We start from the raw sequence: 57,170 nt of genomic DNA, 5'->3' as shown, positions 1-57,170 counted from the left end.
GTTTCCCCCGTGCTGAGGGACTCTTCCCCGAGCTGCACACCGGCGACTACGGCCGGCTGGACAAGGAGGGCTACCTCTACTTCTCCGGCCGCCGGGACGACCTGTACAAGGAGCGGGGATTCCGTCTCAGCGCCACCGAGGTGGAGGCCGCCGCGTCCCGCGTCGAGGGGGTGACGTCGGCCGCCGTGCTGCCGCCCGAGGGCAAGCGGGGCGCGATCCTCGCGGTGGTCGCCGACATCACCGCGGACGAGGTGCGCGAAGGCATGCGCGACCACATCGAGCCCTTCAAGATCCCGCGGCGCTGCGTCCGCCTCGACGCCCTGCCCACCAACGGCAACGGCAAGGTCGACCGCAAGAAGCTGGCCACCCTGATCGAACAGGGCTCCGCCGCCCCGGTCACCGGCGAGGCCCCGCGGGCCGGCGTCGCCCACTGATCCTCTTCCCACCCGACCGCAGCAACTCCTCACACCACCGAAGGACATGACCATGGATCGCCAGAATGTCGTCACCGCCCTCGAGAACGCCCTCACCGACGTCCTCGAGCGCCCCGTCACCGGCCTCACCGGCGATGTGAAGCTCTTCGACGACCTGCACCTGGACTCGACCACCATGCTCGAGATGCTGATGGCCCTGGAGGACTCCCTCGGCCTGGTCGTCGACCCGGAGGACCTGGACGCGGACGACTTCGTCTCGGTGGACACCTTCACCGACTTCGTCCTCCGAACGCGGCTCGAGCAGGTTTCGGCATGACGCTCATCCAGCCCGACCTGAGCGTCTTCACGACCCTGGAGTCAGAGGTACGCAGCTACTGCCGCAGCTGGCCCACCGTGTTCGACCGGGCGCAGGGCAGCCGGATGTACGACGAGGACGGGCACGCGTACCTGGACTTCTTCGCCGGCGCCGGATCCTTCAACTACGGCCACAACAACCCCGTGCTGAAGCGCGCCCTGCTCGACTATCTGGAGCGCGACGGCGTCACCAACGGCCTGGACATGTCGACCACGGCCAAGCGCGCGTTCCTCGAGTTCTTCCAGAACATGATCCTGCGCCCGCGGGACCTGCCCTACAAGGTCATGTTCCCGGGCCCGACCGGCACCAACGCCGTCGAAGCCGCCCTCAAGCTGGCGCGCAAGGTGAAGGGGCGCGAGACGGTCGTCTCCTTCACCAACGCCTTCCACGGCATGTCGCTGGGCGCCCTGGCGGTGACCGGAAACGCCTTCAAACGGGCCGGCGCCGGTGTACCGCTCGTGCACAGCGCTCCCATGCCCTTCGACCACTACATGGGCGGGAAGACACCCGACTTCCTGTGGTTCGAGCAGTTGCTCCGGGACCACGGGTCGGGGCTGGACAAGCCGGCCGCGGTGATCGTGGAGACGATCCAGGGCGAGGGTGGCATCAACGTCGCCCGCCCGCAGTGGCTGCGCGGCCTCGCCCAGCTCTGTCAGCAGCACGACATGCTGCTGATCGTCGACGACATCCAGATGGGCTGCGGCCGCACCGGGGCGTTCTTCTCCTTCGAGGAGGCCGGCATCACCCCGGACATCGTCACCCTCTCCAAGTCCATCAGCGGATACGGACTGCCCATGTCCCTCTGCCTGTTCCGGCCGGAGCTGGACGTCTGGGAGCCGGGCGAACACAACGGCACGTTCCGCGGCAACAACCCGGCCTTCGTCACCGCGGCCGCCGCCCTCAACACCTACTGGGCCGACGACAAGCTGAAGCAGCAGACCCTGGCACACGCCCAGACCATCGAAGCCGCGCTGCGCGACATCGCCGCGTACCACAGCGGATCCGCCTACCGCGGCCGCGGGATGGCGTGGGGCCTGGAGCTCTCCGACCCCCGGCACGCCGGCCGCGCCACCCGCCGAGCCTTCGAACTCGGACTGCTCATGGAGACCTCCGGAGCACAGGGCCAGGTCGTCAAGCTGCTGCCCCCGCTGACCATCACCGGCGACGAACTCGACCACGGGCTGCGCATCGTGCAGCGCGCCGTCTACGAAACGGCATGACAGCGCCCCGTACCCCCGCTGGAGAAAGGATCCACCCCGCCATGACGGCCCACCCGCTGCTGACAGAGATCGAGGCGGTCTGACCATGACGATCAACGCCACCTCCGCGGCCGGCGCAGACCGGAGCACTGCCGCGAACAAGCGGGCGGTCTTCCGGCCGCCGGTGCCCGAGGACGGCCCAGCCGTGTGGAACCTGGTCGAGAACACTCCCGGCCTGGACTCCAACAGCGTCTACTACTACACGCTGTGGTTCCGGGACTTCGCTGACGGTTCGCTGATCGCGACCGTGGACGACGAGATCGTGGGCTTCCTCACCGGCTACCGCCGCCCCGACGATCCCGAGACCTACTTCGTCTGGCAGACCGCCGTCAATCCGCGCCACGGCATCCCCTTCCTCGGGGTGAAGCTCTTCCAGGCCGCGGCCGACCAGCAGGTGGCCCAGGGCGCCCGGTACGTCGAGGCCACGGTCTCCGCCGAGAACAAGGCGATCCTCATGGTGCTGAAGCAGTTCGCCAAGAAGCACTCGGCTCACATCGAGACACAGGTGCTGTTCCCCAGCAGCCTCTTCCCCGACGGCCACCACGACGAGGTCCTCTATCGCATCGGCCCGTTGACCGCCGGCTGATTCGGCAGCATTCGACGATCAGGAGTCGCTTCCCATGGCGCAGCAACCCACACCTCTGCACCTCGACATCAATGACGCGCACTTTCGCATGGACTCGGAAGAGGTGCGGAAGGCGCGAGCCGCACACTGGTACGCAGAAACCGACTGGGGCATCGCCGTCCTCTCGTACGAGGACAACAGCTTGCTGCTGAAGAACCCCCGTCTGACGCAGGGGTCGGCCAAGTGGCCGGCGCATCACGGAGTGTTCGAGGGGCACTTCGACAGCTGGTGGAAGAAGACCCTGCTGGTGCTGGAGGGCGACGAGCACAACAGGATCCGACGCCTGGTGAACCCCGCGTTCTCTCCGCGCCGGATAGAGCCGTTACGTCCCCGGTTCCGATCCCTGGCGGACAGCCTGATCGACGAGTGGATCGACGACGGGCAGACAGAGTTCGCCAGTCGCTTCGCCGCGCCGTATTCGACCAGGATCCTGTGCATGATGCTGGGCATCGACGAGGGCGACTGGAAGAAGATCAATCGGCTGGCGTCCACGATCGGGCTCGGCATCGGCGTCACCATCCAGGAGAACATCGCACAGATCGACGAGGCCGTCGTCGAGCTCACGCGCTATGCGGAGTCCCTGGTGAAGAGCAGGAGGGAGTCACCTCGGAACGACATCCTCAGCACCCTGGTGGAAACGCGGGACGAGGATGACGGCAGGCTCTCGGATCAGGAGCTGATCAATCTCATCATCCTGCTCATATTCGCGGGGATCGACACGACCCGGAACCAGCTGGCGCTGGCTGTCGAATCCTTCTCCAGGCAGCCGGACCAGTGGGAGAAGCTGGCCGCGGACCCGGACCGCTACTCTGCCAAGGCGGTCGAAGAAGTGCTCCGCGTCAATCCGATCAACCGTTGGACCACGCGCGAAGCGGCGGAAACGTTCCAATACAAGGATCGCCGGATCGAGAAGGGCACAACAGTCCACCTGTTCACCCTTTCATCGGGCACCGATCCCGCCGAGTTCGACAATCCGGACCGTATCGACCTCGACGCCGACCGCTCGCCTCATTTCGCGTTCGGTGGCGGCCTGCATCATTGCCTGGGGCATTTCGTCGCACGGGCGGACATGAATGTGGCCCTCTCGGCAATGGCTACGCGGATGACCGATCTGCGTGTGGGGGAAGACGCCGAGTGGCTGCCCGACTCCGGAAACACGGGTGCGAGGAAACTGCCGATCACATTCACTCCACGTTCCTGAATTCTGCGAACGGCGAAGCTCCTGGTGGACGGGTCCACAGGCAAGACGGCCCATTCCCATCAGGAGCTTCGCGTGTATGGTGGAACCACCTCAGACGGTTCCACCTCGACTGGGAGGTCTCATGACACCCTCCAAGACAGGCATCGGGTGCTCGGGCCCCGCCGACGGCAGCCCGGCGTGGAGTGACGGCCACCGGCACCGCGGAGTGCCCGCACGCGACGCCAGGGCTGGAGGTCGCTGACCATGGTGGATCTGACGGTGCTGCCGGGCTACGTGGCAGTGATCCTGCTCTTCCTCGGTCCCCCCGGGCCCGATATGGCCTACATGCTCGCCGTGGGCCTCGAAGGCGGTCGCCGGGCCGCGGTGAAAGCCATCCTCGGCATCGGAACCGGCATGAGCGTCTACGCCGCCGCCGTCGTCGCCGGCTTGGGAGAAGTCGCGCGATCATACCCGTTAGTACTGGACACGCTCAGGATTCTGGGTGCCGCGTATCTCCTGTGGCTGGCCTACGTGACGATGCGTCACGCACGTCGCGCGATCAGCGGGCGCAGTGACATCACGGCCGGACGCTGGTATCTGCGAGGCGTCTTCGTCAGCATCACGAATCCGAAGATCATTCTCTTCTTCCTCGCGGTGCTCCCGCAGTTCATCGGAGACGCGGACAACCCGTCATTGCAGATGGCGATGCTTGGCGCGATCAACGTCCTGATGGAAGTGATCCTGTACGGATGCATCGGAGTTCTGGCGGGCTTCTTTCACGCGCGTCTCGTCGACTCGACCAAGGCAACGACCGTGCTGAACTACATCGCGTGCACGGTGTATGTCGCGCTGGCCGGGACGATCTTCGGCGAGATCCTGCTGGCCTGATCGTCACCGGCGGCAGGGGCCCGCGGGTCGGCCGGCTCCGGCGGCCGGCCCGCGGGCCACGCGCTACGCGCCGAAGGCCTTGTTCTGGCCCTTCACCGGCTTCGCACCGGCGAGGAGGTGGGCCGGGACCAGATCGCGCGCCGGCTCGCTGTAACCGACGGAGACGATGCGGTCGCCCTGGTACGTGAAGGTCGTCAGCGAGGCCAGCGTGCACTGGCGCTTGCGCGGGTCGTGCCACAGGCGGCGGCGCTCGACGTACGAGCGGACGATCCAGATGGGCAGCTGGTGGCTGACCACGACCGCCTCGTGCCCGCGGGCCCGGTCCTTCGCCGCGCCCAGCGCGCTCATCATGCGGACGACCTGGTCGACGTACGGCTCACCCCAGGACGGCCGGAACGGGTTGACCAGGTGCTTCCAGTTGCCGGGCTTGCGCAGCGCCCCGTCCCCGACCCCGAACGTCTTGCCCTGGAAGATGTTCTCGGCCTCGATCAGCCGCTCGTCGGTGGCGAGGTCGAGCCCGTGCGCCTTGGCGATCGGCTCGGCCGTCTCCTGCGCCCGCTCCAGCGGCGAGGCGACGACATACGTCACATCGCGGCCGGACAGGTGCTCGGCGACCCGGTCGGCCATGCGGCGGCCCAGGTCGGACAGGTGGTAGCCGGGCAGACGGCCGTAGAGGACGCCGTCCGGGTTCGCGACCTCGCCGTGCCGCATGAGGTGGACGACGGTGATGTCCTCGCCGCTGTCGTTCTTCCGCTCGCTCATGCCGTCGCCTCCGCCGCCGCACGGGCCGCCGCCGGAAGGGCGTCGGCGATCCGCTGCACGGCCCGTTCGTCGTGCGCGGTGGACACGAACCAGGACTCGAAGGAGGACGGCGGCAGGTAGACGCCGTCGGCGAGCAGCGAGTGGAAGAACGCGGTGAAGCGGAACGACTCCTGCGCCTTGGCGTCCTCGTAGTTGCGCACGGGCCGGTCGGTGAAGAACACCGAGAACATGTTGGAGGCGGTCTGGAGCCGGTGCGCGACGCCCTCCTTGGTGAGCGCCTCGGTGACCAGCCCCTGGATCTCCTTCGACACGGCGTCGACCTTCGCGTACGCCGCGTCGTCGAGGAGCCGCAGCTGGGCGAGTCCGGCCGCGGTGGCGACCGGGTTACCGGAGAGGGTGCCGGCCTGGTAGACCGGCCCGGCCGGGGCGAGGTGGGCCATCACGTCCGCCCGTCCGCCGAAGGCCGCGGCGGGGAAGCCGCCGCCCATGACCTTGCCGAAGGTCATCAGGTCCGGCACGACGCCGTCGACCCCGAACCACCCGGCGCGGCTGGTCCGGAAGCCGGTCATGACCTCGTCGGAGATGTACAGGGCGCCGTTCTCGGAGCAGATGTCCTTCAGGCCCTGGTTGAAGCCGTCGGCGGGCGGGACGACGCCCATGTTGCCCGGGGAGGCCTCGGTGATCACACAGGCGATCTCGCCCGGGTGCGCCCGGAAGGCCTCGCGGACGGCGTCGAGGTCGTTGTACGGCAGCACGATGGTGTCGCCCGCCTGGGCGCCGGTGACGCCCGGGGTGTCGGGCAGCGCGAAGGTCGCGACACCGCTGCCGGCCGCCGCGAGCAGCGAGTCGACGTGCCCGTGGTAGCACCCGGCGAACTTGACCACCTTGCTGCGCCGCGTGAAGCCGCGCGCGAGCCGGATCGCCGACATGGTCGCCTCGGTCCCGCTGGACACCAGGCGCACCTGCTCCAGCGGCGCGACCCGGGCGACCATCTCCTCGGCGAGCGCGACCTCGCCCTCGCCGGGCGTGCCGAAGGACGTGCCGCGGGAGACGGCGTCCTGGACGGCGGCGATCACCTCGGGGTGGGAGTGCCCGAGGATCATGGGCCCCCAGGAGCAGACGAGGTCGACGTACTCCCGCCCGTCCGCGTCGGTCAGATACGGCCCGGTGCCGGACACCATGAACCTCGGGGTGCCGCCGACGGCTCGGAAGGCCCGCACCGGCGAGTTCACGCCGCCGGGCGTGACGGCCTCCGCGCGGTCGAAAAGAGCCTGCGAGGCCGGTGCTTCATACGGATATGCCAGTTCACTCATGACCTGCGACTTCTCCGACCTTCTCCGACGTTGTCGGGCTCCGGGTGTCAGTGACCTGTTCAGGGTAGGCCAGGGGCCCGTGCGGACGGGGCGTGGGACAACCGGCCCCCCGCTCGCCGTCGTCTGCGAGACTGGTACCTGATACACACAGCTCGTACGGCCCGGGGTGGCCGGAGCCTGCGAGGATCCTGCGGTCAGATGTTTCAGCGCACGTTTCGGCGGGCGGCCGTGGGGGAGGTCACTGACACGATGATCGGGTTGCGCGGCGGGGGCGACGCGTTCTGGAAAAGCAGTCGGGTGGAGATATGCATCGCGGTGGCGGACTGGGCGAGGGGACCGATGACCTGGGTCCTCGACGTGCCCGGCGGGGAAGGCACCGGCGCGAGGCGGAGGACGCTCAGGAGCCGCGTCAGACACCGGGTTCACCCAGTGAACCGGAGCGGGTCACCGGCCGTACTGAACGTCGATTGGACGATCTTCGGACGGGGAGCAGCGGGAATGGTGGTCGGGTGGGGGTGACGTACAAGTACTTCGGCGCGCCCGACGGCGCCACCGCCGCCCGCGTCCCGATCTCGATGCGCCCCGAGGAGCTCGGCGGTGACGAGCTCGGCATGAACGGCATGTTCACGAAGATCAAGCCGGAGACCATGGCGGCGATGGTCCTCACGGGCATCGAGGGCGTCCCCCTGCACAAGGTCCCGCCGCTGGAACTGGTCGTGCTGCACCCCGACTACGCGGTGGTCAAGCTCCCCATGACGGTGGTCGACCCCCTGCGCGGCATCGGCGAGGAGGCGGTGGGCGCGGCGGCCTTCATCTGGTCGACGGTCCCGGACCGCGGCGGTCCCCGCGACGCGTTCAACGTCTACCAACTGCTGCACGAGTGGCAGGACTTCAGCCATCGGTTGCATGAGGCGGGGCATCAGCCTTATTGCCTTGTGTGGCCCTAGGCTGGAGTCTCGTGAGGTGCGGGCGGGGTCTTCGGGCCTCGCCCTTTTCAGTGCTGTCGGCAGCTTCACCCGGTCAAAGGCGCCGGTGGCGGCGCCGGTACCAGAGCGCGCCGACCACTGCGGACGCCGTGGCCAGGGTGATGCCGAGGACCGGCCAGCGGCTCTCGGCGATGCGCAGGCCGGTCAGGAAAGTCACGGCGGTCAGGACGAGCGGCACGAGGAGGGAGAGGAGCGCACGGAGTACGGCCGCCATGACGTCCGGTTCGAGGCGGGAGGTCCGGCGGCGCGGGACGGGCGCGGTGTCGGCGAAGTAGTAGGTGAGGACACGGTCCGCCAGGCGGGCGTCGGCACGCCGGTAGGCCACCGCCATGTACGGGAGCCAGACGAGGGGCGCGACCAGTCCGGCCAGGAAGACCACGCCGAGGAGCAGCCACCGCCCAGCCTGGGCGGCGACCCGGCGTACCCGCCGGCCCGCGTCCCGGCTCACGTCGGCCGGCGCGAGAAGGCCGAGGAGGCGGGCCATGCGCAGGGTGACGTTCCACAGGGCGGCCCATCGCTTCCAGCGGGCGGGCGCGGCGGCGGCGCGTCCGGTGCGGGTCAGCGCGTCCTGGGCCTGTCGGGTGTCCTCGTACACGCCCTGGAGGACGAGGAGTTCACCGGCGCGGGCCCTCGCCGTGGGATCGCGGCCGTCGAGAGCGGCCAGCTCCAGGACCGTACGTGCCTGGCGGAGCAGCGCCGCGCAGAACGCGAGGGGAGTGAGCACGAGGAACGGGCCGCCCACGATGGATCCCTCCGCCACGACGGCCCGTCGGCCGTGAGCGACCACCCGGGCCCGGAGCTCCGCGTCGGTGGCGTCGGGGTGCCTCCGCCGAAGCGAGGCGATCGCTCCGGGCACGGCCGGCCCGACGCGACGGACGGCGAAGTCGGCGAGACGTTCGGGAAGGTGCCCGGGATCGGTGACGACCGACGCCAGCAGCGAGCGTTCGGGGAAGGCCTCCTCGCGGGAGCCCGCAGTTCTCGGATACGCCCGGTGCCGCACATGTCGTATTTACCACACATCATCTTGATCGTCGGCCGGCCCACCACCGAAGTCGGCGCCCGCCCTGCCCTCCCAGCACACACCACCGCGGCGCGACCCTTCCCCCATGGCGGGTGAGGCACGGGGCCCGTGCTTGGGATGCGATAGGAGGAGCAGCGCGGCGGGTGTCGTCCGGCCGCCCCGCCCGCTCCTGCGTACCTGAGCCGGACGACTCTGCGAGGTGGACAGCGTGAAGCACTGGCGGGCTCTGATCGTCCTCGGCACGGCCCAGTTCCTCATGGTCCTGGACACCTCCGTCATGAACGTGTCCATCAGTCAGCTGGTCGAGGACTTCGACACGGAGGTCACCGCGATCCAGGCCGTCATCACCCTGTACGCGCTCGTCATGGCCGCGTTCATGATCATCGGTGGCAGGTTCGGGGACATCCTGGGGCGTCGCCGTATGTTCCTGCTGGGGCTGGTCGTCTACGGCGTGGGGTCCGCCCTGACCGCTGTGGCACCCACGTTGTGGGTCCTCACGCTGGGCTGGTCCGTCATCGAGGGGCTCGGAGCCGCCATGGTGCTGCCGGCCATGGCCGCCCTCGTCGCCCAGTCGTATCGAGGGAAGGACCGGGCCGTCGCCTACGCGGTCATCGGCGGGCTCGCCGGCGCCGGGATCGCGGTCGGACCGCTGCTGGGCGGCTGGGTGACGACGTACCTGACCTGGCGACTGGTCTTCGCGGGCGAGGTGGTGGTCGTCGCGGCCGTCCTGCTGTGCCGCCGGGTGATCGCGACGCCCGCCCCGGCCGGCCCGCGCCCCCGGCTGGACGGGGTCGGCGCGGTGCTCTCCGCCGCCGGACTGGGGCTGGGAGTGCTCGGGGTGCTGCAGAGCAGCACCTGGGGATGGGTGCAGCCCCGCAACCCCCCTTTCACCGTCCTGGGCTTCGCCCCGACGCTGTTCGTCGTCGGTGCCGGGGCGGCCGTCCTGGCGCTCTTCCGGCACTGGGAACGGCGGCGGGAGCACCAGGGCGCCGACCCCCTCGTGCACCTGTCCCTGCTGGGCAGGCCCGTGCTGCGGTCCGGTCTGATGACGCTGCTGAGCCAGAACCTCATCCTGCTGGGGCTGTTCTTCACGATCCCGCTGTACTTGCAGGTGGTGCAGGGGTTCGACGCCTTCGAGACGGGCCTGCGTCTGCTCCCGGTGTCCGCCACCATGCTCGTGACCTCCCTGTCCGCCTCCTCGCTGGGACGGAGATGGGGGCCGCGCCGGGTGGTGCGGCTGGCCCTGGTGACCCTGGCGGCGGCCATCGTGTGGCTGCTGGCCACGATCGACCCGGTCATCGACGACGGGCAGTTCGCCGGAGCCATGGCCCTGCTGGGCGTGGGCGTCGGCCTGCTCGCCTCGCAGCTGGGCAACGTCGTCCAGTCCGGCGTCGGCGAGGAGGAACGCGGTGAGGCCGGAGGGCTCCAGTTCACGGCCCAGAATCTGGGCTCCGCGCTGGGCACCGCGCTCATCGGGTCCATTCTGATCGGTGCGCTGGCCCATGCCTTCACCACGCAGGTGGACGACAACGCGCAGCTGTCGGCACAGACTCGTGAACAGGTCGGTGTCGCCCTCCAGGCCGGGATCACCTTCGTCCCCACCGATCAGGTGCGCTCGGCGGCCGAGCGTGCCGGGCTGCCGCCGTCCGAGATCGACGCCGTCACGGACTCCTACGCCTCCGCGCAGCTGAACGGCCTGAAGGCGGCGATCCTGGCCACCGGCGGCATCGCCCTCGCCAGTTTTCTGGTCACACCGCACCTGCCGACCGCCCGGGAAGGCCGTCGCAGGCAGCCGGACGCCGAGGCTCCGGCCGGGGCAAGGGGATCGACGCGCTGAGGTCGGGGAGGCGCTGAGTTCGGGGAGAGTCACCGCCACGACGAAGCCGATGGATCACCCGTGGGGGGTGAGCCGATCATCGGGCGGCCGGCGTGACCCTGGACCGGTCAGGGGTTCGCCCACCGCCCCCTCACCCCACCCCGTCGGCTTCCCGGGGCGACGGCTGATCACCCGAGGAGGAGCCATGGCCATGTCGCGTGGTCCGGCATCGCGTACCGGGCAGGACCCCGTGTCCGGCGCGGTGGGCGCAGGTCCGACGGGAGACTCCGCAGACGTGCTCGCGCGGCTCGGTCGTTCCTGGACCTGGCTCCTGGGGTCGGCCGTCATGACGCTGGTGCCGGGCGTCCTGGTGCTGGTGTGGCCGGAGGCGACCCTGCACGTCCTCGCGGCCCTCATCGGCCTGTACCTGCTGGTGACCGGGGCATTCCGGTTCGTGGCCGTCTTCGCGCGGGAGGGGCACGAGCGGCTGCCGGGGCTGCTCCTGGCCGTGCTGTACGTCCTGGCCGGGGTGCTGTGCCTGAGGAACCCGCTGCAGACCATCGCCGCGCTCTCGCTGATCACCGGGGTCGTCTGGCTCGTGTCCGGCATCCTCACCCTCTACACGGCGATCTCCGTCGAGGACCTGCCGCACCGCGGCGTCGTCATGGTCGCCGCCGTACTCGGCATCGTCGCGGGGATCGTGGTGCTCGCCCTGCCCGCCGAGTCGGTCCGTGCCCTGACCAGGCTGCTCGGCCTGTGGCTCATCCTGCTCGGCCTGGCCGAGGCGGTGGTCGCCCTCGCATGGCGGGCCGCGCTCCGAAAGACACGCCCCCCGGAGCCGGACGCCCCCGCCGGAACGGCCTGACACCGTGCGAGCGCTCCGTCTCGGCTGACCGACCAGCACCCGTCGCCCCCGGCGGGGCGCACGCGAAAGGAGCCCCCATGAACCCCGCCGCGCCCCCGGATCCGCCGGACTCCGGCGCAGACGCCACCCGGCACCACGTCATGACCGCCGAGGAACGGGCGGAATACGAGCGACTGCGCCGGCACGCGGCGGTGCGCCACCGGCGGGTACGCCAGGTCGGCTCCTCGGTCCTCCTCCTGCTGGCCCTGGTGCTCGCGCCCCTGGCCGTCGCCGCGGCCTGGGTCCAGGACACGGTCTCCGACACCGACCGGTACGTGGAGACCGTCGCGCCGCTGGCGTCCGAGCCGGCCGTGCAGGAGGTAGTGATCAACCGGCTCACGGACCGCGTGGTGGACAACGTCGACGTCGCGGCGGTGACGGACTCGCTCGTCAGGGCCCTCCAGGACGCCGGGGCCCCACCCCGCGTCGTGGAAGGGGCCGAGTCCCTCGAGGGTCCGCTGCGCAACGCGGTCAGGAGCGTCGTGGACCGCACCGTCACCCGCGTGATCACCGGTGACGCCTTCCAGCAGGTGTGGGAGGGCGCCAACCGACGCTCGCACGCCGCGGTGGTGAACATGCTCACCGGCGACCGCGAGGGTGCCGTGCGCGCCGAGGGCGGCGCCGTCCGACTGGACGTGGGAGCGGTCGTCGACCAGGTACGGGAGCGGCTCGTCGACGCGGGTTTCGACAAGGCCGCCGCCATCCCGGACGCCGACCGGACGATCACCCTGTTCCAGACGGAGGAACTGGGCAAGGCGCAGGACGCGATGCGGCTGCTGGACATCCTCGGCACCTGGCTGCCCGTCCTGACCGTCGTACTCGCCGCGCTCGCGGTGTGGACCAATCCGGCCCACCGGGTGATGCTGATGATCACCGCGACGGGCGTCGGCCTGATGATGGTCCTGCTGCTCGTCGCGCTGGCCGTCGTCAGACGGGTCTACCTGGACTCGGTCCCGCCCACGGCGCTGCCCCCCGACGCGGCCGCGGCGATCTACGACACGTTCGTCCGCTTCCTGCGCGACAGCACGCGCACCCTGCTGGTCCTGGCGGTGATCACGGCACTGGCCGCCTACCTGTACGGTCCCGGACGCCCCGCCCGCGCCGTCCGCACGGCGGCGAACCGCAGCACGACGGCCGCCGGCCGGGGGCTGGGCCGCGCCGGACTGCACACGGGATCCACCGGACGCTGGCTGACCGGCCACCGGGCATGGACCACCGGTGGCGTCATCGCGGCGGGAGCGCTGGCGCTGGTCCTCTGGAACCACCCCACGGCCGGAGCGGTGGCCCTCGTTCTCGGCATCGCCGTGGCCGTCCTGATCATCCTGGCGATCCTCGCGGCGGCAGCCGGACCGGCAGGCCGGGCGGCGGACCGGGCGACGGAAGGGGCGGCCCCGTGAGACCCCCATGGGACAGGGTGTGCGTCCCCCCGGGCTGCCGGCCGGCGCACGCTCACCCGCATCGGGTGAGGCCGCCCGGCCCCTGCCGTGCCCACGATGAAGACAGCACGCAACGGCGGCCGTGCGGGCGCCCGGACGGAGGAGAGACATGAGCGCGCAGACGTACCTGACGACTATCCCCTGCTGAGCGTCTTCTGGAGCATGCTCCTGTTCTTCCTGTGGATCATGTGGTTCGTCCTGCTCTTCCGCGTCGTCTTCGACATCTTCCGTGACGACGACCTGAGCGGCTGGGGGAAGGCCGGCTGGCTGGCGTTCACCGTCCTGCTGCCCTTCCTGGGCGTCTTCGTCTACGTGATCGCCCGCGGCAAGAACATGGGCCGCCGTGAGATCGCGCAGGCGCGCGCACAGCAGGAGGACTTCAACGCCTACATCAGGCAGACCGCGGCCGGCGGCCCGACGAGCAGCGTCGACGAACTCGCCAGGCTGTCCGAGATCCGCTCCCGCGGCGACATCACGGACGAGGAGTTCCGCAAGGCGAAGGACCTGGTCCTGACCGGCCACGGTCCGGCGGAGCACTCGGGATCCACCTCCCGTACCTCTGGTCGCTGACCATCCGGGTCCCATGGAACGAGGCCCGAGACACGAGAGGCGGCCACCGACCCGGTGGGACGCGATCGGAAAACGAGGGGACCGGGAGGAATGAGCCCAGCCGTACCCATGGGCCCTGCAGGACGGGCCCGCCTCGCGCTGCTCGCCCTGCTGGCCGGCATCCTGGTGGCGCTCGTCGCCGCCGGTCTGCGGAGCGTGCTGTGGGCGCTGGCGGGCGTCGCCGGACTGGCACTGGCCGCCGTGGGGGTGTGGTGGACCCTGGCGCACACCGGAGCGCTCCGTGTTCTCGGCGCGGTCCTGTCGGTGGTGGCGCCGGTCGCCGTCCTGGCCCTCTACGCCACGTTCGGCATGCTGGGGCCGGCCCTGCTGTCCCTGGCTCTGTGGGTCGTGGCCGTCACGGCGGCGCGTACGGCCCTGAGCCCCGGGCAGACCACCTCCGAGCAGTCCGGGCAGGCGAACGCCACGGCGCCCCGTAGCCCCTGGATCCTCATGAATCCGCGCTCCGGCGGGGGCAAGGTGGGCCGTTTCCACCTGGTCGACAAGGCCCGGGCGGCCGGCTGCCGGGTGGTCCTGCTCGAGGGCGGCCAGGATGTCGCCGAACTGGCCCGGCGGGCCGTCGCCGAGGGGGCCGATCTGCTGGCGGTGGCGGGCGGCGACGGCACCCAGGCGCTGGTGGCCGAGGTCGCGGCACACCACGACGTGCCCTTCGTGGTGATTCCCGCCGGGACCCGCAACCACTTCGCCCTGGACCTCGGACTCGACCGCGACGATCCGGCGGCGGCCCTGGAAGCCCTGACCGACGGCGTCGAACTCCGCATCGACCTCGGGTACGCCGCGGACCGGGTCTTCGTCAACAACGCCTCGTTCGGAACGTACGCGTCCGTCGTCACCGACCCCGCGTACCGGGACGCCAAGGCCCGCACGACCCTGCGCACCCTCCCCGGCCTCCTCACGGGCGAGAACGCGCCCGGACTGCGGTCGCGGGCCGACGCGACGTACGTCGACGGACTTCAGGCACTCCTCGTCAGCAACAATCCCTACGGACGTGCCGTCGACGCGGCCCATCCGGGGCGCAGGGAACGACTGGACTCGGGCCTGCTCGGCGTGGTGTGCGTGCGGGTCGGCAACACCGCTCAGGCGGCCCGGCTGGTGCGCGGCCCGCGCTCCGGAGGACTTCTCCGGCTGAGCGCCAGGGAAGTCGTCGTCGAAGCCGGCACGGACACCCTCCCCGTCGGCATCGACGGAGAGCACGTCGTTCTTCCCTCACCCGTCGTGTGCCGCAGCGCGCCCGGGGCGCTCCGGGTCCGCGTGCCGCGCCGTCGCCCCCACGCACCGCGCGTCAGCGGCGGGGCGGCCGACTGGCCACGCGTGGCACGGTTGGCGCTGGGGCGCCTGTCTGTTCCGGGGTGAGTGGCTCAGGCGGTTGGGACGGCACGACCCGAAGTCAGCAGCGGGCGCCCCCCGGCCGGATTCTCACGGGTGCGGGCGGGACTCTTCGGCTCCCGCCTCCGTCATGTCCGGCGTCCTTCGGTGACGCCCGGCGCCCCTGCGTCCGCCCCGCGACGGTCCCGGCCCCGGGCCCGGACACGGATGACAGCCCTGCCGACGTGTCCCGGCAGGGCTGTCACCGCGCGCTGTGCCGTCCCCGGCGGGCGGCGGGTCAGTGGTCGGAGTAGCTGAAGTCCCCCACGGTCCAGGCGCTCACATCCTCGATGGCGACCCGGTACATCCCGCCCGTCTCCGGGATCCCCACCGTGCCCTGGAGGATCCGGGCCACATGGAAGTGAAGGTGCGTGGGCGGTCCGTCCTTCTTCGTGGGGGTGTCGAAGACGGTGGAGAACTCGCCGAGCCGGGCGGAGCCGGTCAGCACCTCCGACACCCTCTGCCGCCACACGGCTTCTGGAGCCAGCCGGCCGGTGATGACAGCACCACCGGCGACCACGGTCAACGACATCTGGTTGCTCTGCCCGGACTCCACAAGGGCAGCGATGTCAACGATCAGCTCGTCAGGCTTCCGCATGGGACCGGATTCTATGCACCGGCCCGTCCGGACGCCTCGGCCGGTGGCACTTCCGAGACGGAACGGGCGCCCCTGGTGAGGGCTCCGGAGGCTCCGGGAGCTCCGGCGCTGCGGGCGATCCTCCGCGCGCGGCGACCGGCCGACGGGACACCCTCACCTCCGAGCGGAGCAAAATCTATGCTCGCTGGAGTAGACATTCTCCGACGGACTCTTTATCGTTTCTCTCGTAGCCGAGATCCAGTGAAGCCCGGCAGACACGAACTGCCGGGCAGCAGTGCCCGCATGACGGTCCGGTGGTGGAGTTTCGAAGCCAGGTGGTTGTACGACGGCGACGAGACTGACGACCGGACCGGGTGGCCCGCGGGATGAGGGGCCGCCATCCGCAGTACGCAGTTCCCGTTTGGCAAGTGATCGATTCAGAGGGAAGAACGGAGGACTCGAGCGCCATCAGGATCGCCCGGACGCACGACATGGGTCCGGGTACCGCAGGACATCGATAGGCAGGTGGTCTCCGGTCACGCATACGCGATCCCCGCACCCCCGTCGCAGTACCGGACGGCAGGGCGGAAACAGAAGGCCGGCGAGGTATTAGGGCCGGCAGATGGTGTTGCAGTTCCTTCGGGGCCCTGGTGCCGTACGGCGCCAGGGCCCCTCGACGTGTGTTCCATCAGAGAGGTGAGATGACAGCAGACGAGTCACTGGGCCGTCTCGACGACGACCACTACCCCGCCTACACCACGGGCCGGGCCGCCGAACTGCTCGGCACCACCCCCGGCTTCCTCCGCGCCATCGGCGAGGCCCGGCTGATCACACCACTGCGCTCCCGGGGCGGCCACCGCCGCTACTCCCGCCACCAGCTCCGCATCGCCGCCCGCGCGCGTGAACTCGTCGACCAGGGCACGCCGATCGAGGCCGCCTGCCGGATCATCAGGCTCGAAGACCAGCTCGAAGAAGCCCGGCGCCTCAACTCCGAACAGCGCCGCACCGGTGGAACGCCCCAGCCGTCGACCGCCGCCTGAGGTGTGATGGCCGGAATGTGACGCGCAGTGCCCCTCCCCCGACGGGCAGGATCGGTACGAGTCGTGGGGTCGTACCGGGGGCCCCGGGACGGCCAGGACGAGTACGGCGGCCGTCCCCGACCGTGACCTGAGGGGGCCCTTGTGCGTGATCTCGCGGACTCGATCGAATCGATGGAACAGCTCGCCACGGCCTGGCGGGCCCTGGTGCTCGACCGGGACCCGCGCGCCGATGTCCGGGACCTGCCGGGCATCGCCGTGCGGTGGGCCGACTGCCGGTTCGCCTTCTGGAACTGCCTGACCCTGACCGACGTCGGCGCGGACGCCGGGCTGCTGAAGCAGCGGCTGAACGAGACCGCCGAGATCATGCGGTCCAAGACCCACCCCGGGTTTCTGTGGGTCTTCGAGGACCTGCTCGACCCCCACGCACACGCCGGACTCGATGAGGCCGCCGAACAGGCGGGTCTGCGCTACGCCTTCCCCGGCACCGGCATGGCGGGAGACCTGCTGCCGATTCCCGAGCCCGTCCACCCCGAGCTGACCTTCGTCCGCGTGACCGACGACGAACTGCTGCGGGCCTACGCGGACATCAACGCGCGTGCCTACGGATTCCCGCTGGAGGACGGGCGGGACGGACTCGACGGCTCCGCCCTGTGGAAGAGCCGGGTGTTCGCCTACCTGGGCCTGCGGGACGGGGTGCCCGTGACCTGCGCCGCCACGCTGGAGGCCGACGGCCGGCTCTTCGTCGCCCTGGTCGCCACCGACCCGGCGTGGGAGCGGCGGGGCTACGGCGAGGCCGTGACCCGCAAGGCGCTCCACGAGGGGGCCCGGGCCACCGGGCTGACCCGGGCGACGTTGCACGCGACCGCCGCCGGAGCGCCCGTGTACCCGCGGATCGGGTTCCGCCCCAACTCCCCGATGCGGTTCTACTCCCTCGGGGACTGACCGGCCCACCCCGCCGCAACACCCGGCCCGGGCCCGGAGGTTGCGGCGGTGCCGGTGCGCGAAAGCCGGGCCGAGCCGCTGACGCGGCGGCCGGCGGCACCGGCCCCGGGCTACGACGCGACGCAGACCGCCTCACCCACCCCGGCGCAGGGCGTGAACGCAGACCGACGGCACCCGCCCCGGCGCACAGTCTGACCGCTAACCGGCCGCACCCGTCCCGGGCTACGGCGTGACCACGGAGCGGCGGCACCCGCCCCGGGCTACGGCGTGACCGCAGACCGGCCCCCCGCCCCGGCGCACGACGTGCCGCAGACCGGCCGCACCCACCCCGTGTACGGCGTGACCGCAGACCGGCCTCACCCACCCCGGCGCACAGCGTGGCCGCAGACCGGCCGCACCCACCCTGGACTACGACGCGACGCAGACCGGTCTCACCCACCCCGGCACCCGACGCGACCGCAAACCAGCCGCACCCACCCCCCGGGCCACGGCATGACCGCGAACCGACCGCACCCACCCCGGCACCCGACGCGACCGCGAACCAGCCGCCCCCACCCCGGCCCCCGCGCGGTCAGTCGAGCCCGCCGCCCACCGTGAACCCGATGGCCGTCCCGCCGCCCTCCCGCCGGAACGCGAAGGGCGCTCCCCCGTGGGCCAGGGCCACCTCGCGGACGATGGACAGGCCCAGGCCGGATCCGGGCAGGGAGCGGGCGTCGGCGGCGCGGTAGAAGCGGTCGAAGACCCGGGTGAGGTCGCTGTCGGTGATGCCCGGGCCGCGGTCGAGGACCTCGACCCGGATCCTGCCGGGCCGGGCCGGTCCGGAGATCACGATCTCGATGGGGGCCCGGCCGCCCTGGTCGAACTTCACCGCGTTCTCGACGAGGTTGGACAGCGCCCGGGTCAGCATCCCGGCCCGCCCGTCGGTCGTGGTGTCGCCGCTCGCGCGCAGCAGGATCTCCCGGCCGCTGCGGCGCCGGGCCAGTCCCGCCACCTCCTCGGCGATGTCGGCGACGTCCAGCCGGCGCGGCGGCTCGGTGTCGGACTGCCCGGCCGCGAGATCCACCAGCTCGTTGACCAGGTCGGTCAGCTCCCGGGCCTCCTGGCCGAGGTCGGCGACGAGTTCCTCGCGCGCCCCGGGCGGCAGTTCGTCGATCCGGCGCAGCAGGGAGATGTTCGTGCGCAGCGAGGTGAGGGGGGTGCGCAGCTCGTGGCCCGCGTCCTGGACCAGGCGGCGCTGGTCCTCCTCGGACTGCGCGAGCCGGCCCAGCATGCGGTCGAAGGCCCGGCCGAGGCGGCCCACCTCGTCGTGACCGGCCACCGGCACCTGGATGCCCAGCCGGCGGGTGCGGGCGACGTCCTCGGCGGCGTCGGTCAGCACCACCAGGCGGCGTGTGATCCGCCGGGCCAGCCACCAGCCGAACAGCCCGGCGCCGATCACCACGGCGGCCATCAGCAGCAGGGTGCGCTGCTGGAGCGCCCGCAGCAGGTCCTCGACGTCGCTGAACTCCTGCGCGACCTGGACCGCGCCCCGGCCGCCGCCGAGGGAGACGGTCGCGACGCGGTAGACGTCGTTGCCCACGTCGACGTCCTTGTGCTCGGCCACCCGCCCGGAGACGGCCGCCGCGGCGATCCGGGCGTCGGTGCCGGTGACCGGCAGCCCCGGACTGCCGGCGTCGACGACGTGCCCGTCCGGGCCGAGCACCTGCACGTCGGTGCGGGCCGGGCGGACCAGGTCGTGGCCGGGCGCGGCGGACGAGAAGTCACCGGGCGTCATGTGGTTCTGCCGCACCTCGTCGCGCAGGTCCTGCACGACCTCGTCGAACACCGTCTGCTGGTCCACCCGCACCAGCCGGGCGGCGGCGCTGTAGGACAGGATGCCGACCAGGATCGTCACGGCCGCCGTCACCGCCGCGAACGACACCGCGAACGTGGTGCGCAGGGAGACCAGCTTCGGCCGCCGGCCGGTCAGCAGCCGGCGCAGGCGGCCCACTCAGTCCTCCCGCAGCACGTAACCCACGCCGCGCACCGTCTGGATCAGCTGCGGCGCGCCCGGCTCGTCGAGCTTGCGGCGCAGATAGCCGACGTAGACGGCGAGGTTCTTCGAGCCGGGCCCGAAGTCGTAGCCCCAGATGCGGTCGTAGATGGTGGAGTGGTCGAGGACGATGCCCGCGTTGCGCACCAGCAGTTCCAGCAGTTCGAACTCGGTGCGGGTCAGCTCCAGCTCGCGGGCGCCGCGCCAGGCCCGGCGGGCCTGCGGGTCCATGCGGATGCCGGCCGCCTCGATGAACCGCTCCGGGGGCGGCTTGGGCGCCTCGGCCGCCGGTGCGCTCCCGGCACCGGCCGGGCCGGTGCGGCGCAGCAGGGCGCGCAGCCGGGCGAAGACCTCCTCCACGTCGAAGGGCTTCACCACGTAGTCGTCGGCGCCCGCGTCGAGGCCGGCGATCCGGTCGGCGGTCTCGACCAGGGCGGTCAGCATCAGCACGGGCGTCCGGTCGCCCTCGGCGCGCAGCACCCGGCACACCTGGAGGCCGTCGATGCCGGGCATCATCACGTCCAGGACGAGCACGTCCGGGCGGTTGCGGTGGGCCTGCGCCAGCGCCTCGACACCGTCGGCGACCGCCATGACCTGGTAGCCCTCCAGGGTCAGGGCACGCTCCAGGGCATGGCGGATGGCGCGGTCGTCTTCGGCGAGCAGCACGGTGTGGGGCACGCGACCAGTGTGCCAAGCCGCGGGGTCCCGGGTGCCCTGTGCGCTGCGTCGGAGCGTCCTTCTTACTGCCCTCTCACCGGGCCCGGGCAACCGGGAGCCGGGGCCTACCGTCCTCTCACCCCCGGGCGGAGGCGAGCCGGGCCGTGTGGGTCGGGGCGTCCGGGACATCGGCCGGACGGCCCACGGCGAACTCCTTGCGCAGCACCGGCACGACCTCCTCGCCCAGCAGGTCGATCTGCTCCAGCACGGTCTTCAGCGGCAGCCCGGCGTGGTCGATCAGGAACAGCTGGCGCTGGTAGTCACCGGCGTACTCGCGGAAGGCCAGCGTCTTCTCGATGACCTGCTGCGGGGAGCCGACGGTCAGCGGCGTCTGGTCCATGAAGTCCTCCAGCGACGGCCCGTGCCCGTACACCGGCGCGACGTCGAAGTAGGGGCGGAACTCGCGCACCGCGTCCTGCGCGTTCTTCCGCATGAACACGTGCCCGCCGAGGCCGACGATCGCCTGCTCGGGTGTGCCGTGTCCGTAGTGGGCGTAGCGCGTCCGGTACAGCTCGACCATGCGCTTGGTGTGGTCGGCCGGCCAGAAGATGTTGTTGTGGAAGAAGCCGTCGCCGTAGAAGGCGGCCTGCTCGGCGATCTCCGGGGAGCGGATCGACCCGTGCCAGACGAACGGCGGTATGCCGTCCAGCGGGCGGGGCGTGGCCGTGAAGCCCTGCAGGGGCGTGCGGAACTTCCCTTCCCAGTCGACGACGTCCTCGCGCCACAGACGGTGCAGCAGGGCGTAGTTCTCGACGGCGAGGTTGATGCCCTGCCGGATGTCCTGCCCGAACCAGGGGTAGACCGGGCCGGTGTTCCCGCGGCCCAGCATCAGGTCCACCCGGCCGTCGGCCAGGTGCTGGAGCATCGCGAAGTCCTCGGCGATCTTCACCGGGTCGTTGGTGGTGATCAGGGTCGTGGCCGTGGAGAGGATCAGCCGCTCGGTGCGGGCCGCGACGTAGCCGAGCATGGTGGTCGGGGACGAGGGCACGAACGGCGGGTTGTGGTGCTCTCCGGTCGCGAAGACGTCGAGCCCCACCTCCTCGGCCTTGAGCGCGATGGCGACCATGGCCTTGATCCGCTCGCGCTCGGTCGGGGTCCGGCCGGTGGTGGGGTCGGGCGTGACATCGCCGACGCTGAAGATCCCGAACTGCATGATCGCTCACCCTCCAGGTTGTTTACGCTTCAACTATACCCGGAGAACAGCGGCCCCCGCGGGGCTGTTCCCGGGGCTGCTGCCAGGAGGCCGTGCGAAGCTGGCCGTCATGTTCGTCCTGCGCTCCGCGGCCCTCTTCGTCCTCGCCGCCCTCCTGGAGATCGGCGGCGCCTGGCTCGTCTGGCAGGGCGTGCGCGAGCACAAGGGCTGGCTCTGGGCGGCCGGCGGCGTCCTGGCGCTCGGCGCCTACGGCTTCGTCGCGACGTTCCAGCCCGACGCCCACTTCGGCCGCGTCCTGGCCGCCTACGGCGGGATCTTCGTCGCAGGTTCGATCCTGTGGGGCGTGGTCGCGGACGGCTACCGTCCGGACCGCTGGGACATCACGGGCGCGCTGGTCTGCCTCGCGGGCATGGCGGTCATCATGTACGCCCCGCGAGGACACTGACCCGACCCCTCGGGCGGCTCAGAACGGCTCGTCCGGCATCAGCCCCAGCTGCCCGAGGAAGTCCATCTCGTCGAAGTACAGCCGGTAGTCGACGATCCGCCCGTCCTTCACGGTGGCGATGTCCACCCCGCGGATGCGGACCTCCTTCTGCGTCGGCGCCAGCGTCTCCCCGTTGGGCAGCTCCAGCGGCCCGGTGTTCCGCCCGCTGAAGATCCCCTCGTCGATGGCCGTGTCACCGGCCTCGTAGGAGTGCAGCACCTCGAACGTCGCCTCGGGGACCGCCTCGGTCATCGCCCGCCAGTACTCGACGATCGCGTCGCGCCCACGCAGCTCCCCCTCGTCGGGGGTGAAGGCGACCGCGTCCTCGGCGTAGAGCTCGCCGAACACCTTCGGATCGGCGTGCGTGGTGACCGCGTCCGTGAGCCGGTCCATGACCTCACGTGCCTCGCCCATGATCCACCTCCGGGAGACAGGGGATCACCCAGCCCCATTCTCCCACCGCGGCGCCCGCCTATCCTGACCGGAGCGCCTGCGCGCCGATCACCCGCAACCACGCCCGAGGAGCTCCCATGGCCCCCGCCGCCCCGCCCGCAGCCTCCCGTATCGCCGTCGTCACGGGTGCGAGCAGCGGCATCGGCGCCGCCACGGCCCGGCAGCTCGCCGCGGCGGGTTACCGCGTCGTCCTGACCGCGCGCCGCAAGGACCGCATCGAGGCCCTGGCCGAGGAGATCACCAGGGCCGGGCACCAGGCCACGGCGTACCCCCTGGACGTCACGGACCGCGCCGCTGTCGACGAGTTCGCCACCGCCTTCAAGACGATCGGCGTGCTGGTCAACAACGCGGGCGGCGCGCTGGGCGCCGACCCGGTCGCCACCGGCGACCCGGACGACTGGCGCCGGATGTACGAGACGAACGTCCTGGGCACCCTCAACCTCACCCAGGCCCTGCTGCCGAAGCTGATCGCGAGCGGCGACGGCACGGTCGTGGTCGTCTCCTCCACCGCCGGCCACGGCACCTACGAGGGCGGCGGTGGCTATGTCGCCGCCAAGCACGGCGCCCATGTCCTGGCCGAGACCCTGCGCCTGGAGATCGTCGGACAGCCGGTCCGCGTCATCGAGATCGCCCCCGGAATGGTCAAGACGGACGAGTTCGCCCTGACCCGCTTCGGCGGCGACAGGGAGAAGGCGGAGAAGGTCTACCAGGGCGTCGCCGAGCCCCTCACCGCCGACGATGTCGCCGAGACGATCACGTGGGCGGTCACCCGCCCCGCCCACGTCAACGTCGACCTCCTGGTCCTCCGCCCCCGCGCCCAGGCGTCGAACACGAAGGTGCACCGGGAGTCCTAGGTCAGTCAGCCCTTCACGCAGACGACCTGCTTGATCTGCGCCACGACCTCCACCAGGTCCCGCTGCTGATCGATGACCTGCTCGATCGGCTTGTAGGCGCCGGGGATCTCGTCGACGACACCGGAGTCCTTACGGCACTCCACACCCTGGGTCTGCTGCTCCAGGTCCCTCGTGGTGAACCGGCGCTTGGCCGCGGTGCGGCTCATGCGCCGGCCCGCGCCGTGCGAGGCCGAGTTGAAGGACTTGGCGTTGCCGAGGCCCTTCACGATGTACGAACCCGTGCCCATGGAGCCGGGGATGATCCCGTACTCGCCGGAGCCGGCCCGGATCGCGCCCTTGCGGGTCACGAGCAGGTCCATCCCGTCGTAGCGCTCCTCGGCCACGTAGTTGTGGTGCGCGCTGATCTCCGGCTCGAAGGTGGGCTTGGCCTTCTTGAACTCCTTGCGGATCACGTCCTTCAGGAGCGCCATCATGATCGAGCGGTTGTGCTTCGCGTACTCCTGCGCCCAGAACAGGTCGTTGCGGTAGGCCGCCATCTGCGGGGTGTCCGCGACGAAGACGGCGAGGTCGCGGTCGACCAGGCCCTGGTTGTGCGGCAGCCCCCGGGCCACGCCGATGTGGTGCTCGGCCAGCTCCTTGCCGATGTTGCGGGACCCGGAGTGCAGCATCAGCCAGACGGCACCCGTCGTGTCCGTGCACACCTCGACGAAGTGGTTGCCCCCGCCGAGCGTCCCCATCTGCTTGGCGGCCCGCTCCGCGCGGAACCTGACCGCCTCCGCCACCCCGTCGAACCGCGCCCAGAAGTCGTCCCACCCGGCGGTGGCCAGCCCGTGGAACCGCCCCGGGTCGACCGGGTCGTCGTGCATCCCCCGGCCCACCGGGATCGCCTGCTCGATCTTCGACCGCAGCCGGGACAGATCGCCGGGCAGGTCGTTCGCCGTCAGGGACGTCTTCACCGCCGACATCCCGCAGCCGATGTCGACGCCCACCGCCGCCGGGCACACCGCGTCCTTCATCGCGATGACCGAGCCGACCGTGGCGCCCTTGCCGTAGTGGACGTCGGGCATGACGGCCAGGCCCTTGATCCACGGCAGGGTGGCGACGTTGCGGAGCTGCTGGAGCGCCGCCTCCTCGACCGAGGCCGGGTCGGTCCACATCCGGATCGGCACCTTCGCACCCGGCATTTCTACATATGACATAACGCCCTCGATCCCCCGTAAACGAACAGAAGCCTTCAACAGCAAATACCGGAGCCAAAGTCGACGAAAGGGAAATCGGACCGGCGTCCACGGCAGCGCGTGCGATAGACATTGTGTTCATCGCCCGCCCTGGGGCGGCAAGCCAATATCCGTGTCGAGAGGGGCCACCACGTGCAACGGAAGGCGTACGCACCCGGTATCGCCGTGCTCCTCGCGGCGGTACTGGCCGGCTGCACCGGCGGCTCGGCCGACGACGGCTCGACGGACGACGCCAACCCGGGCGACACCGGCACGGCGTCCCCCGCCGCCGAACCCGGCCGCTACCGCACGCTTCCCGAGCCCTGCTCCGCGGTCGGCGAGAGCACCCTCGACGAACTCCTCCCCGGCATCCGGACCATCCGCGACGTGGAGCAGCGCGAGAGGGCCTACGAGGGCGAGCCGACGAGCACGTTCGACACCGACCGCAAGGTCGGCTGCCGCTGGAAGGTGGACTCCCCGCAGGCCACCGACCATCTGCTGATCGACTTCGAACGGGTCGTCTCCTACGACAACTCCGTCAGTGACGACAGCCAGGCCCAGCGGCTGTTCGCGGAGCAGGAGGCCTCGGCGCACCTGCCCGAGCCGACCGCCACCGGGACGGCACCCACCCCCGGCACCCCGTCGGGCGGTTCGGCCGCGTCCCCGAACGGCTCGGCCTCCCCCTCCGGTTCGTCCTCGCCGTCGGCGTCCCCCTCCGTCGCCCCGACCGAGCTCCAGCCCCGGGTGCTGGAGGACCTCGGCGACGAGGCCTTCCTCGACGACGCCCTGAGCAGTTCGGGTTCGACGGCCGAGCAGCGCACGGTGACTGTGGCGTTCCGCACGTCCAACGTCATCGTGACCATCGAGTACGCGGAGCAGCCTGCGACCGTCGGTGTCGTCCCGGACAGCAAGGAAATGCAGGACAGGGCGCAGAAACTGGCCTCCCGACTGGCGGACGCGCTGAGCGACTGAGGCCCTTTCACGGCCCCTTCACGGGCGGCCGCGAAGCACGCGAAGGAAGAACACACCGTGGCCTCACCGCGTACCGTGACCACTCGGACCCGTTCCGACCGCAGGGAACCACGAGCGTCATGAGTGAAGGAACCATGCAGCGACGAGTAGAGCGAGACCAGCGAGCGAAGCGCCTCCACCGCGCCCTTGTCTGCGCGGCCGCCGTCCCCGTGATGCTGGTCGCCGCCGGCTGCTCCTCGGACTCCGGCTCCGGCGACAGCACGGACAAGGCCGGCAAGACCGCGCCGTCGGCGTCCGCGAGCCCGTCGCCGACCGTGCAGGCGGCGGCGTACGGCAAGCTTCCGGAGCCGTGCAAGGTGGTGTCGAAGAAGACGCTGAAGGACCTCGTGCCGGAGAGCAAGTCCGGCAAGGAGGGCAAGTCGGACGACATCTCCACGCGGGTCAGCTGCTCCTGGAACAGCCTCGACAACAACGGCGTCAAGGGCTCGCAGTTCCGCTGGATGAACGTGTCGATGCTGCGCTTCGAGTCGGACGTCAACCGGGGCCCGGCCGACAAGCAGGCCCAGGAGTACTTCGAGAAGCAGGTCCAGGAGGCCCAGGCCGTCCAGGACGCGAAGAGCGTCAAGACGGAGCCGGTGACCGGCACGGGCGACCAGGCGACGGCCGTGCACTACGACCTGAAGAAGAAGGAAGGCACCTTCAAGCAGCAGACGATCGTGGCGCGTGTCGAGAACGTCGTCGTCACGCTCGACTACAACGGCGCGGGCCTGGCCGGTGACAAGACGCCGAACGGTGACGACCTGCTGAAGGACGCGAAGAAGGCCGCCAAGGAGGCGGTGGAGGCGGTGTCGGCCGCGAACGGCAAGGGCGGCGGCACGGCGGACGGCACCCCGTCGAAGTCGCCCTCGAAGTCGCCTTCCAAGTCGGCCTCCAAGTCGCCCTCCAAGCAGGCTTCGGACGAGCCTTCGAAGGACGCCTCGGCCTCGCCGTCGAAGAAGCCCGTGGCGAAGAGCTGACAAGCCCCGACGGGAACCGGCCACCCGTCCCCCGCACATGTGTGCCACCCTGTTGCGCGCAACAACACGCAAGGGGAGGGGAGTACGGGTGGCCGCGCCACTGCAGCTGACTCGGATGCACCGCGTTCTCATCGGCGTGGTCGTGGCCGGTGCCGTGATCATCGCCGGAATCGGCTTCGCCGGTTCGTACGCGGCCGTCCGCGAGTTGGCCCTGAAGAAGGGCTTCGGGAACTTCGCCTACGTCTTCCCGATCGGCATCGACGCGGGCATCTGCGTCCTGCTGGCCCTGGATCTGCTCCTCACCTGGATCAGGATCCCGTTCCCCCTCCTGCGTCAGACGGCCTGGCTGCTGACGGCGGCGACGATCGCCTTCAACGGCGCCGCCGCGTGGCCGGATCCGCTCGGTGTGGGCATGCACGCGGTGATCCCGGTGCTGTTCGTGGTCTCGGTCGAGGCGGCCCGGCACGCGATCGGCCGTATCGCCGACATCACCGCCGACAAGCACATGGAAGGCGTCCGCCTCACCCGCTGGCTCCTCTCCCCCGTCCCCACGTTCCTCCTGTGGCGCCGGATGAAGCTCTGGGAGCTGCGCTCCTACGAGCAGGTGATCAAGCTGGAGCAGGAGCGTCTGGTCTACCAGGCGCGGCTGCGGTCCCGGTTCGGCCGGGCGTGGCGCAGGAAGGCGCCGGTGGAGTCCCTGATGCCGCTGCGGCTGGCGCGCTACGGGGTGCCGCTGGCGAAGACGGCCCCGGCGGGGCTGGCGGCGGCGGGCATCGAACCGGCGCTGCTTCCCCCGGCACCGCAGCAGGACGACGGGGCCCAGGACAGCCGGGCCACCGCTCCGGAGCCCGTTGCGCAGCGGGCGGCGCCGTCCGCCGGGCAGCGGCCGCAGCTGGAGGGCGACCCCGGCACCGGGCGGCCGGAGAGTGTCCCGGAGCCCGAGCAGAGCCCGTGGTTCAACACGCCGCGCGACGTCGAGTACCAGGGCGGCTACGACCCGGACTACGACCCCGACGAGCAGTACGCCCAGTGGATCGCGGAGCAGCAGGAGGCCGAGCAGTACCAGGCCCAGTTCGAACAGGAGCCCTCCCCGGAGGACACCGGCGGCTTCCCCATCCCCGTGGGCCCGGGGCGCACCCGCGAGCTGGGCGACGGCGGCGGCCCGCCGGAGCCGTCCGAGGAGGACTACTACCAGGTCTTCCGCGAGTCGACCAAGGGCGGCAACGGAGCGCCGACCCCGCGCGGGTTCATCTCCGACGTCGAGGCCACGTACGGCATCGCGCTGGACGAGGCCGAGGTGAAGCGGATGATGAAACGCTTCTCCAACCGCCTCAACGCGGAGCTGACGGACGAGCACATCGCATGACGAAGGGGCCCTGACATCAGGGCCCCTTCGCTCACCGCGGCGGCTACCGGCCGAGCAGCGCGCGCACCCGGTCCTGACCCACCGCCAGCAGCAGCGTGGGCAGCCGCGGCCCGGTGTCCCGGCCCACCAGCAGGTGGTACAGCAGCGCGAAGAAGGACCGCTGGGCGGTCTTGATCTCCGGCGGCAGCTCCTTCGGCGTGGCGTCGGCGGAGAAGCCGGCCTGCACCTTCGGCACGCCGTAGACCAGGTGCGTCAGCCCGTCGAGCGACCAGTGCTCGGCCAGCCCGTCGAGCAGCAGCCGCAGCGACTCGCGGCCCTGCTCGTCGAGCGACTTCAGCAGCTCGGCGTCCGGCTCGTCGCGCACGATGGTGCGCTGGTCGGCCGGGACGTGGGTGTTGATCCAGGCCTCGGCCTTGTCGTAGCGCGGGCGGGCCTCCTCCAGCGAGGTCAGCGGCTGCTCCGGGTCCAGCTCGCTGAGGATGCGCAGCGCCTGGTCCTCGTGCCCGGCGGTGATGTCCGCGACGGACGCAAGCGTCCGGTACGGCAGCGGCCGGGGCGTACGCGGCAGCTCACCGGCGGCCGTACCCACCGCACGCGCGTGCGCGGCCACGTCGGCCGGCAGGGCACTGCCGTCGGCGACCTTGGCGTCCAGGCGGTCCCACTCGTCGTAGAGCCGCTGGATCTCCTGGTCGAAGGCGACCTTGAAGGACTGGTTGGGCCTGCGGCGGGCGTACAGCCAGCGCAGCAGCTGCGGCTCCATGATCTTCAGGGCGTCGGCCGGGGTGGGCACACCGCCCTTGGAGGACGACATCTTCGCCATGCCGGAGATGCCGACGAAGGCGTACATGGGGCCGATCGGCTGCTTGCCACCGAAGATCCCCACGATCTGCCCGCCGACCTGGAACGACGATCCGGGCGAGGAGTGGTCGACGCCGGAGGGCTCGAAGACGACGCCCTCGTACGCCCACCGCATCGGCCAGTCGACCTTCCAGACCAGCTTGCCGCGGTTGAACTCGCTGAGCCGGACCGTCTCCGAGAAGCCGCACGCCGTGCAGGCGTAGGTCAGCTCGGTGGAGTCGTCGTCGTAGGAGGTGACGGTGGTGAGGTCCTTCTCGCAGTTGCCGCAGTACGGCTTGTACGGGAAGTAGCCGGCGGAGCCGGAGCTGCCGTCGTCCTCGGCGGCGGCGCCGGAGCCCTCGGCGGCCTCCAGCTCGGCCTCGTCGACCGGCTTCTGCCCCTGCTGCTTCTTGGCCGGGGCCTTCTTCGTGCGGTACTGGTCGAGGATCGCGTCGATGTCGCCGCGGTGCCGCATGGCGTGCAGGATCTGCTCGCGGTACACACCGGAGGTGTACTGCTCGGTCTGGCTGATCCCGTCGAACTCCACGCCCAGCTCGGCCAGCGACTCGATCATCGCGGCCTTGAAGTGCTCGGCCCAGTTCGCGTACGAGGAGCCCTTGGGCGCGGGCACCGACGTCAGCGGCTTGCCGATGTGCTCGGCCCACTCCGCCTTGTCGACACCGGGGATGCCCTCGGGCACCTTGCGGTACCGGTCGTAGTCGTCCCAGGAGATCAGGTGGCGCACCTGGTGGCCCCGGCGGCGGATCTCGTCGGCGACGAGGTGCGGGGTCATGACCTCGCGCAGGTTCCCCAGGTGGATGGGGCCGGACGGCGACAGGCCGGACGCGACGACGACGGGTTTGCCCGGGGCCCGGCGCTCCGACTCCTCGATGACCTCATCCGCGAAACGGGAGACCCAGTCGGTGGTCTCGGTGCTCTGAGCCACGATCGGCACGTCCTTCTTTCTGCATCGGGCAGCCGGTACGGTCGCACGGCTGACCGCATCATTGTCCCAGACCCCTCCGCGGCCGGAAAACGGCTTTACCTCGCATGGGATACTGGGCCTGTCTATCGATTCCCTCGAGGAGAACGGCACCCTTACCTATGGCCTCGGTCACGTCCCTCAGCGACTCCGTCCACCAGCGCCTCGCGGCGGCCCTGTCGGCGGCCGTGCCGCAGGCCGGCTCCGCGGACCCGCTGCTGCGACGAAGCGACCGGGCCGACTTCCAGGCCAACGGGATCCTGGCCCTGGCGAAGAAGGAGAAGGCCAACCCGCGCGAGCTGGCCACCGAGGTCGTCTCGCGGGTCGAGTCGGGTGAGCTGATCAAGGACGTCGAGGTCTCCGGCCCCGGCTTCCTGAACATCACCGTCACCGACCGCGCCATCACCGGGAACCTCGCCGCGCGCTACGCCGACGACACCGGCCGCCTCGGCGTGCCGCGCGCGGAGCGGCCGGGCACCACGGTCATCGACTACGCCCAGCCGAACGTGGCGAAGGAGATGCACGTCGGCCACCTGCGGTCCGCGGTGATCGGCGACTCGGTGGTGCAGCTGCTGGAGTTCACCGGCGAGAACGTGGTCAGGCGTCACCACATCGGCGACTGGGGCACCCAGTTCGGCATGCTCATCCAGTACCTGGAGGAGCACCCGCACGAGCTGGACCACAAGGCCGAGGAGGTCTCCGGCGAGGAGGCGATGTCGAACCTCGACCGTCTCTACAAGGCCTCGCGGGCGCTGTTCGACTCCGACGAGGAGTTCAAGACGCGTGCCCGGCGCCGGGTGGTGGACCTCCAGGCGGGCGACCCGCGGACCCTCGCCATGTGGCAGAAGTTCGTCGACGAGTCGAAGATCTACTTCTTCTCCGTCTTCGAGAAGCTGGACATGGAGATCCGGGACGCCGACATCGTCGGCGAGTCCGGCTACAACGACATGCTCGCGGAGACCTGCCGCCTGCTGGAGGAGTCGGGCGTCGCGGTCCGCTCCGAGGGCGCGCTGTGCGTCTTCTTCGACGACATCAAGGGCCCGGACGGCAAGCCGGTCCCGCTGATCGTGCAGAAGTCGGACGGCGGTTACGGCTACGCGGCCACCGACCTCTCGGCGATCCGCGACCGCGTCTTCCACCTCAAGGCGAACACGCTCCTCTACGTGGTGGACGCCCGCCAGTCGCTCCACTTCAAGATGGTCTTCGAGACGGCCCGCCGCGCCGGCTGGCTGAACGACGACGTCGAGGCGGTCCAGCTCGCCTTCGGCACGGTCCTCGGCAAGGACGGCAAGCCCTTCAAGACCCGTGAGGGCGAGACGGTCCGCCTGGTCGACCTGCTCGACGAAGCGATCGACCGTGCCTCGGCGGTCGTCCGCGAGAAGGCCCAGGACCTGTCCGAGGAGGAGATCGCCGAGCGGGGCGCCCAGGTGGGCGTCGGCGCGGTGAAGTACGCGGACCTGTCGACGTCGGCCAACCGCGACTACAAGTTCGACCTGGACCAGATGGTCTCGCTCAACGGCGACACCTCCGTCTACCTCCAGTACGCCTACGCCCGTATCCAGTCGATCCTGCGCAAGGCCGGCGCCTCCCGCCCCGTCGCCCACCCCGAGCTGGAGCTGCACGAGGCGGAGCGCGCGCTGGGCCTGCACGCGGACTCGTTCGCGGCGACGGTGGCGGAGGCGGCGGCGGAGCACGCCCCGCACAAGCTGGCGGCGTACCTGTACCAGCTGGCGTCGCTCTACACGACGTTCTACGACAAGTGCCCGGTGCTGAAGGCCGAGACGCCGCAGCAGATCGAGAACCGCCTGTTCCTCTGCGACGTCACGGCCCGCACCCTCCAGCGGGGCATGGCCCTGCTGGGCATCCGGACGCCCGAGCGGCTCTGAGACCCGGGCCCCGTACAGGCCGAGGGCGGCACTCCCCCGTGGAGTGCCGCCCTCGGGCGTGGTGAGGGCCGTCGTCAGCGGGGCGGGTCGCCTGGCAGCAGTGCCATTCCGTCGGGTGCGCTGATCCCGAACTCCTCCTCCAGCAGCCGCCGCACCTCCCTCTCACCGGTCAGCTCCCGCTCGGTGACGGTTCCGTCGGCTCGCGTCCTGGTCAGGAGCGGCCCGTCGAGCAGCAGATGGCGGTCGGCGCTGACGTGCTGGACGTAGAGGCGCCGGGTGAACGGCGAGCGGGGGTTGGTGCCCACGTGCCAGTTGATGACGTCGTAGTCGGGTGCCTCGAAGGGCTCCAGGGTGAAGGCGTACTGCGCGATCCAGGCGTTCTTGCCCTGGTCGTGGGCCTCCAGCACCCACATCCGCAGCGGGCCGTGGTGTGGCGCGTGCACCAGCCGGTGCCGCCGCCCGGCCCCCTCGAACTCGGTGTCCGCCACCAGCGGCACCGGCTGAAGCAGCGCCCCGACCGCCCCGAAGCCGACGTCCGCGAGATACGGCCGGGGTTCGCCGGGGACCTCGACCAGCAGTGCCATGTGGGTGCGCGGCCGGCTCGCGATGCTGTCGGCGCCGAGGACGACCCGGGCGGCCAGCCGCGTCACCCGGAAGCCCAGCGTCTCCAGGGTGTGGGCGAACAGGGTGTTGTGCTCGTAGCAGTAGCCGCCGCGTCTGCTGTGCACCAGCTTGGCCATGAGGTCGGCGAGAGCGAGGGAGGGGGCTGTACGGCGCAGCGCGTCCAGGTTCTCGAACGGGATGGCCCGCATGTGCGCCAGGGTGCACACCGCGCAGGGTCGCCGGGACGGCCCGGCGCTCTCCCTCCCATCCGATCCGCCGGAGGTACGCCTCGAGGTCGAAGTGCGTCGAGTCGGACATGGCGTCACCGTAACCGCGGCCCGTCCGCCCGGTCCGCGGTCCGCGGCATGAGCCGCCACTCGGTCTTTCGCCCTAGGACGTCCGGCCGCGCAGCCCCGTCCCCAGCCTCCGCAGCCCCTCCCCGATCTCCTCCGGGGTCTGCGTCACGAAGCACAGGCGCAGGGTGGTGCGGTCGGGCGGGCCGGCGTAGAAGGGCGCGCCGGGGACGTAGGCGACGTCCCGGCGGACGACCTGCTCCAGCAGGGCGGTCGTGTCGTACGGCTCGGGCAGGCGCGCCCAGAGGAACATGCCGCCCTCGGGCCGGTTCCAGACCGACCCCTCGGGCAGCGCCCCGGCCAGTCCGGCGAGCATCGCGTCGCGGCGTTCGCGGTACACACCGGCGACGCGGGCGACGTGGGCGTCGAGGTCGTGGTCGGCGAGGTAGCGGGCCGCGGCGAGCTGGTTGACGGTCGGGGTGTGCAGGTCGGCGGCCTGTTTGGCGACGGCACAGGCGCGCCGCAGCCGCCCGGGCGCCCGCAGCCAGCCCAGCCGCAGCCCGGGCGCCATGACCTTGGAGAAGCTGCCGAGCAGCACCGTCCGGTCCTCGGCGCCCGGGTGGGCGGCGATCCACGGCACGCGCTCGCCGTCGTAGCGCAGTTCGCCGTAAGGGTCGTCCTCGACGATCCACAGTCCGCGCCGGGCGGCGACGGCGGCCACGGCGGCGCGCCGTGCGGCGGGCAGCGTCCGGCCGGTCGGGTTCTGGAAGGTGGGCACGGTGTAGAGCAGCTTGGGCCGCTCGCGCACGACGAGGTCCTCCAGCGCCTCGGGGTCGACGCCGTGCTCGTCGCCGGGCACGGCCACGATCCGGGCCCCGGCGAAGCCGAACGCCTGGAGTGCAGCCAGATAGCAGGGGTCCTCGACGAGGACGGTGTCCCCGGGTTCGAGGAGCGCGGTGGCCAGGAGTGAGAGGGCCTGCTGGGAGCCGGTGGTGACGAGCAGGTCGTCGGGGCCGGTCGGCAGGCCGCGCGCGGTGGTGCGGGCGGCCAGTGCCTCCCGCAGCGCGGGTTCGCCCTCGGTCGTGGAGTACTGCAACGCCCGCGCGGGCGCCTCGGCGAGCACCGCCTCGAACGCGGCGGCGATGCCCTGGGCGTCGAACAGCTCCGGGGCCGGGAGCCCGCCCGCGAAGTTGATCACCTCGGGGCGGGCGGTGACGGCGAGGATGTCCCGTACGGGGGAGCCGCCGACGGCCCGCGCCCGCGCGGCCAGGGGCGGCACGGCGGAGTGGGTGGGCAGGGACTCGGCGACGCTCATGACACGGCTCCTCGGGCTGCGGTGACGCCTGCTGCCCCGCAGCCTAGGCACCTACGTGCCCCCTACAAGCAGGTTTCCGGGATCCGGACGCCGAGACCGCGCGGAGGCGGCCCCGGAGCCGGCGGTTCAGCCCTTGGCGCCGATCGCCGCGTACACGTTGATGTCCGCGTCCGTGACGTCGTTGATGTCGCTGTACCGCACCTTCTCGATGTCCTCAAGCCCGGCGAGGAAGGACTCCTCCGGCTGCTCGGGGACGGGGGCGGCGTGGTCGGGCCGCCAGCGGTGCGCGGGGACCACGCCCGGGTCGGTGATCTCCAGACCGTTCTCCGTGAAGAACCGCTCGACGTCGGCCCGGGAGCGCAGCACGAAGGTGAACCCCCGCTCGGTGTACGTCCGCTGGACGGCGCGGATGTTCTCGGGGTTGAGGTCCTCGGTGAGGTGGCTCAGCACCAGCCGGCTGCCGGAGGGCAGTTCGTCGAGCAGTCCGCGCACCAGCGGGTACGCCTCCTCGTCCGCGACGAAGTGCAGGATGGCGACCAGGCACAGCGCGATCGGCCGGTCGAAGTCCAGGGTCTTCGCGGCCTGTTCGAGGATGCGGGCCGGGTCACGCAGATCGGCGTCGATGTAGTCCGTACGCCCCTCGGGTCCGCTGGTCAGCAGGGCGCGTGCGTGGGCGAGCACCACGGGGTCGTTGTCGACGTACACGACCCGCGACTCGGGCGCGAGACGCTGGGCGATCTGGTGCACGTTCTCGGCGGTGGGCAGCCCGGTCCCGATGTCCAGGAACTGCCGGATGCCGTCCTGCTCGACGAGCGTGGTCACCGCACGCCGCAGGAAGTCGCGGTTGTGCCGTACGTCGAGGTAGCCGCGCGGGTTGGCGGCCAGCGCGGCGGCGGCCGCGTCCCGGTCGGCGGCGTAGTGGTCCTTGCCACCGAGGAACACGTCGTAGACCCGGGCCGGGTGCGCCTTGCTGCTGTCGATCCTCCTCCGCAGCTCGGCGGGGTCCTGGCTGAGGGCGTCACCGGACATGGACGTCTCCCTGAGAGTTGATTGTTCAATCAGCAACCACTACGACGGTCAACAACCTAACGGTTCAACCGAGTTGGTGGTGCCCGTACGATCGCCCGGGACCGACTACTGCGTGGTCCCCTCCTCGACCCACTTCTCGCCGCCCAGCGGGAACTCGTACGCCGGGCGCCCGTTGTTGCCGCTCGTGCGGAAGGGCCGGCCGTGGTCGTCCACGGTCAGCGTGCCCGTCCGGCCGCCGCTCGACCAGGTCAGCTCCAGGTACCAGCTGACGTCGTACGCGGAGGCGTCGGCCCGGATGTAGTACACCTCCGGGTCGCTCTCACTCACCTTGAAGGGGAAGTCCGCGTGCCCCGCCTCGGGCACGACTCCCGGGCGCGCGGCGTCGAGAGCGACCGTGAAGAACCGGGTCGGCACCCCACCACCGCAGCCGACGCCCGGATACGCCATGGCGTAGTCGTTCCAGGCGAGCGGCGCACGCCTGCCCGCCATGCGGACCGTCAGCCGCTCGACGACCACGGTCTCCTTCCCCGTCCCCTGCACGGTCAGCTTGAGGAACTGCTCCCCCGACGGCACGGCCCCCGTCGCCGCGACCCAGCCGGGCGCGTCCTGTTCCGGCGGCGGCGGCCCGACCCGCTCCGGCGGCAGATTCACCAGGTAGCGCTGGGAACACGGGCTCTCCCAGGCGTGCGGCTGTGTGTGCACGGTGAGGGGAGCGGCACCGGAGGCGGTGTCCCGCCCGGGGCGGTCCTCACCAGTGCCGGTCCCGGTGCCCTTGCCGTCGCCCTTGCCGTTGCCGTTGTCGGCGGAGGGTGAGGCGGGGGACGAGGAGGCCGCCTTCTGCCCCTTCCCCCCTTCCCCCCTGCCCTTCTTCGCGCCGCCCGCGGTGGACGAACCGGCCGAGGGCGAGAGGGAGGCCGCCGCGTCCCGGTCCGTCCGCCCGTCGGCACGGCCGGAGGCCGCCGCCGCACCGCGCCGCCCGTCGTCGTCCGGCCCGCCCGAGGGAACGGCCACGGCGAGACCGACCCCGCCGAGGGCCACGGCCGCGGCGACACCGGCGAGAAGGGTACGGCGAGGGCGTCGCCGCCGGGGCTCACCCGAGCCGCCCGCTCCCGTGGAACCGCCTGCCGTCGGGCCGTCGGCTCCCGAGGTGAGCGGGCCGGCGCCGGAGGAGGCCGCCTGCGCATCGGCCACCGCCGGAAGGGGGCCCTGCGGGGAAGCCACCGGAACCGAGGCCCCCTCGCCCGGGGCCCCTCCGGAGGGGATCACCTCGGCGGAGACCACTCCGGCGGAGGGCTCGTCACCGTAGGCCCCTTCCCCGGAGGCCACCTCGCCGGAAGCCACTCCCGCAGAGGCCACCCCGGAAGCGGCCGCACCCCCGGAGGCCACCTCGGCAGCGGCCACACCCGCAGAGGCCGCACCCGCAGAGATCACCCCGGAAGCCGTCGCGCCGCTCCCCTTGCGCACCCGGCCGGCATCCGCCAGCACCCACCGCCGGTGCAGTTCGACGAGTTCGACGGGTGACGCCTTGCAGAGCCGGGCGAGTCGTTCCACCGGCGCGTAATCGGTCGGCACCGCGTCCCCGTTGCAGTACCGGTGCAGTGTCGACGTGCTCATGTGGAGCCGCTTGGCGAGCACCCCGTAGCTCAGCCCCGAGCGCTCCTTCAACTCCCCCAGCCGCGCGGCGAACTCAGCCGCAGCCGTGCCTTCCGACACCGTTCCTCCATGCCCCGTGTCCCGTTCCCCCGCTCCAGGGAATGACCGCTCTCCCTGGTCAGAGCCTGTGCGGGCGTTCCGACGCCCCTGATCGTCGCCGGGTGTGGCAGCCGGGACGGATCACCGCACAAGCTCAGATCATCCAAGCACGCCGCTCCGGGCGCTCCAGCAGAGCGACCCACTCGGGCCTGCTCACCCCTTGCCTTTGTCCGAAAGGAAACCCAGGACACAAGCAGCGGGAAGGACACGAGCGGCCCGACGGGCACGCGGGGAACGGGCAGCGGCCCGACGGAGGCGCAGGCGGCGGCGAAGGACAAGGGGAACGCCGGGAAGGGCACCGCGGTGACCGGCGTCTCCTGCAACGGTTCCCACACCACCGTCACCGCCCGGCCGGTCCCGCGACGGCGGCCCCTCCGCGATCCCGGCCCTGCCCGCCAAGGGCGTGTAATACGACAGCACGCTCACGGTCACCTACTGGCTGCCCGAGAGGGACGAGGCGCTGTCCTGCTGACGCCTGAGACCTACTGCTCCTTGAGCTTCTGGGCCACCTCGGTGGCCCAGTAGGTGAGGATGCTGCGCGCACCGGCCCGGCGGATGCCGGTCAGCGCCTCCAGGATCGCCCGGTCCCGGTCGATCCAGCCCTTCTCGGCGGCGGCCTCGATCATCGCGTACTCGCCGGAGATCTGATAGGCGGCGACGGGCACGTCCACGGCGTCCGCGACCCGGGCGAGGATGTCCAGGTAGGGCCCGGCCGGCTTGACCATCACCATGTCGGCGCCCTCCTCCAGGTCGAGGGCGAGCTCGCGCAGCGACTCCCGGATGTTCGCGGGGTCCTGCTGGTAGGTCTTCCGGTCGCCCTGCAACGAGGAGCCGACGGCCTCCCGGAACGGCCCGTAGAAGGCGGAGGCGTACTTGACGGTGTAGGCGAGGATCGCGACGTCCTCCCGCCCGATCTGGTCGAGCGCGTCGCGGACGACCCCGACCTGCCCGTCCATCATCCCGCTGGGCCCGACGACATGGGCACCGGCGTCGGCCTGCACCTGGGCCATCTCCGCGTACCGCTCCAGGGTCGCGTCGTTGTCGACCCGCCCCTGCGCGTCGAGCACACCGCAGTGCCCGTGGTCGGTCGTCTCGTCGAGGCACAGGTCGGACATGACGAGCAGGTCGTCGCCCACCTCGGCCCGCACGTCCCGCAGGGCGACCTGGAGGATCCCGTCCGGGTCGGTCCCCGGCGTCCCGAGCGCGTCCTTCTTGGACTCCTCCGGCACGCCGAACAGCATGATCCCGGAGATCCCCGCCGCCACGGCCTCCGCTGCGGCCTTCTTCAGGCTGTCCCGGGTGTGCTGCACGACCCCGGGCATCGCCCCGATCGGCACGGGCTCGCTGACGCCCTCCCGCACGAAGGCCGGGAGGATGAGGTCGGCGGGGTGCAGCCGGGTCTCGGCGACCATCCGACGCATCACGGGGTTGGTCCGCAACCGCCGCGGCCGAGTACCGGGGAAAGATCCGTACGTCGTCATGACCTCTACGCTACGCCCGCCCCAAACCCCCCGATACCGACGCCTTGTCGGCCCCTGCCGCGGGCATGCGGCGCCGAGCGCCCCCCGGAGCCCAGGCCCCCACATGCGCCCCCACACCCCCAGGTCCATCCTGAAATCGACAAGGACACGGACCCCGACGGCCCCCTCGCTCGCCGCCGCCGTCCCTCCGTACCCGGCCCCACGGAGGACGCGATGACCGCCCCGCACCACACCCCCGACCTCTTCGCCCTCTCAGAGCTCCACGGCCCGGTCCTGCGCCCCGGCGAACGCGCCTACGCCGACGAGGTCACCGGTTTCAACCTGGCCTCCCTGCACACCCCGGACGTGGTGGTCGGAGCCACCGGCACGGACGACGTCGTCACCGCCATGCGCTGGGCGCACGCCACGGGCACCCCGGTCGCCGTCCAGGCCACCGGCCACGGCGCCAACTTCCCGATCGAGCAGGGCCTGCTGATCAACACCTCCCGCATGACGGACGTCCACGTCGACCCCGCCACCCGCACGGCCACCATCGCCGCGGGCGCCAAGTGGAGCCATGTCATGGCCGCCGCCGCGCCGCACGGCCTGGCCGGCCTGTGCGGCACCTCAACCGACGCGGGCGTCGTCGGCTACCTCCTCGGCGGCGGTCTCCCGGTCCTCGGCCGGGTCTACGGCTACGGCGCCGACCTGGTCCGCTCCTTCGAGGTCGTCACCCCGGACGGCCGGCTGCGCGAGGCGGACCCCCGGCACGAACCCGAACTGTTCTGGGCCCTGCGCGGCGGCAAGGGCAACGTCGGCATCGTCACCTCGCTCGTCACCGAACTGCTGCCCCTGTCCCGGCTCTACGGCGGCGGCATCCACTGCCACGCCGAGCACACGCGGACGCTGCTGGGGGCCTGGGCGGACTGGACGCGCACCGTCCCGGACGAGATGTGCAGCATGTTCTCGGTGCTGCGCCTGCCGCCCATCCCCCAGATCCCCGAGCCCCTGCGCGGCGGCTTCTGGGCGAGGGTCGCGATCGCCTGGCCGGGCGATGCGGCCGAGGGCGAGGCACTGATCGCGCCGCTGCGCGCCGCCGCCCCCGTGGCCGTCGACACGGTGGAGGAGATGGACTGCGCGGCCATGGACCGCATCCACATGGAACCCCAGGACCCGCTTCCGGCGCGGGAGTGCTGCATGCTCCTGCGCGACCTGACGCCCGACGCCCTCGGCACGTTCCTGGAGCAGGTCGGTCCCGGGGCCGGCGCCGACCACCCGCTGCTGGTCGCCTCACTGCGGCACATGGGCGGGGCACTGGCCCGCCCGTCCGCCGTCGAGGACGCCGTCTGCGCCCGCGACGCCGGGTACTTCATGGAGTCGGTCGGCATCATGCCCGCCCCGCCCGTGGCCGAGGCCGTCGAACAGGCCACGCGCCGCCTCTACACCGCCATGGCCCCGTACGGCACCGGCCGCACCATGGTCAACATCCACGGCACCCCCGGCGACGAACAGGACATCGCCCGCGCCTGGACCCCGGAGGTCTACGCCCGCCTGCGTCACGACAAGGCCGTCTACGACCCCGACAACCTGCTGCGCTACGGCCACGCGGTGACTCCCGCGTAGCCGCAGCGACAGAACAGAAGGGGATCAGGTCGTCGAACGCCGCCGCCGGGCCCCCGGCCGCCGCTCGCTCGGCCGTGTCACCGGATCGCCGGCCTCCAGAGCCGCCGCCCGGCGCTTCGCGCCGAAGTCGGCCAGGGCTTCCGCCAGCTTGTGCACGGACGGCTCGGGAGCCATCACGTCCACGCGGAGCCCGTGCTCCTCGGCGGTCTTGGCCGTGGCCGGGCCGATACAGGCGATCACGGTGACGTTGTGCGGCTTGCCGGCGATGCCGACCAGGTTCCGCACGGTCGAGGACGACGTGAACAGAACGGCGTCGAACCCACCGCCCTTGATCGCCTCACGGGTCTCCGCCGGCGGCGGCGAGGCCCGCACGGTCCGGTAGGCCGTGACGTCGTCGACCTCCCAGCCGAGCTCGATCAGCCCGGCGACCAGCGTCTCCGTGGCGATGTCGGCGCGCGGCAGGAACACTCGGTCGATCGGGTCGAACACCGGGTCGTAGGGCGGCCAGTCCTCCAGCAGACCGGCGGCCGACTGCTCACCGCTCGGCACCAGGTCCGGCTTCACGCCGAACGCGATCAGCGCCTTCGCCGTCTGCTCGCCGACGGCCGCGACCTTGATGCCCGCGAAGGCACGGGCGTCGAGCCCGTACTCCTCGAACTTCTCCCGCACGGCCTTGACCGCGTTCACCGAGGTGAAGGCGATCCACTCGTAGCGGCCCGTCACCAGGCCCTTGACCGCGCGCTCCATCTGCTGGGGCGTGCGCGGCGGCTCGACGGCGATCGTCGGCACCTCGTGCGGCACGGCCCCGTACGACCGCAGCTGGTCGGAGAGCGACGCCGCCTGCTCCTTGGTCCGTGGCACGAGCACCTTCCAGCCGAACAGCGGCTTGGACTCGAACCACGCGAGCTGGTCGCGCTGGGCGGCGGCGGAACGCTCACCGACCACGGCTATCACCGGCCGGCCGCCGTCGGGCGAGGGCAGCACCTTGAGCTGCTTCAGCGTCTGCGCGATCGTGCCGAGCGTGGCGGTCCAGGTGCGCTGCCGGGTGGTCGTGCCGGCGACGGTGACCGTCAGCGGCGTGTCCGGCTTGCGCCCGGCGGAGACGAGTTCGCCGGCCGCCGCGGCGACGGAGTCCAGCGTCGTGGACACGACGACCGTGCCGTCCGACGCCCCGACCTCCGTCCAGCACCGGTCCGACGCCGTCCGCGCGTCCACGAACCGCACGTCCGCGCCCTGCGCGTCCCGCAGCGGCACACCGGCGTACGCGGGCACACCGACGGCGCTCGCGATACCGGGGACGACCTCGAAAGGCACCCCGGCGGCGGCGCACGCCAGCATCTCCTCGGCGGCGTACGTGTCGAGGCCCGGGTCCCCGGACACGGCACGCACGACCCGCCTGCCGCCCCGCGCGGCCTCCATGACAAGATGTGCGGCATCCCGCACCGCGGGGACGGGCGCGGTGGTTGACGTGCCGTCAACTACCGTCAGCTGGGGCGTTCCTGTGCCCGGAGCAGGGTCCTGCGAAGGATCCGGGTCCGTGTGCACCTCGGAGACGCCCTGCCTGGCGTGCTGACGTACGACGTCGAGCACCTCGTGCTCGGCGACGAGAACGTCCGCGTGCGCCAGCGCCTCCACGGCGCGCAAGGTCAGCAGTCCCGGATCTCCGGGTCCGGCACCCAGGAAGGTGACGTGCCCGTGTTCAGGACCGGCGGAAAGGGCGGTGGGGCTCACTGTGCTCGCTCCCCCATCAGACCGGCCGCGCCCTGGGCGAGCATCTCGGCCGCGAGTTCGCGACCGAGCGCCATTGCCCCGTCGTGCGTCTTGGGCACGGGACCGGTGGTGGACTGCTGCACCGTGCGCGAGCCGTCGGTGGTCCCGACGACGGCGCGCAGGCGCATTTCCTTGACAATCTGCCCGTCGGCCTGGGTGTCCCCTCGCTCGAGCGGAGCCGAGAGTGGGGGAAGGTCGGCCAGCGCGCCCACAGGGGCACTGCAACCGGCTTCCAGGGCGGCGAGCAGTGATCGCTCGGCCGTCACGGCGATCCGCGTGAACGGGTCGTCGAGCTCGCCGAGCGCGGCGATGAGGTCCGCGTTGCCCGCGGTGCACTCGATCGCCAGGGCCCCCTGGCCGGGGGCGGGCAAAACCGTGTCGACCGACAGGAAGTCGGTCACCTCGTCACCGCGGCCGATCCGGTTCAGTCCGGCGGCGGCCAGCACGACGGCGTCGAGCTCCCCGCTGCGCACGAACCCGATGCGGGTGTCGACGTTGCCGCGGATCGGAACCGTCGCTATGTCCAGGCCGTGGCTGCGGGCGTACCCGTTGAGCTGCGCCATGCGGCGCGGCGAGCCCGTACCGATGCGCGCCCCGGGGGGCAGGTCGGTGAACTTCAGCGCGTCCCGGGCGACGATCACGTCCCGCGGGTCCTCGCGCTCGGGCACGGCGGCTACGACCAGTTCGTCGGGCTGCGTGGTCGGCAGGTCCTTCAGCGAGTGCACCGCGAAGTCGACCTCGCCCCTGAGCAGCGCGTCGCGCAGGGCGGTCACGAACACGCCGGTGCCACCGATCTGGGCGAGCGCCTCACGCGAGACGTCGCCGTACGTGGTGATCTCGACGAGCTCGACGGGCCGCCCGGTCACCCGGCTCACGGCTTCCGCCACCTGCCCGGACTGGGCCATGGCGAGCCTGCTGCGCCGGGTGCCGAGCCTCAGCGTCTTGTCGGTCATGCCGGGCCTCGGTCTCTCTGGGTGGTGCTTTCCTCGGCCCGGGAGACGGCGGCCACCGTCTCGGGGTCGAGGTCGAACAGGGTGCGCAGCGCGTCGGCGTACCCGGCGCCGCCGGGTTCGGCCGCGAGTTGCTTGACCCGCACGGTCGGCGCGTGGAGCAGTTTGTCGACCACGCGCTTCACGGTCTGGGTGATCTCGGCTCGGTGCTTGTCGTCGAGGCCGGGCAGTCGCCCGTCCAGCCGGGCGATCTCGCCGGCCACGACGTCCGCGGCCATGGTGCGCAGGGCGACCACGGTCGGCGTGATGTGCGCGGCCCGCAGTGCCGCCCCGAAGGCCGCGACCTCGTCGGAGACGATACGCCTGACCTGGTCCACATCGGCAGCCATCGGAGCGCCCGCGGAGGCCTCCGCCAGCGACTCGATGTCCACCAGCCGCACCCCGGCCAGCCGGTGCGCGGCCGCGTCGATGTCCCGGGGCATCGCCAGGTCCAGCAGGAAGAGCACCGGCTCCGGCCGCTGCGCTTCCTCGACCGGCTCGGGCCGGCGCCGCTCGGGGATGCGCCCGACGGTGGCGGCGGTCGCGGCGAGCGCGGCGATGGCGTCGGTGTCCGCGGCCGGGTCGAGTGTGCCGGCCGCCCCCGGCCGGGTGGGGCCGGCCGCACGCCGGGCGTCGCCCGCCGTGCCTTTGTCCACCCATGCCGCGTGCTGCTCCAGGTCGGCGGCGGCCATGCCGGCCACGGCGGCCTCGCCCAGCACGGAGAAGCCGGCGGTGCCCTGCACCGCGGACAGGTCCAGCGGGCAGCCGTCCTCGGTGCCGAGGCCGGTGCCCGGGGCACCGCCCCGCTGCGTGCCGGGACCGGTCGCGGAGCCGGAGGCGCCGCCCGGCGCTCCGGGCCCGGCCGACGGCACGGGCGTACGGCCCTCGACCGCCTCGGCGACCGACTCGGCCGTCAGGACCAGGCCCGTCGCGCCGGTGCAGGAGACGGCGACGTCGGCACGTGTCAGCTCGGCCGGCACCGACTCCATCGGTACCGCGCGGGCCGCCACGTCCGTGTCGTCGCCCTCCATGAGGATCTGGGCGAGACGCTCGGCGCGGTCGAAGGTGCGGTTGGCGACGACGATCTCGGCGACACCGGCCCGCGCGAGCGTGGCCGCGGCCAGGGAGGACATCGACCCGGCCCCGATGACCACGGCCTTCTTGCCCCGTGCCCACCGCTGTACGTCGCCGCCCCGGGCCAGCTGCTCCAGGCCGAAGGTGACCAGGGACTGGCCGGCGCGGTCGATGCCGGTCTCGGAGTGGGCGCGCTTGCCGACCCGCAGGGCCTGCTGGAACAGGTCGTTCAGCAGGCGTCCGGCGGAGTGCAGCTCCTGCGCCCGGGCCAGGGAGTCCTTGATCTGGCCGAGGATCTGGCCCTCGCCGACGACCATCGAGTCCAGCCCGCAGGCCACCGAGAACAGGTGGTGGACGGCCCGGTCCTCGTAGTGCACATAGAGATAAGGAGTGAGCTCCTCCAGGCCGACGCCGCTGTGCTGGGCGAGCAGCGTGGACAGCTCGGCGACACCGGCGTGGAACTTGTCCACGTCGGCGTAGAGCTCGATGCGGTTGCAGGTGGCGAGCACCGCGGCCTCGGCGGCCGGTTCGGCGGCGACCGTGTCCTGGACCAGCTTGACCTGCGCGTCCGTGCTCAGCGCGGCGCGCTCCAGCACGCTGACCGGGGCGCTGCGGTGGCTCAGTCCGACGACGAGGAGACTCATGCCGGCATCACGGCGGGCATGTCCCCGTCGGGTCCCTGGTCGGCGGACTCGCTGCGCGCGGCGGCGGCCGGGACGCCCCCGTCGGAGGCGGCGGCCTCCTCGCCGGCCTTGCGCTGCTCGTGGAAGGCGAGGATCTGCAGCTCGATGGAGAGGTCGACCTTGCGCACGTCGACGCCGTCCGGCACGGACAGCACGGTCGGCGCGAAGTTCAGGATGGAGGTGACACCGGCGGCCACGAGCCGGTCGCAGACCGCCTGGGCGGCACCGGCGGGGGTGGCGATGACACCGATCGACACGCCGTTGTCCTGGATGATCTTCTCCAGGTCGTCGGAGTGCTGCACGGGGATGCCGGCGACGGGCTTGCCGGCCATGGCCGGGTCGGCGTCGATCAGCGCGGCGACCCGGAAGCCGCGGGAGGCGAAACCGCCGTAGTTGGCGAGGGCGGCGCCGAGGTTTCCGATACCGACGATCACGACCGGCCAGTCCTGGGTGAGCCCCAGTTCGCGGGAGATCTGGTACACGAGATACTCGACGTCGTAGCCGACACCCCTGGTCCCGTAGGACCCGAGGTAGGAGAAGTCCTTGCGCAGCTTCGCGGAGTTGACTCCCGCCGCGGCCGCGAGCTCCTCGGAGGAGACCGTGGGAACCGAGCGCTCCGACAACGCGGTCAGAGCGCGGAGGTACAGCGGAAGCCGGGCGACGGTGGCCTCGGGAATCCCTCGGCTGCGGGTCGCCGGTCGGTGAGTTCGGCCAGTTGCCACGGTGCTCCTGCGGGTAGAGCGGGGCTGTAGGCGGTCATACGTCCCTACATGACCGCCCCGTCGAATGCAGGCTATGTCTTTGTGAACGCGTGCACAAAGATGGTGTCCGATTTGCCCGGCCAACGTGACCGGGGTCACGCGCCCCCGGCGCACGCGCAGGGAACCGGTGCATACGCACCACCGTTCCTTGTCTTTCGGGGGCAAAACCGCACACTCTCCTCAGTGAATCCCGCCCCCGAGACCAAGTCACCATCGATCCTAAGCGACCCGAAGGCCGCTTTGGACTGATCGGTCAGTCGCCGGCCGGCGGGATCAGTCGGTCAACGCCTTGCGCAGGCGGTCCTCGTTCACGCGCCAGAACGTGTGCTGCCTGCCGTCCACCAGCACGACCGGGATCTGCTCCCAGTACTGGTCGTGCAGTTCACGATCCTCGGTGATGTCCTTCTGCTCCCAGGGGACTCCGAGATCACCGCACACCTTCTCCACAACGACCTGTGCGTCATCACACAGATGACAGCCGGGCTTGCGGATCAGGGTGACGAGCCGGTCCCGAGGGGGCCTGCGACGCAAGAGGGGACTCATGTCCGCCATTGTCGCGCGCCCGCGGACCGGGGGGATCCCCGGGAAAGCGCCGGGCGGCGCGCAGGGCGCGCCCGTCCCGCACGGCGTCTTTGGCGCCACGCTTGCCGAGAGTTCACACAGTCCCAACCTCTCGGCTCCGGAACCCCCGAACAAAATGGCTATGCTCACGCCATGGCCGCTCTCGGATGGCTCACTCCCCGTAGGCGCTCCGCCACGGCGCGGAGCGTTTTGGCAGGCGAGGCCTCGGCGGAGGCAGCACGCAAGTCCTCACAGGAGGTCGCCGGCTCGACCGAGGAACCGCAGTTCCCGGTGCACGGCGACGACCAGGCCGCCGCCTTCTTCGACCTGGACAACACCGTCATGCAGGGCGCCGCCCTCTTCCACTTCGGGCGTGGCCTGTACAAGCGGAAGTTCTTCGAGACGCGCGAGCTGGCCAGGTTCGCCTGGCAGCAGGCGTGGTTCCGCCTCGCCGGGGTCGAGGACCCCGAGCACATGCAGGAGGCCCGCGACTCGGCCCTGTCCATCGTCAAGGGCCACCGCGTCGCCGAACTCCAGTCGATCGGCGAGGAGATCTACGACGAGTACATGGCCGAGCGCATCTGGCCGGGCACCCGGGCCCTCGCCCAGGCCCACCTGGACGCCGGCCAGAAGGTGTGGCTGGTGACGGCCGCCCCCGTCGAGATCGCCACCGTCATCGCCCGCCGCCTCGGCCTGACCGGCGCCCTCGGCACGGTCGCCGAGTCCGTCGACGGCGTCTACACCGGCAAGCTGGTCGGCGAACCACTGCACGGCCCGGCGAAGGCCGAGGCGGTCCGCGCCCTGGCCGCCGCCGAGGGCCTGGACCTCGGCCGCTGCGCCGCCTACAGCGACTCGCACAACGACATCCCGATGCTGTCGCTGGTCGGCCACCCCTACGCCATCAACCCGGACAGCAAGCTGCGCAAGCACGCCCGCAAGCTGGACTGGCGCCTGCGCGACTACCGCACGGGCCGCAAGGCGGCCAAGGTCGGCATCCCGGCCGCGGCCGGGGTCGGCGCGGTCGCCGGCGGCACGGCGGCCGCCATCGCCCTGCACCGCCGCCGCCGCTGACCACCTGATCAAACCGGGACACGGATGTTTGCGGCCTGACAATCCGCGTAAATCCAACTGGCGTACCCCCACAACCTCGTGTCCAGTCCTCTTGGCTGCACACGGCCACAACACGCCCCGGACTCAGCCGTGATCCGAAGCTTTCTGATCAACAAACGTTCACAGTCCGGCACTTGATGCGGCGTCAATCGGTTACGGAAGCGACGTAACCGATGATTTGAGCAACTCGGTGTAGCAGCGCCTGCACGAAGCGTTATTCTCCTCAGACGCAAACCGGTACCCCTCCGTCGCTACGACGGGTGAAAGGTCCCGCACTGCACGTGATGGAAGCTCTGCCTCTGGGAGTCCCGTGTACCCACACGTCGGGGTTGACGCCTCGGGCCTGGCTACGCTGCGCGCAACGGTCCAAGACCTGTTGCGCGGCTTCGTCCCCACCGCGTACGCCGTCCCCGCATTCGCCACCGCCGCGCCCGTAGGCCCTTGCTACGCCCTGGCCGAAGGCAGCGCCGCGGTCGGCAGACGAGGGCGCCCGTCCGGCGCGGCCACCGTACGACGGCCTGCCGCTGACAGCGACAGCGCCAGGATGATGGATCTCGTGGAGCGCGCCCAGGCGGGCGAGTCCGACGCCTTCGGCCGTCTCTACGACCAGTACAGCGACACCGTCTACCGGTACATCTACTACCGGGTCGGAGGAAAGGCGACCGCCGAGGACCTCACCAGCGAGACCTTTCTGCGTGCCCTGCGCCGCATCGGCACCTTCACCTGGCAGGGCCGTGACTTCGGCGCCTGGCTCGTGACCATCGCCCGCAACCTCGTCGCGGACCACTTCAAGTCCAGCCGCTTCCGGCTGGAGGTCACCACCGGCGAGATGCTCGACGCCAACGAGGTCGAGCGCTCCCCCGAGGACTCCGTCCTGGAGTCCCTCTCCAACGCCGCCCTGCTCGACGCCGTACGGCGGCTCAACCCCCAGCAGCAGGAGTGTGTGACGCTCCGCTTCCTCCAGGGCCTCTCCGTGGCCGAGACCGCCCGGGTGATGGGCAAGAACGAGGGCGCCATCAAGACCCTCCAGTACCGGGCCGTCCGCACCCTCGCCCGGCTCCTGCCGGAAGACGCCCGCTGACCGGCCCACACGCTCGGCGACATCCAACTCACGGTCCGTGAAAGTCCGTTGACTTCGGCATCCAATGAGCCGTCGTCCGTAACCCAAGTGCCGCGCCGCTCGTTGTGCGGGATGCAGGCTCCCTGTGGTCACCCCCTGGCCGACACCGGTCACTCGATCGTGTGGTCGTGGTCAGGGTGTGCAACCCTCAGGACCCCCTGGGGAGTCGACCGTCATGACGAGAGGAGGTGCCGCCAGTGATCGCGAACGTATCGGCGCACCGGCGGGCGAACGCCTTCGCCCAGGCCCTGGAGGAGCAGTCCGAGCAGGGCACGGCGGCCGAGCAGCCAGAAGGATCGGCACCGGCCCCGGCAGTCGCGGAACCGAGCGAACACGCCCGCCATCTGGCGCTCGCCTCGGGCCTCGACGCGTTGCCCAAGCCGGAGCTCGACCCGGAGGTCAAGGTCGTCCAGCGGGCCCAGCTGGTGGCCGCTTTCGAGGCCATGCTCCAGGAGGGCACCGCGGGCGGCGGGGCGACGGACGGCGCGGTCCCCGAGCAGCGCTCCCGGGCCCGTGGCGCTCACCGCGCGAGTTCGCTGAAGAAGTTCCGGCCGCGTTCCCGGCTCGCCAAGGGCCTCACCGCGGGCGGGCTCAGTGTCGGCGTGGCCGCGAGCGCCTTCGGCGGAGTCTCCGCCGCCAGCTCGGACGCCCTGCCCGGCGACTCGCTCTACGGCCTCAAGCGCGGCATCGAGGACGTCAAGCTCGGCCTGGCCGACGGGGCGGACGAGCGGGGCCGGGTCTACCTCGACCACGCCTCCACCCGGCTCAGCGAAGCCAGGCGCCTGATGGAGCGCGGCCGTAGCGGCCCCCTGGACCACGAGTCCCTCGGCGAGATCCGCCGCGCCCTGTCCGGCATGCGGCACGACGCGTCCGAGGGCCATCGGCTGCTGAGCGAGGCGTACGAGCACGACCCGGACTCACTGGGCCCGATCCAGGCCCTGTCCGCGTTCTCCCGCTCCCACCGCCAGGCCTGGGGCGAACTGCGCGAGCGACTGCCCGTCCAGCTCGGAGACGTCAGCGAGCAGGTGTCGTCCGTGTTCGACGCCATAGACGAGGACGTCGCCCCGTTGCAGTCGCTGCTCCCCGAGCCTCCGGCCACGGGCGGCGGCGACGGCAAGCGGCGGGGCGCCTCCGAGTCGGCCCCCAGCGGCTCCTCCGGCACCGACCGCTCGACCCGCCCCAGCGACGGCGGCGACAGGCGCAGCGACGAGGGCAGCACCGGCAGTGGCAGCCCCAGCCGCTCGGCCGGCTCCGGCAGCGACAGCGACGGCCTGCTGGGCGGCAACACCGGCGGCCTGCTCGACCCTCCGAAGGACAAGGGCGGCGAGGCGAGCACCTCCCCGTCGGCGGAGAGCGACACGCCGGTCCCCGAGCCCGACGTGACCCTCCCGCCGCTCCTGCCCGGCCTGCTGCCCGGTCTGGGCATCGACAGCGAGGACGCGGACTAGACGACGGCGACGCAGTGGTGGGGGCGCCCCTGGTTCAAGGGGCGCCCCCACAGCCGTACGCGGACAGGGTCAGAAGAACACCGACCTCAGAAGAACACCGACCGCCGCTGCACCAACAACTTGTAGAGCGTGTGCTGGATCTGCTCCCTGACCTGGTCGGTCAGGTTGAACATCAGCATTGGGTCCTCGGCCGCCTCCGGCGGGTAGCCGTCCGTGGGGATCGGCTCGCCGAACTGGATCGTCCACTTGGTGGGCAGCGGGATCGCCCCGAGCGGCCCGAGCCACGGGAACGTGGGCGTGATCGGGAAGTACGGGAAGCCCAGCAGCCGCGCGACCGTCTTGGCGTTGCCGATCATCGGGTAGATCTCCTCCGCCCCGACGATCGAGCAGGGAATGATCGGCGCCCCGGCGCGCAGGGCGGTCGAGACGAACCCGCCCCGGCCGAAGCGCTGGAGCTTGTAGCGGTCCGCGAAGGGCTTGCCGAGCCCCTTGAAGCCCTCCGGCATCACCCCGACCAGCTCGCCCTGCTCCAGCAGCCGGGACGCGTCCTCGGCGCACGCCAGGGTGTGACCGAGCTTGCGGGCCAGCTCGTTGACCACCGGCAGCATGAACACCAGGTCCGCGGCGAGCAGCCGCAGATGCCGGCCCGCCGGGTGGTTGTCGTGCACGGCGACCTGCATCATCAGCCCGTCCATCGGCAGCGTGCCGGAATGGTTGGCGACGATCAGGGCGCCGCCCTCGGACGGGATGTTCTCGACGCCCTTCACCTCGACCCGGAAGTACGTCTCGTACAGCGGGCGCAGCAGGGACATCAGGACCTGGTCGGTGAGCTCCTCGTCGTAACCGAAGTCGTCGACCTCGTAGTCACCGGTGAGGCGGCGGCGCAGGAAGGCCAGGCCGCCCGCGATCCGCCGTTCCAGCCCGCCCTCGCCGTCCCGGGAGGGCTCCGGCGGCTGTTCCTCGGAAGTCACGGGAACATCGTCCTGCGGCTCGGCCCGGGTGGGCAGGGGCTGCACCTCACGGACCGGCACGGACTCCGCGCCCGGGCGGCGGTTCCCGGCGCTCCGGCGCCGCTGGGGGCGCTGCGCCGCGCTCCCGCGGGACCGGTCGTCGTCGAACGGAATGACCTTGGCGTCCGCCATCGTTGATGCGCTCCTCAGTTGGCGCTCTGCGTCGGGGAGTGTCCGCCGCCCGCCAGAGGCAGGTCGGCGAGCCGGTCGACGGCCCTCGCGAGGGCCTCGGGCGGAAGAAGTCCGGGACCCTGACTGCGGGCGAAGTCCGCGAACGTCTCCGCGGTCGTGTACTTGGGCTGGAATCCCAGCGTCTCGCGCATCTGGCCCGTGGCCACCACCCGGCCGTGCGTGAGCAGCCGGATCTGCTCGGGCGAGAAATCCGTCATCCCCAGCGTACGCACCAGCGAGCCCGCCCAGGTGACGGCGGGCAGCAGCAGAGGCACGGTGGGGCGGCCGAGGCGCCGGGAGCACTGGGAGAGCAGCAGCACGCCGTCGCCGGCGATGTTGAAGGTGCCGCTGTTGAGGGTGCCCCGACGGGGTTCGTGCGAGCCGATCCGCAGCACCTCGATCACGTCGTCCTCGTGCACGAACTGCAGCCGCGGGTCGTAGCCGAACACGGTGGGCAGGACCGGCAGCGCGAAGTACGAGGCGAGCGGTGTGTCCGCGGTCGGGCCGAGGATGTTGGCGAACCGCAGCACGCACACGGCCACATCGGGCCGGCGGCGCGCGAAGCCGCGGACATAGCCCTCGACCTCGACGGTGTCCTTGGCGAAGCCGCCGCTGGGCAGGGACTTGGGCGGGGTCGTCTCGGTGAAGACGGCCGGATCGCGCGGCGCGGACCCGTAGACGTTGGTGCTGGACTTCACGACCAGCCGCTGCACGGCCGGGGACTTCTGGCAGGCACCGAGCAGCTGCATGGTGCCGATGACGTTGTTCTCCTTCAGGGACGCGCGGCTGCCGCTGCCGAGCGGGGTGCCCGTCACGTCCAGGTGGACGATCGTGTCGGCGCCCGTCTCGGCGAGCACCCGCGCGATACCGGGCTGGCGGATGTCGGCCTGGACGAAGTCCGCACCGCCCAGATGGTGCTCGGGCGGCACCGCGTCCACGGCGATGACCCGCTCCACCTCGGGGTCCCGCTGGATGCGTCGGACGAACCGGCCCCCCAGCTGGCGGGCCACTCCGGTCACGAGCACGACCTTGCCCAAGATCAGCGCCTTCCTTCCAGAACCTCTTGTTCCGCCGCGTTCCCCCGTGGGGCCAACTTAGCGGTTCGTCGTTGCGCTGTGATGACCGCCCGATGCGCGAAGTGACCGAAGCCGGCCGGACGCGGGAGCGGATACGCGTGTGGCCCCCCACCGGTGGTGGGGGGCCACAGCAACGCTCTCGCGGTGTCCGCGTCGCGAACTTACTTCTTGTTGCGACGCTGAACGCGCGTGCGCTTGAGCAGCTTGCGGTGCTTCTTCTTCGCCATCCGCTTGCGCCGCTTCTTGATAACAGAGCCCACGACTACCCTCGCTCACTTCTCATCACTCGGTGTTTGGGCGCCATGGGCCCATACGACCTACGAGGGGTCAGCCTACCCGTCCGAGCGCTGAGGTCGTAATCGAGGGGGCCGGGGAGATCCCGAAGTGCCCTGTGAGGATCGCCCCGGCCCTTGCCGTCAGGCGGTTTCCACCCCCACGTAACTCTCGCGGAGGTACTCGTGAACCGCTTGCTCCGGGACGCGGAAGGACCGCCCCACACGGATCGCGGGCAGATGACCACTGTGCACCAGCCGGTACACGGTCATCTTCGACACTCGCATCACCGAGGCGACTTCCGCCACGGTAAGGAACTGAACCTCGTTCAGAGGCCTCTCGCCAGCTGCAGCCATGACACACCTGAACCTTCCGCACTCGACGGCCACCGGCTTCCCCTTCCGGTGACTCTTCGTCGTTGCGTGCTCACTCCCCAATGTAGGGGCCAGTGATGCGAGTGGGGAAGAGGTGCACCCATCGGCGGCCTACTGTGACAGACACGCCCGATTGAGTACGTAGCGGGTAAGCGGCAGGTAGTAATCGGACCGCACGCCGTCATCAAGTGGAACGACGACGGACACGGACCCCTCGGCCTGGCCCACGAACAGCGCCGGGTCGTCCGTATCGGCCGGCCCGATGGCCTCGAACCCCAGCTGACCTGCCCCGCAGACCCAGCCGTGGTCCCCGATCACCAGCTCGGGAAGGGGCCCGCCGGCCTCCGCACAAGCGGCCAGTACGGTACGAACCGGGAGAGGTGAGTGCGTATGTGCGCCGGGCTCACAACCGGGGCGTTCCGTCCCCGGGGTCCGCACCAGCGCGACTCCTCGTACGTAGTCGAGGACGTGCGTACGTAGACCGAACCGGGTCGTTATGTCGACACGGCGACCCTGCGCGGGGGTGAGAACGACACATCCCGCCGCCGACAGGGCGTCTGCCAGAGCGCCGTAGAAACCGAGCAGCCGGTGCGGGTGCCCGGTGCCGAGAAGCACCGGGGCGCGGCGCCGGGCGGCCTCGGCGAGGCGTTCCGCGAAGGCGTCCAGCGCCGCCAGGGTCCGCTCCGGATCGATCACGTCCTGGCCGGAAACCTGCCGGGAATCGGCCGAAACACCACACCGGTCCGCCATCAGCTCGATCAACTCCCGCTGCGGCCAGGCCCCTTCGGGATCGATGCCGATCAGCACCCTGGGGTCCCGGGCGGCGAAGAGCCGGTAACTGCGCAGGCTGGCCTCACGCGAGGTCGCCACGGTCCCGGCGAGCCGCGCGCCCACCAGATGAGCACGCAGGGCTTCGGTGGTCAGCACAGGGAGATCGTGCGCGACCGGCACCGCGGCTGTCCCGGGAACCGGCGAACACCGCACGGTCGGCCTACGCACGGCAGCGCGCCCGGGAAGGGATCACCCCCTCACGCCAGCAGCCCCCGCAGCGGGAACACCGCCCGCCGGGCCGCCAGCACCGCCTGGTCCAGCCGGTCCGCCGGGTCGTAACCCTCCTCCCAGCCGCTCCAGGACACGGGCCAGCGCCCGTCCGTCATCCGGGCCGGGGCCAACTGCCGCGTCCTCGCGAACACTTCCTGCCGCCAGCCCTCGGGGATCACCGCCTCGGGCTCCACGGCCCGCCCGGCCGCGATCGCGACCAGATGCGTCCACGAACGCGGGACGACCTCGACCACCGCGTAACCGCCTCCGCCCAGGGCCACCCACCGCCCGTCCGCATACGCGTGCGCCAGGTCGTGACAGGCCACCTGCACCGCCCGCTGCGCGTCCAACGACACCGCCAGGTGCGCCAGCGGATCCTCGAAATGCGTGTCGGCGCCGTGCTGCGTCACCAGCACCTGCGGCCTGAAGTCCGCGATCAGCTCCGGCACCACCGCGTGGAACGCCCGCAGCCACCCCGCGTCCCCGGTCCCGGCCGGCAGCGCCACGTTCACCGCCGAGCCCTCCGCGGAGTCCGCCCCGGTCTCCTCCGGCCACCCGGTCTGCGGGAACAGCGTCCGCGGATGCTCGTGCAGGGAGATCGTCAGCACCCGCGGGTCCTCCCAGAACGCCGCCTGCACCCCGTCCCCGTGATGCACGTCGACGTCGACGTACGCGACCCGCTCCGCCCCGAGCTCCAGCAGCCGCGCGATGGCCAGCGAGGCGTCGTTGTAGATGCAGAAGCCCGACGCCCCGCCGGGCATCGCGTGGTGCAGCCCGCCCGCGAAGTTCACCGCGTGCAGCGCCTCACCGCGCCACACGGCCTCCGCCGCCCCCACCGACTGCCCGGCGATCAGCGACGACACCTCGTGCATCCCGGCGAACGCCGGGTCGTCCATCGTCCCCAGCCCGTACGACTGGTCCGCCGACGCCGGGTCCACCGACGCGGCCTTCACCGCCCCGATGTAGTCCTCCCGGTGGACGAGCCGCAGCGTCGACTCCCCGGCCGCCTTCGCCGCGACGACCTCCACCTCGCGGTCCAGCCCGAAGGCATCGACCAGCCTCCGGGTCAGGGCCAGCCGGACGGGGTCCATCGGATGCCCCGGACCGAAGTCATAGCCCGTTACTGCCTCGTCCCACATCAGCTGTGCGCGGCCGCTCATGCCCGCCACCGTATCGGTCCGGTTGAGGCGCGAACGACCGGGCGTACACCAGTGTCACCAGCACCAACACCATCGGCACCAGCATGGCCCCGCGATAGCTCCACAGATCCCCGAGCGCACCCACCAACGGCGAACCGATCAGGAACCCCACGTAGTTGAAGACGTTCAACCGGGCCACGGCCGCGTCGGACGCCCCCGGGAACAGCCTGCCGGCCGCCGCGAACGTCTGCGGCACCAGCACGCACAACCCCAGCCCCAGCAGCGTGAAGCCCAGCATCCCGACCCATGCCCCGGGCGCCGCCGCCACCACGGCGAACCCGCCCGCCGCCACCAGCGCACCGCCCCGCACCACGGCGACCGCCCCGAACCGCCGCACCCCGAGGTCCCCGATCGCCCGCCCCAGCAGCGTGGTGATCATGTACACGTTGTAGGGCACCGTCGCCAGCTGCTCGGAGCTGCCCAGCACGTCCTGCAGATACTTCGCGCTCCAGTTGGAGACCGTCGAGTCCCCGATGTACGCGACCGTCATCACCAGGCACAACGGCAGCAACAAGGCGAAGACGACCGTCCGCCCCTCCCCGCCCTTCTCCTCCCCCACCGCGGCCGCCGCACCCCGGTCGTCCACGTACCACCGGCTCCCCACCAGCACGGCCGGCAGCAGCACCAGCACGACCGGCAGATACGACACCCACAACGCCAGGTGCCAGTGCGCCCCCACCCACGCCAGCGACGCCCCGACGATCCCGCCCAGGCTGTACGCCGCGTGGAAACTGAGCATGATGCTGCGCCCGTAGGACCGCTGGAGGCTCACCCCGAGCATGTTCATCGACGCGTCGAGCACCCCGACCGCGAGCCCGAACGCCGCGAGCGCGACCCCGAGCTCCACCATCCGCTCCCCGGCCCCCACACCGAGCAGCGCCAGCAGCACGACGGGCTGGGACCAGCGCAGCAGCCGGCTCGGCCGTACCCGCTTCACCAGCCGCTCGGTGGTCACGCTCCCGACCCCGGCGAGGATCGGCACCGCGGCCAGGAACGCGGGCAGCAGCGCGTCGGAGACCCCGTACCGGTCCTGGATGGCCGGGATCCTCGTCACGAGCAGAGCGAAGGCGACCCCCTGCACCAAGAAGCTGAACGCCAGCGAGGCCCTGCCGCGCCGCAGCACATCAGTCATGGCGGCGAGCGTAGGGCCCCGGCTTACCCGTGGGTAGATCCAGCCGAAGATGAGTTTTCCTCAGCTTCACGCGGCCAGGGCCGGCTCGGCCTGCCTGACCTCGCTGCCGGCGGCCTCGGCCGTGAGCATCCGCTCCATGGGCCCGGCGCCGAACGCACCGCCGAGTACGATCCCGGCCCCCACGGCCCCGAGGAGAACGACCGATCCGAGCCACACCATGGTGTCCACCGGCACCGTGAACGCCCCCACGATCCGCACGAGGCACTCCGCGAGGAGCACGCCTCCCCACACGGCCGAGAAGACCCGTTCCTTGCGCCGGAAGTCCGCCGACGCCACCGCGGTCCCGTCCATCAGCCGCCCCCAGGCGGCCTCCCTGGCCGCGTCCTTGACCAGGAACGGCTTGAGCGCCGCGGTCATCATCGGCCGCCCCAGCACGACGGACACCAGGATCCCGACACCCACGATGCTGCTGACGCCGCTGTCCTTGGCGAGCATCAGCCGCGGATCACCGGAGACGAAGCCGAGCATCAGCGAGACGACGTTCACGACGAGGACGAGCCCGGCGATCCCGTTGACCTTCCGCTCCCTCACCGCGCCCCACCCGGTCCGCAGAGCGGGGACGACGCTGCTCCAGGCGAGGGCGGCGAAGGTGCTCGCCCCGAAGCCGTCCTTGAGGAGGTAGTACGAGCCCATGGGGACGGCCACGTCCGGGATCAACGGCAGGAAGTGGTTCGGCCTGCCCGTCCGCCGGCCCGTTCGCGTGGTCCTGGTCTTCGTCGTCATGCTCTCAGCGTGCCGTTCGGCGACCGGCGTCAGTAGGCACGATCGTCCGGACCTCCGCATGACAATTGTCAGACGAGCAGGTCGGTCAACTCCGCCATGTGCGAAAAGAGTTGAGTCGCCCCCGCGAGCTTCTCGGCGGGCGTCATCCCCGTGAACCCGTACACGTCCATCCCGGCAGCGACGGCCGCCCGCACTCCCAGCGGACTGTCCTCCACGACGACACACCGTTCGGGCGCCACACCCATGTGCTCCGCCGCGTACAGGAACAGGTCGGGGGCCGGCTTGCCCCGCCCCACGTCCTGCGAGCTGAAGATGCGGTCGTCGTCGAACCAGCGGTCGAGCCCCGTCGTCCGATGCCCCACCCGGATCCGCTCATGACTCCCGGAGGAGGCCACGCAGTACGGCACTCCGTCGGCGGCCAGCTTCTCCAGGACGTCGCAGGCCCCGGCCACGGCCACCAGCTCCTGCTCGAACGCGGCGAACACCCGCGCGTGGAAGACATCGTCGAAACGGTCCGGGAGCCGCTGCCCTGTCCGCTCGTACACCAGCTCGTGAATCCGGTGCATCGCCGATCCCATGTAGTCCCGGATGGACTCCTCGTACGAGGTGGGGTGCCCGAGCTCGGTGAGATAGGCGGCGAGCAACCGGTTGGAAATGGGCTCACTGTCGACGAGAACACCGTCATTGTCGAAGATCACCAGGTCATAGCGCATACCTGGAGCCTAAACGCAGAAAGCCCCCGCATCCGAAGATGCGGGGGCTTTCTATAAAAATTGTTCGGCGGCGTCCTACTCTCCCACAGGGTCCCCCCTGCAGTACCATCGGCGCTGTAAGGCTTAGCTTCCGGGTTCGGAATGTAACCGGGCGTTTCCCCTACGCTATAACCACCGAAACACTATGAAACTGTCAGCCGCACCACGTGTGGCACGTGGGGCTGTTCGTGGTTTCAGAACCAACACAGTGGACGCGAGCAACTGAGGACAAGCCCTCGGCCTATTAGTACCGGTCAACTCCACACGTT

At 71.3% G+C, this 57,170-nt stretch carries 52 protein-coding genes, 1 rRNA gene and 1 pseudogene (1 of these 54 running past the window's edge); 24 read left to right on the top strand and 30 right to left on the bottom strand.

From position 1 onward, the window contains the following. The 6 genes from AC0665_RS00270 to AC0665_RS00245 form a co-directional block, all read left to right on the top strand. Window positions 1-434, top strand: the 3' portion of a protein-coding gene (locus AC0665_RS00270; RefSeq protein ID WP_478704147.1) for a class I adenylate-forming enzyme family protein. The gene continues 1,117 nt to the left of window position 1, outside the view; the window shows 434 of its 1,551 coding nt (coding positions 1,118-1,551); its start codon lies beyond the left edge, outside the window; its stop codon occupies window positions 432-434. Between the two features lie 52 nt (window positions 435-486). After that, window positions 487-750: an acyl carrier protein gene (locus AC0665_RS00265; protein WP_402614671.1), complete on the top strand. Its 264-nt coding sequence runs from the start codon at window positions 487-489 to the stop codon at window positions 748-750. Beyond that, entirely contained in the window at window positions 747-2,009 is a 1,263-nt protein-coding gene (ectB, locus tag AC0665_RS00260) for a diaminobutyrate--2-oxoglutarate transaminase (RefSeq protein ID WP_468635238.1), read from the top strand. The genes AC0665_RS00265 and ectB overlap by 4 nt, the downstream gene beginning before the upstream one ends. A gap of 85 nt (window positions 2,010-2,094) precedes the next feature. Next, complete coding sequence (gene ectA, locus AC0665_RS00255; protein WP_468635236.1) at window positions 2,095-2,634, top strand: diaminobutyrate acetyltransferase; 540 nt, start codon at window positions 2,095-2,097, stop codon at window positions 2,632-2,634. Between the two features lie 34 nt (window positions 2,635-2,668). After that, on the top strand, window positions 2,669-3,874 hold the full coding sequence (locus AC0665_RS00250) for a cytochrome P450 (RefSeq protein WP_468635234.1): 1,206 nt from the start codon (window positions 2,669-2,671) through the stop codon (window positions 3,872-3,874). 243 nt (window positions 3,875-4,117) lie between these two features. After that, a complete protein-coding gene (locus AC0665_RS00245) occupies window positions 4,118-4,741 on the top strand; it encodes a LysE family translocator (RefSeq protein WP_468414711.1) in 624 nt (207 codons plus the stop codon). A 63-nt stretch (window positions 4,742-4,804) separates the two neighbouring features. On the opposite strand, the gene AC0665_RS00240 is transcribed toward AC0665_RS00245, so the two are convergent. Further along, window positions 4,805-5,503, bottom strand: coding sequence for a histidine phosphatase family protein (locus AC0665_RS00240; protein WP_363120899.1), 699 nt, complete (start codon window positions 5,501-5,503; stop codon window positions 4,805-4,807). Then, entirely contained in the window at window positions 5,500-6,816 is a 1,317-nt protein-coding gene (hemL, locus tag AC0665_RS00235) for a glutamate-1-semialdehyde 2,1-aminomutase (protein ID WP_468414709.1), read from the bottom strand. Before hemL ends, AC0665_RS00240 begins: the two co-directional genes overlap by 4 nt. A 509-nt stretch (window positions 6,817-7,325) precedes the next feature. Between hemL and AC0665_RS00230 the strand changes: the two genes are divergently transcribed. Continuing rightward, window positions 7,326-7,763, top strand: a complete 438-nt coding sequence (locus AC0665_RS00230; RefSeq protein ID WP_003974483.1) for a hypothetical protein — start codon at window positions 7,326-7,328, stop codon at window positions 7,761-7,763. A 73-nt stretch (window positions 7,764-7,836) separates the two neighbouring features. Here AC0665_RS00230 and AC0665_RS00225 read toward each other — a convergent pair whose 3' ends face one another. Beyond that, a complete protein-coding gene (locus AC0665_RS00225) occupies window positions 7,837-8,802 on the bottom strand; it encodes a hypothetical protein (protein WP_478704146.1) in 966 nt (321 codons plus the stop codon). A 229-nt stretch (window positions 8,803-9,031) separates the two neighbouring features. Between AC0665_RS00225 and AC0665_RS00220 the strand changes: the two genes are divergently transcribed. The 5 genes from AC0665_RS00220 to AC0665_RS00200 all read left to right on the top strand — a co-directional run bounded on the left by AC0665_RS00220 (window position 9,032) and on the right by AC0665_RS00200 (window position 14,959). Beyond that, window positions 9,032-10,660, top strand: a complete 1,629-nt coding sequence (locus AC0665_RS00220; protein ID WP_478704145.1) for an MFS transporter — start codon at window positions 9,032-9,034, stop codon at window positions 10,658-10,660. Window positions 10,661-10,844: 184 nt separating this feature from the next. Continuing rightward, a complete protein-coding gene (locus AC0665_RS00215) occupies window positions 10,845-11,504 on the top strand; it encodes an HdeD family acid-resistance protein (RefSeq protein ID WP_478704144.1) in 660 nt (219 codons plus the stop codon). Window positions 11,505-11,581: 77 nt separating this feature from the next. Next, on the top strand, window positions 11,582-12,940 hold the full coding sequence (locus tag AC0665_RS00210) for a hypothetical protein (protein WP_478704143.1): 1,359 nt from the start codon (window positions 11,582-11,584) through the stop codon (window positions 12,938-12,940). A 201-nt stretch (window positions 12,941-13,141) separates the two neighbouring features. Further along, window positions 13,142-13,549 (top strand): SHOCT domain-containing protein, encoded by a 408-nt coding sequence (locus AC0665_RS00205; protein WP_478704422.1) that lies wholly within the window; start codon window positions 13,142-13,144, stop codon window positions 13,547-13,549. A gap of 108 nt (window positions 13,550-13,657) precedes the next feature. Beyond that, window positions 13,658-14,959, top strand: a complete 1,302-nt coding sequence (locus AC0665_RS00200; protein WP_478704142.1) for a diacylglycerol/lipid kinase family protein — start codon at window positions 13,658-13,660, stop codon at window positions 14,957-14,959. Between the two features lie 250 nt (window positions 14,960-15,209). On the opposite strand, the gene AC0665_RS00195 is transcribed toward AC0665_RS00200, so the two are convergent. Beyond that, entirely contained in the window at window positions 15,210-15,569 is a 360-nt protein-coding gene (locus tag AC0665_RS00195; protein ID WP_363120894.1) for a hypothetical protein, read from the bottom strand. 680 nt (window positions 15,570-16,249) lie between these two features. Here AC0665_RS00195 and AC0665_RS00190 point away from each other — a divergent pair. Together AC0665_RS00190 and AC0665_RS00185 are read left to right on the top strand one after the other, a co-directional pair. After that, a complete protein-coding gene (locus AC0665_RS00190) occupies window positions 16,250-16,588 on the top strand; it encodes a MerR family transcriptional regulator (RefSeq protein WP_468414695.1) in 339 nt (112 codons plus the stop codon). 141 nt (window positions 16,589-16,729) lie between these two features. Beyond that, a complete protein-coding gene (locus AC0665_RS00185) occupies window positions 16,730-17,530 on the top strand; it encodes a GNAT family N-acetyltransferase (protein WP_478611284.1) in 801 nt (266 codons plus the stop codon). Between the two features lie 571 nt (window positions 17,531-18,101). Here AC0665_RS00185 and AC0665_RS00180 read toward each other — a convergent pair. The 3 genes from AC0665_RS00180 to AC0665_RS00170 all read right to left on the bottom strand — a co-directional run bounded on the left by AC0665_RS00180 (window position 18,102) and on the right by AC0665_RS00170 (window position 21,432). After that, complete coding sequence (locus tag AC0665_RS00180) at window positions 18,102-19,520, bottom strand: sensor histidine kinase (RefSeq protein ID WP_468414691.1); 1,419 nt, start codon at window positions 19,518-19,520, stop codon at window positions 18,102-18,104. Further along, complete coding sequence (locus AC0665_RS00175) at window positions 19,521-20,240, bottom strand: response regulator transcription factor (protein ID WP_363120890.1); 720 nt, start codon at window positions 20,238-20,240, stop codon at window positions 19,521-19,523. It lies immediately after the preceding gene. Between the two features lie 115 nt (window positions 20,241-20,355). After that, window positions 20,356-21,432 (bottom strand): LLM class flavin-dependent oxidoreductase, encoded by a 1,077-nt coding sequence (locus tag AC0665_RS00170; RefSeq protein WP_468414689.1) that lies wholly within the window; start codon window positions 21,430-21,432, stop codon window positions 20,356-20,358. A 109-nt stretch (window positions 21,433-21,541) separates the two neighbouring features. On the opposite strand from AC0665_RS00170, the gene AC0665_RS00165 reads away from it, so the two are divergent. Next, window positions 21,542-21,877, top strand: a complete 336-nt coding sequence (locus AC0665_RS00165) for a YnfA family protein (protein ID WP_468414687.1) — start codon at window positions 21,542-21,544, stop codon at window positions 21,875-21,877. 18 nt (window positions 21,878-21,895) lie between these two features. Here AC0665_RS00165 and AC0665_RS00160 read toward each other — a convergent pair whose 3' ends face one another. Then, entirely contained in the window at window positions 21,896-22,330 is a 435-nt protein-coding gene (locus tag AC0665_RS00160; RefSeq protein ID WP_468414685.1) for an ester cyclase, read from the bottom strand. A gap of 116 nt (window positions 22,331-22,446) precedes the next feature. On the opposite strand from AC0665_RS00160, the gene AC0665_RS00155 reads away from it, so the two are divergent. Beyond that, a complete protein-coding gene (locus AC0665_RS00155; RefSeq protein WP_478507535.1) occupies window positions 22,447-23,223 on the top strand; it encodes an SDR family NAD(P)-dependent oxidoreductase in 777 nt (258 codons plus the stop codon). A gap of 5 nt (window positions 23,224-23,228) precedes the next feature. On the opposite strand, the gene AC0665_RS00150 is transcribed toward AC0665_RS00155, so the two are convergent. Next, window positions 23,229-24,422, bottom strand: coding sequence for an RtcB family protein (locus AC0665_RS00150; protein WP_478704141.1), 1,194 nt, complete (start codon window positions 24,420-24,422; stop codon window positions 23,229-23,231). Window positions 24,423-24,593: 171 nt separating this feature from the next. Between AC0665_RS00150 and AC0665_RS00145 the strand changes: the two genes are divergently transcribed. The 3 genes from AC0665_RS00145 to AC0665_RS00135 all read left to right on the top strand — a co-directional run bounded on the left by AC0665_RS00145 (window position 24,594) and on the right by AC0665_RS00135 (window position 27,794). Continuing rightward, window positions 24,594-25,412 (top strand): DUF3558 domain-containing protein, encoded by an 819-nt coding sequence (locus AC0665_RS00145; protein WP_468414681.1) that lies wholly within the window; start codon window positions 24,594-24,596, stop codon window positions 25,410-25,412. A 134-nt stretch (window positions 25,413-25,546) separates the two neighbouring features. Further along, a complete protein-coding gene (locus AC0665_RS00140) occupies window positions 25,547-26,428 on the top strand; it encodes a DUF3558 family protein (RefSeq protein ID WP_478704140.1) in 882 nt (293 codons plus the stop codon). A gap of 88 nt (window positions 26,429-26,516) precedes the next feature. Next, entirely contained in the window at window positions 26,517-27,794 is a 1,278-nt protein-coding gene (locus AC0665_RS00135; RefSeq protein ID WP_468635212.1) for a DUF2637 domain-containing protein, read from the top strand. Window positions 27,795-27,837: 43 nt separating this feature from the next. Here AC0665_RS00135 and lysS read toward each other — a convergent pair whose 3' ends face one another. Continuing rightward, complete coding sequence (gene lysS / locus AC0665_RS00130) at window positions 27,838-29,586, bottom strand: lysine--tRNA ligase (RefSeq protein WP_478704139.1); 1,749 nt, start codon at window positions 29,584-29,586, stop codon at window positions 27,838-27,840. A 149-nt stretch (window positions 29,587-29,735) separates the two neighbouring features. Between lysS and argS the strand changes: the two genes are divergently transcribed. Continuing rightward, window positions 29,736-31,499, top strand: a complete 1,764-nt coding sequence (gene argS / locus AC0665_RS00125; protein ID WP_478611303.1) for an arginine--tRNA ligase — start codon at window positions 29,736-29,738, stop codon at window positions 31,497-31,499. A 74-nt stretch (window positions 31,500-31,573) separates the two neighbouring features. On the opposite strand, the pseudogene AC0665_RS00120 reads toward argS, so the two are convergent. The 5 genes and pseudogenes from AC0665_RS00120 to hemB all read right to left on the bottom strand — a co-directional run bounded on the left by AC0665_RS00120 (window position 31,574) and on the right by hemB (window position 37,972). Next, a pseudogene (locus AC0665_RS00120) lies at window positions 31,574-32,420 on the bottom strand (arylamine N-acetyltransferase family protein). A 72-nt stretch (window positions 32,421-32,492) separates the two neighbouring features. Further along, a complete protein-coding gene (locus AC0665_RS00115; protein ID WP_478704138.1) occupies window positions 32,493-33,710 on the bottom strand; it encodes an aminotransferase-like domain-containing protein in 1,218 nt (405 codons plus the stop codon). Window positions 33,711-33,836: 126 nt separating this feature from the next. Beyond that, window positions 33,837-34,739, bottom strand: coding sequence for an SAM-dependent methyltransferase (locus tag AC0665_RS00110; protein ID WP_468635204.1), 903 nt, complete (start codon window positions 34,737-34,739; stop codon window positions 33,837-33,839). A 105-nt stretch (window positions 34,740-34,844) separates the two neighbouring features. After that, on the bottom strand, window positions 34,845-36,452 hold the full coding sequence (locus AC0665_RS00105; RefSeq protein ID WP_478704137.1) for a helix-turn-helix domain-containing protein: 1,608 nt from the start codon (window positions 36,450-36,452) through the stop codon (window positions 34,845-34,847). A 521-nt stretch (window positions 36,453-36,973) separates the two neighbouring features. Then, window positions 36,974-37,972, bottom strand: a complete 999-nt coding sequence (gene hemB, locus AC0665_RS00100; protein ID WP_468414663.1) for a porphobilinogen synthase — start codon at window positions 37,970-37,972, stop codon at window positions 36,974-36,976. A gap of 213 nt (window positions 37,973-38,185) precedes the next feature. Between hemB and AC0665_RS00095 the strand changes: the two genes are divergently transcribed. Then, a complete protein-coding gene (locus tag AC0665_RS00095; RefSeq protein WP_478704136.1) occupies window positions 38,186-39,574 on the top strand; it encodes an FAD-binding oxidoreductase in 1,389 nt (462 codons plus the stop codon). 24 nt (window positions 39,575-39,598) lie between these two features. On the opposite strand, the gene AC0665_RS00090 is transcribed toward AC0665_RS00095, so the two are convergent. From AC0665_RS00090 to AC0665_RS00070, 5 genes are all read right to left on the bottom strand, one after another. Then, window positions 39,599-41,305, bottom strand: a complete 1,707-nt coding sequence (locus AC0665_RS00090; RefSeq protein ID WP_363122648.1) for a bifunctional uroporphyrinogen-III C-methyltransferase/uroporphyrinogen-III synthase — start codon at window positions 41,303-41,305, stop codon at window positions 39,599-39,601. Beyond that, entirely contained in the window at window positions 41,302-42,297 is a 996-nt protein-coding gene (gene hemC, locus AC0665_RS00085) for a hydroxymethylbilane synthase (protein WP_468414659.1), read from the bottom strand. Before hemC ends, AC0665_RS00090 begins: the two co-directional genes overlap by 4 nt. Beyond that, on the bottom strand, window positions 42,294-44,051 hold the full coding sequence (locus AC0665_RS00080; protein ID WP_478507545.1) for a glutamyl-tRNA reductase: 1,758 nt from the start codon (window positions 44,049-44,051) through the stop codon (window positions 42,294-42,296). The genes hemC and AC0665_RS00080 overlap by 4 nt, the downstream gene beginning before the upstream one ends. Next, complete coding sequence (locus AC0665_RS00075; protein ID WP_363122645.1) at window positions 44,048-44,812, bottom strand: redox-sensing transcriptional repressor Rex; 765 nt, start codon at window positions 44,810-44,812, stop codon at window positions 44,048-44,050. The genes AC0665_RS00080 and AC0665_RS00075 overlap by 4 nt, the downstream gene beginning before the upstream one ends. 312 nt (window positions 44,813-45,124) lie before the next feature. Beyond that, a complete protein-coding gene (locus tag AC0665_RS00070; RefSeq protein WP_363122644.1) occupies window positions 45,125-45,403 on the bottom strand; it encodes a glutaredoxin family protein in 279 nt (92 codons plus the stop codon). Window positions 45,404-45,565: 162 nt separating this feature from the next. On the opposite strand from AC0665_RS00070, the gene AC0665_RS00065 reads away from it, so the two are divergent. The 3 genes from AC0665_RS00065 (at window position 45,566) to AC0665_RS00055 (ending at window position 49,090) form a co-directional block, all read left to right on the top strand. Further along, window positions 45,566-46,483 carry an HAD family hydrolase gene (locus AC0665_RS00065; protein ID WP_363122643.1) on the top strand — a complete coding sequence of 306 codons (918 nt, stop codon included), beginning with the start codon at window positions 45,566-45,568 and terminating at the stop codon, window positions 46,481-46,483. Window positions 46,484-46,832: 349 nt separating this feature from the next. Then, complete coding sequence (locus tag AC0665_RS00060) at window positions 46,833-47,603, top strand: ECF subfamily RNA polymerase sigma factor, BldN family (RefSeq protein ID WP_363122642.1); 771 nt, start codon at window positions 46,833-46,835, stop codon at window positions 47,601-47,603. 236 nt (window positions 47,604-47,839) lie between these two features. After that, window positions 47,840-49,090 carry a DUF5667 domain-containing protein gene (locus tag AC0665_RS00055; RefSeq protein ID WP_478611322.1) on the top strand — a complete coding sequence of 417 codons (1,251 nt, stop codon included), beginning with the start codon at window positions 47,840-47,842 and terminating at the stop codon, window positions 49,088-49,090. Window positions 49,091-49,176: 86 nt separating this feature from the next. Here the strand turns inward: AC0665_RS00055 and AC0665_RS00050 are convergent, their stop codons facing one another. The 10 genes from AC0665_RS00050 to rrf form a co-directional block, all read right to left on the bottom strand. Then, window positions 49,177-50,232 carry a 1-acyl-sn-glycerol-3-phosphate acyltransferase gene (locus AC0665_RS00050; protein WP_363122640.1) on the bottom strand — a complete coding sequence of 352 codons (1,056 nt, stop codon included), beginning with the start codon at window positions 50,230-50,232 and terminating at the stop codon, window positions 49,177-49,179. A gap of 14 nt (window positions 50,233-50,246) precedes the next feature. Continuing rightward, window positions 50,247-51,308 (bottom strand): NAD-dependent epimerase/dehydratase family protein, encoded by a 1,062-nt coding sequence (locus AC0665_RS00045; protein WP_363122639.1) that lies wholly within the window; start codon window positions 51,306-51,308, stop codon window positions 50,247-50,249. 200 nt (window positions 51,309-51,508) lie between these two features. After that, entirely contained in the window at window positions 51,509-51,607 is a 99-nt protein-coding gene (locus tag AC0665_RS00040) for a 30S ribosomal protein bS22 (RefSeq protein WP_003948845.1), read from the bottom strand. A 156-nt stretch (window positions 51,608-51,763) separates the two neighbouring features. Beyond that, the gene (locus AC0665_RS00035; RefSeq protein ID WP_004984898.1) at window positions 51,764-51,976 is read right to left on the bottom strand and encodes a helix-turn-helix domain-containing protein; all 213 of its coding nucleotides are present in this window, start codon (window positions 51,974-51,976) and stop codon (window positions 51,764-51,766) included. 129 nt (window positions 51,977-52,105) lie between these two features. After that, complete coding sequence (locus AC0665_RS00030) at window positions 52,106-52,921, bottom strand: phosphatase (RefSeq protein WP_478704135.1); 816 nt, start codon at window positions 52,919-52,921, stop codon at window positions 52,106-52,108. A 101-nt stretch (window positions 52,922-53,022) separates the two neighbouring features. Then, complete coding sequence (locus AC0665_RS00025) at window positions 53,023-54,195, bottom strand: acetoin utilization protein AcuC (RefSeq protein WP_478704134.1); 1,173 nt, start codon at window positions 54,193-54,195, stop codon at window positions 53,023-53,025. Further along, window positions 54,146-55,366, bottom strand: coding sequence for an MFS transporter (locus AC0665_RS00020; RefSeq protein WP_478611325.1), 1,221 nt, complete (start codon window positions 55,364-55,366; stop codon window positions 54,146-54,148). The genes AC0665_RS00025 and AC0665_RS00020 overlap by 50 nt, the downstream gene beginning before the upstream one ends. Window positions 55,367-55,432: 66 nt before the next feature. Beyond that, window positions 55,433-56,149: a VC0807 family protein gene (locus tag AC0665_RS00015; protein WP_478704133.1), complete on the bottom strand. Its 717-nt coding sequence runs from the start codon at window positions 56,147-56,149 to the stop codon at window positions 55,433-55,435. 68 nt (window positions 56,150-56,217) lie between these two features. Then, a complete protein-coding gene (locus AC0665_RS00010; protein ID WP_468635180.1) occupies window positions 56,218-56,862 on the bottom strand; it encodes an HAD family hydrolase in 645 nt (214 codons plus the stop codon). Window positions 56,863-56,924: 62 nt separating this feature from the next. Further along, window positions 56,925-57,041 (bottom strand): 5S ribosomal RNA (rrf, locus tag AC0665_RS00005). Window positions 57,042-57,170: the final 129 nt, after the last annotated feature.

The sequence above is a fragment of the Streptomyces sp. NPDC043685 genome (assembly GCF_056436585.1).
The sequence above is the reverse complement of the archived record's forward strand: the minus strand, read 5'-3'. Positions and strand labels throughout refer to the sequence as shown.

Coding starts and splice junctions, on each gene's coding strand:
- ectA (WP_468635236.1), top strand. CDS start 2,095: ATGACGATCAACGCCACCTCCGCGGCCGGCGCAGACCGGAGCACTGCC.
- argS (WP_478611303.1), top strand. CDS start 29,736: ATGGCCTCGGTCACGTCCCTCAGCGACTCCGTCCACCAGCGCCTCGCG.
- AC0665_RS00160 (WP_468414685.1), bottom strand. CDS start 22,330: ATGGGCGAGGCACGTGAGGTCATGGACCGGCTCACGGACGCGGTCACC.
- AC0665_RS00165 (WP_468414687.1), top strand. CDS start 21,542: ATGTTCGTCCTGCGCTCCGCGGCCCTCTTCGTCCTCGCCGCCCTCCTG.
- AC0665_RS00245 (WP_468414711.1), top strand. CDS start 4,118: ATGGTGGATCTGACGGTGCTGCCGGGCTACGTGGCAGTGATCCTGCTC.
- AC0665_RS00065 (WP_363122643.1), top strand. CDS start 45,566: ATGGCCGCTCTCGGATGGCTCACTCCCCGTAGGCGCTCCGCCACGGCG.
- AC0665_RS00190 (WP_468414695.1), top strand. CDS start 16,250: ATGACAGCAGACGAGTCACTGGGCCGTCTCGACGACGACCACTACCCC.
- AC0665_RS00215 (WP_478704144.1), top strand. CDS start 10,845: ATGGCCATGTCGCGTGGTCCGGCATCGCGTACCGGGCAGGACCCCGTG.
- AC0665_RS00070 (WP_363122644.1), bottom strand. CDS start 45,403: ATGGCGGACATGAGTCCCCTCTTGCGTCGCAGGCCCCCTCGGGACCGG.
- AC0665_RS00250 (WP_468635234.1), top strand. CDS start 2,669: ATGGCGCAGCAACCCACACCTCTGCACCTCGACATCAATGACGCGCAC.
- AC0665_RS00035 (WP_004984898.1), bottom strand. CDS start 51,976: ATGGCTGCAGCTGGCGAGAGGCCTCTGAACGAGGTTCAGTTCCTTACC.
- AC0665_RS00015 (WP_478704133.1), bottom strand. CDS start 56,149: ATGACGACGAAGACCAGGACCACGCGAACGGGCCGGCGGACGGGCAGG.
- AC0665_RS00200 (WP_478704142.1), top strand. CDS start 13,658: ATGGGCCCTGCAGGACGGGCCCGCCTCGCGCTGCTCGCCCTGCTGGCC.
- hemL (WP_468414709.1), bottom strand. CDS start 6,816: ATGAGTGAACTGGCATATCCGTATGAAGCACCGGCCTCGCAGGCTCTT.
- hemC (WP_468414659.1), bottom strand. CDS start 42,297: ATGACCGACAAGACGCTGAGGCTCGGCACCCGGCGCAGCAGGCTCGCC.
- AC0665_RS00020 (WP_478611325.1), bottom strand. CDS start 55,366: ATGACTGATGTGCTGCGGCGCGGCAGGGCCTCGCTGGCGTTCAGCTTC.
- AC0665_RS00080 (WP_478507545.1), bottom strand. CDS start 44,051: ATGAGTCTCCTCGTCGTCGGACTGAGCCACCGCAGCGCCCCGGTCAGC.
- AC0665_RS00240 (WP_363120899.1), bottom strand. CDS start 5,503: ATGAGCGAGCGGAAGAACGACAGCGGCGAGGACATCACCGTCGTCCAC.
- AC0665_RS00205 (WP_478704422.1), top strand. CDS start 13,142: ATGCTCCTGTTCTTCCTGTGGATCATGTGGTTCGTCCTGCTCTTCCGC.
- AC0665_RS00115 (WP_478704138.1), bottom strand. CDS start 33,710: ATGAGCGTCGCCGAGTCCCTGCCCACCCACTCCGCCGTGCCGCCCCTG.
- AC0665_RS00050 (WP_363122640.1), bottom strand. CDS start 50,232: ATGGCGGACGCCAAGGTCATTCCGTTCGACGACGACCGGTCCCGCGGG.
- AC0665_RS00010 (WP_468635180.1), bottom strand. CDS start 56,862: ATGCGCTATGACCTGGTGATCTTCGACAATGACGGTGTTCTCGTCGAC.
- AC0665_RS00265 (WP_402614671.1), top strand. CDS start 487: ATGGATCGCCAGAATGTCGTCACCGCCCTCGAGAACGCCCTCACCGAC.
- AC0665_RS00195 (WP_363120894.1), bottom strand. CDS start 15,569: ATGCGGAAGCCTGACGAGCTGATCGTTGACATCGCTGCCCTTGTGGAG.
- AC0665_RS00155 (WP_478507535.1), top strand. CDS start 22,447: ATGGCCCCCGCCGCCCCGCCCGCAGCCTCCCGTATCGCCGTCGTCACG.
- AC0665_RS00170 (WP_468414689.1), bottom strand. CDS start 21,432: ATGCAGTTCGGGATCTTCAGCGTCGGCGATGTCACGCCCGACCCCACC.
- AC0665_RS00110 (WP_468635204.1), bottom strand. CDS start 34,739: ATGTCCGGTGACGCCCTCAGCCAGGACCCCGCCGAGCTGCGGAGGAGG.
- AC0665_RS00140 (WP_478704140.1), top strand. CDS start 25,547: ATGCAGCGACGAGTAGAGCGAGACCAGCGAGCGAAGCGCCTCCACCGC.
- AC0665_RS00150 (WP_478704141.1), bottom strand. CDS start 24,422: ATGTCATATGTAGAAATGCCGGGTGCGAAGGTGCCGATCCGGATGTGG.
- AC0665_RS00095 (WP_478704136.1), top strand. CDS start 38,186: ATGACCGCCCCGCACCACACCCCCGACCTCTTCGCCCTCTCAGAGCTC.
- AC0665_RS00210 (WP_478704143.1), top strand. CDS start 11,582: ATGAACCCCGCCGCGCCCCCGGATCCGCCGGACTCCGGCGCAGACGCC.
- hemB (WP_468414663.1), bottom strand. CDS start 37,972: ATGACGACGTACGGATCTTTCCCCGGTACTCGGCCGCGGCGGTTGCGG.
- ectB (WP_468635238.1), top strand. CDS start 747: ATGACGCTCATCCAGCCCGACCTGAGCGTCTTCACGACCCTGGAGTCA.
- AC0665_RS00025 (WP_478704134.1), bottom strand. CDS start 54,195: ATGAGCGGCCGCGCACAGCTGATGTGGGACGAGGCAGTAACGGGCTAT.